Here is a 57,671-nt window from a genome sequence, read left to right on the forward strand (position 1 = left end):
CCCCACCGATAATTACCGCTCCAAAACTCCGTCTATGTCTTGCCATCTGATCCTCGCAATGTTGTCATCGCCGCCTCGTCACTCCAATCCTTGCACCTAACGTAGCAAATTATTGCTGCCCCTGCTGTTAAAATCTATGAGGCTGGATTTTGGGCGGGTTACTTATATGGGGCATCAGCGCGACCAAAGCTTTTAAGAAACCGATCAGCATCATGGCCAACTGCGGCCTGTTTTTCCGGCGCCATCTTATCCAAGGTACGGTAGATCATGCCAAGACGCGGATTACCGCCCAGCTTGGCGCGATTCCGCCCCAGAAAATCCCAGTATAAATAATTAAACGGACACGCATCCTCACCAGATTTTTCTACCACCTTATAACGGCAATTTTTACAGTAATCAGACATCCGGTTAATATAGGCACCCCCCGCCGCATAGGGTTTGCTGGCAAGATAGCCGCCATCAGCAAACAGCGCCATTCCCGACACATTAGGCAGCACCACCCACTCATACGCATCAGCATAGACAATTAGGAACCATTCATTGACCTCTTGCGGCGACAAACCAGCAATGAGCGCAAAATTGCCAAGCACCATAAGCCGCTGGATATGATGCGCATAAGCGAGGTCATCCGTTTGCTTGATTGACTGGCGAAGGCAGTTCATCGCCGTATCTCCGGTCCAGAAAAAATCTGGTAATGGGCGGTTTGCCTCAAGGAAATTAGCGGTCGCATAATCGGGCATTTTCAGCCAGTAAAGCCCGCGCACAAATTCACGCCAACCCAGAATTTGCCGGATAAACCCCTCAACTGCATTCAACGGCGCTGCACCTGCATGATAGGCCACCTCAGCCGCGCGAATAATCTCCATCGGGCCAAGCAAGCCGGCGTTAAGATAGGGGCTTATGTGGCTGTGATACATCCACGGCTCGCCCTCGATCATCGCATCCTGATAACTACCAAACTGGGGCAGCCTTTCGGCAATAAACCGATCAAGCACGGCCACGGCCTGATCACGCGTCACGGCAAAATCAAATCCGGCAAGCTGGCCGAAATGATCACTACAGCGCGCCTCGACCAGCAGCAGTACCTCAGCCGTAATCGCATCCGGCTCATAGCTACTTGGCGGCGGGATTGTTAATCCGGCCTTTGGCGGCTGGCGGTTATCGGCATCATAATTCCATTTGCCGCCAACCGGCTCGTCACCAGCCATCAGCACATTATAACGACGTCTTAAATCGCGATAGAAAAACTCCATGCGAAGCGATTTACGGCCATCAGCCCATTTGGCAAATTCGTCAAGCCCACACAGAAACCTAGTATCTGTGCGAATTTCTACCGGCAGACCAAACCGCGCCTGCCATCCGGCCATCTCGTCAGCCAGCCGGTATTCCCCAGCTGCGGTCACGACAATCCGGTCAGGGGCAAATTCGGCAATTGCAGCAGCAACCTCTTTTGCAAGGCTGCCCGCATTTTCAGGATCATCAAGCCGCCGATAGCGCACCCTTATCCCGTCATCTGCCAGCGCGTTGGCAAAATGCCGCATTGCCGAAAACAAAAACGCAATCTTGCGTTTATGATGTTTGACATAGGTGACTTCGGCCATCACTTCGGCCATAAGCACAATATCCTGATCCTTGTCTATATCTGTCAGGCTGGGCAGGTCGCGGCTTAATTGATCGCCAAGAACAAGGCGAAGCGTTTTCATGAGGCTGCACGCAATGCCGAAAAGGCGGCCAACGCGGCCTCACGTGATGCTTTTACATCGACAATCGGCTTTGGATAGGTCTCGCCTAGCCGCACTCCGGCCCCGTTCAGCACCGCCGTCGGTGCCTCCCACGGGTTGCAAAGATAGGCGTCAGGCATAGTGGCAAGCTCAGGCACATAACGCCGGATATAATGGCCATCCTGATCAAACTTCACCCCTTGAGTGATCGGGTTGAAAATGCGGAAATAAGGCGCCGCATCAGCACCGCAACCAGCGATCCATTGCCAGCCAGCACTATTATTGGCCAAGTCAGCATCGACCAGACAATCCCAGAACCATGCCTCGCCATGATGCCAGTGAAGCCTTAGATTCTTTACCAGAAACGAGCCCACAATCATCCGAACGCGGTTGTGCATATAGCCGGTCTGCCATAATTCACGCATACCCGCATCGACAATCGGATAGCCAGTAATGCCCTTTTGCCAGCATTGCAGAAATGCCGGATTATCTTGCCAGTCAAAATGATCAAATCGCGGTTGCAGGTTTTTATGCGGCAGGTCAGGAAAGTGATATAGCAGCGAATGCGAAAATTCACGCCAGCCAAGTTCAGACAGGAAATGATCGTAATCCTGATCCTGACCGATGCCAGCATCCATCCGGTCTTTGGCCGCATACCAAACTGCATTTGGCGAAATCTCGCCCCAATGCAAATAGGCCGAAAGCCGCGATACATTGCGCCGCGCAGGAAAATTGCGCCCGTCCTTGTAGCCATCAAACCCATCATCTAGAAATGCGCAAAGCCGGTCATACGCTGCCGCCTCGCCAATATCCCAAACCGCCGCCAACTGATCCTTCCACTTTTGTTTCGGCAAAAGCCCAAGCGCATTGATCGCATCTGCACCGGTGCCCCCCTCATCAAATCTGGCAATCTTCAAATCTGCTGGCACCGGTAACGGGTGGCGCGGCGGCGGTGCTGAAAGACAACCGCGCCGATAAAAAGGTGTAAAGACCTTATATGGCGTGCCATCGTTTTTCAGCACGTCCCAAGGCTCCCATAATAGCGATCCGTTATGGCTGTTCACAGCAATGCCGCGCGCGGCAAACTGCGTCTTGATCGCCGCATCGCGAGCTATCCGCCATGGCTCATAAGCGCGGTTCCAATGAATGCCTGCTGCGGCCATCGCTGTCGCCAGCCGGGGCAGAATTTCGGCGGGATCACCGGCCAGCACCACCAGCTTGCCATCAAGCGTTTGATTGAGCGCGTTTAATGAATGATGCAGCCACCAACGGCTAGCCGCGCCCATGGAATACGCGCCTGAATTAACATCATCCAGAATATAAACCGGCAGAACTGCGCCTTTGGCTGCCGCCGCCGACAAGGCCGGATTATCGGCAAGTCGCAGATCTTGACGAAACCAGTGAATTTGAATTGAACCTGACATCGCACCCTCGATCTTGCCACATAACACCCGCGCGCCGCGCGAAACACACACACGAATCGCTGTAGGCGATATAGGCGTTAGCAGTGGCAAAAACAAGGCGAGGCCCAAAGCCAGAACCCGCCTTTCGCCATAGATAGATTAGCTAGGATCAGCCAGAATGGTCTGCTGCTGCCGACCCAAACCGTCAATATCTAGCGTCATAACATCGCCATGCCGCAAATAGACCGGATCAGGCTTTTGCCCCATGCCAACACCAGCAGGCGTGCCAGTGGCGATAATATCGCCGGGATGCAATGTCATTAGCTCAGATAGATGCGCAATGATCTCGGCCACAGAAAAAATCATATCGGCCGTGCTGCCATCCTGCATCATCTTGCCATTGACCGCCAGCTGCATCGACAGTTTTTGCGGATCGGGTATCGCATCACGGGTAACCAGCCACGGCCCGACAGGGCCATAATGATCGCATGATTTTCCCTTTGTCCATTGACCGGTTAGGTTCATCTGCATATGGCGCTCGGACACATCATTGACGATACAATAGCCGGCCACATGATCCAGCGCGTTTTCTACAGTCACATATTTTGCGCGCGTCCCAATCACCACCGCCAGTTCGATTTCCCAGTCACTCTTGGTTGATCCACGTGGCATGATGATATCATCATCCGGCCCATTGATTGACGATGTTGCCTTCATAAACACAATTGGATGCGCTGGAATTGGCAATCCAGTTTCACGCGCATGATCATGGAAATTCAAACCAATACAGATGAATTTGCCAACGCCAGAGATACAGGGGCCAAGCCGTGATGAGCCATCAACCGCAGGCAGGCTGTCCGGATCCAGCCCCCGCAACCGGTCTAGGCCAGCATCGTCAATTGCGCTGGCATCAATATCAGCAATATGCCCCGATAAATCGCGGAGCACACCCGCCGCATCAATAAGGCCGGGTTTTTCCTGACCGATTTCACCGTAACGAACTAGGCGCATATTCAATTCCCCCTTTTGGACAAAATATTAAACTGGGCATCAGCCAGAGGTGACATCGCCGACAAGCCGTTGACGCAACGCATATTTCTGGATCTTTCCGGTTGATGTTTTAGGAATGGGCTCAAACCGGAATTCGCTTGGCACTTTATAGCCAGCAAGGTTTTGCCGGCACCACTCACGCAGCTCATCCGGCGTTGCAGTTTTCCCGTCAGCCATCTCGATGAAGGCGCAGGGCGTTTCGCCCCATTTTTCATGTGGCATTGCAACCACCGCAACGCTTGCTACCGCCGGATGCTTATAGAGCGCGTCTTCAACCTCGATTGACGAAATATTTTCGCCGCCCGAGATGATAATATCTTTTGATCTGTCTTTTAACTGGACATAGCCGTCCGGATGCACAACGCCTAGGTCACCCGAATGGAACCAGCCACCAGCAAAGGCACGATCGGTCGATGTCGGATTTTTGAAATACCCCTTCATCACCACATTGCCGCGCATGACAACCTCGCCAATCGTGGTGCCGTCCCGCGGTACTGGCGCCATCGTTTCCGCATCGACAACATCCAGCCCCTCAAGCGCCAGATAACGCACCCCCTGCCGCGCCTTTAGCGCCGCCTGCTTGGCGTTATCAAGCTGATCCCAGCTAGGATTCCAGTCATTGACCACCGACGGGCCGTAGGTTTCAGTCAGCCCGTAAAGATGCGTTACGTTAAAGCCTGCCTGTTTCATCGCAGCAAGCACCGCTTCGGGTGGCGGCGCGGCGGCGGTAAAGAATTCAACCTCATAATCCAGCTTGGCACTATCAGGCTTGCCCGCCACGACAAGCGACATCACGATCGGCGCACCACACATATGGCTGACGCGGTGATCTAGAATTGCCTTCCAGATATCCTCGGCACGCACATCACGAAGACAGACATGGGTTCCTGAAATCGCCGAAATTGTCCATGGAAAGCACCAGCCATTGCAATGGAACATCGGCAATGTCCATAAATAGACGGCGTGTTTTTTCATTGATGCGGTCAGGGCATTGCCCTGCGCCAACAAATAGGCACCACGATGATGATAGACAACGCCCTTTGGATCGCCGGTCGTGCCTGAGGTGTAATTGATCGAAATCGCATCCCATTCATCATCAGGCATCTTCCAGACAAAATCGGCGTCACCGGCAGCGATGAAATTTTCATACTCAATCTCATCATAGCTAGGCGCCTCACCGCTAAATTCGGGGTCGTCATAAACCACCAGACGCGGGCTGGTCTTGGCCCGTGCCAAAGCCTCACGAATACGCGGTAAAAGCGCAATATCGGTAATCAGAATTTTAGTTTCGGCATGGTCTAGCTGAAACGCAATTGTCGCCGCATCAAGCCGCGTATTTAGCGAATGCAGAACCGCCCCTGACATCGGCACACCGTAATGCGCCTCGATCATTGCCGGGGTGTTCAACAGCATAACCGAAACGGTATCGCCGCGGCCAAGACCGGCCGCTGCCAATACGCTTGCCAATTGCCGGCACCGCGCATAGAGCGACGCGTAATCACGGCGCAATTTGCCGTGGATGACCGCGGTTTGAGCGGGAAACACCATCGCTGCACGCTCAAGAAATGTTAGCGGCGTCAAAGGCTGGTAATTCGCTGGATTCTGGTCAAGCCCGATATCATATGGATTTGTCATTTATGTCGCCCCCTCATCACAAACCAGCGTTGCCTGTTACCATTTTGGATCACGCTTTTCAATAAAGGCGCTGATCCCCTCGGCCGCATCCCGGTGCAGCATATTTTCCACCATTACCCGTGATGCGTAATCATAGGCATCGGCAATGGATAATTCACGTTGTGCATAAAAGGCGCTTTTGCCAATCGCCAAAGTCACCGGCGATTTGCTGGCAATCTTTTGGGCAATAGCATTCACATGATCACCAAGTTCAGCATCATCAACAACAGCGTTAATAAGGCCAATTTCGGCGGCACGATCGGCGGCGACCATATCGCCGGTCAACAGCATTTCCATGGCGTGCTTTGCGCCGACATTGCGCGATAACGCCACCATTGGCGTTGAACAGAATAGGCCAATATGCACACCGGGCGTACTAAAGCGCGCCGATGCAGCCGCATAGGCCAGGTCACAGCTCGCCACCAATTGACACCCGGCGGCGGTCGCAGTTGCCGCCACTTCGGCAATCACCGGTTTCGGATTTTGCAGGATCGACATCATCACCGACGAACAGCGTTTCAGGACATCGGTAAAATAAGCCTCACCACTATCGGCATGGGCGCGGCCGGCGGTCATTTCCTTTAGATCATGGCCGGCACAAAAGGCAGGCCCGTTTGCCGCCAAAATGATAACCCGTACACGGGCATCAACCGCCGCGTCAGCCAATGCCGCGCCCAGCTGGTCTAGCATTGCCTCGGATAGAGCGTTCCGCCGACCCGGGTCATTCAAGGTCAAACGCAATATGCCATCTGCCTTATGCTCACTCTGCAATCGGTCGGATGCCTTGGGGTTTTTGGTTCCTGCCATGGTCGTGCCACCTCGCTCTTCCTCAGGGCTGAAATTTTGCGGCAAAAACGACCGCAAAGTAAAGTATGAACGAAAGTAACGCCTTAAATAGCCGCCCCTAATCAGCTTGTCTCTAGGCGGCGCTCCAGCCAGCGAACCCCTGCCGACACAATCAGTATCACCACCAGATACTCAAGCACCAAAACTGTATAGATTTCCAACGGCCGATATTCGGTCACGACCAATTCATTGGCACGGCGGGTGAGTTCCTGCATCCCAATGACCGACACCAGCGATGACATTTTGAGCATATAAACGAGCTGGTTCCCAAGCGCTGGCAGAATCCGTTTGATCGCTTGCGGCAAAATTACATATCGCATGGTGTCACGATAATTCAACGAAACCGAATGCGCCGCCTCATACTGGCCGCGGTCAATGGACTGGATGCCAGCGCGGAAAATTTCCGCCTGAAACGCACTATCTGAAATTGCCAAAGCCAGTACGCCCGCCCAGAACACCGAAATTGACAGGCTGGCGACTTGTGGCAGCCCATAATAAACCCATAAAATCAGCACTAGAATTGGGATGGCACGCACCAGCTCGACATAGACACGGTTAATCGCCTTAGGCGCACGGCGACGCGACAAACCGGGCAAGGCCACCATCAACCCAAGACAAATCGAGATTAATATTGCCGTCACCGACAGGCCAATGGTGAAATAAAGACCATCAATCAGAAATGACAAATTGCGGCGACCGGTTTCGGTGGCCGGATTGACAACATACCAGCCCCAATTGCCCGAACAGCCGCCAAGACCAAGCAACGCAGCAAGCCCAAGCAGGCGGAATAGCATCGGCGTCGCAGGCGCGCCAAATCCAATGATGTTTTTGACAGCATTTAGCAGCATGATCATCTCACCTCTAATGCCGTAAAATCTGGCTAAGGAACAATTTGCACCGGTCACTTTCAGGCGCGGTGAAAAATGTCTTTGGGGGGCCCATTTCAACAATTCTGCCATGATCCATAAATAGCATAATATCGGCAACCTGCCTTGCAAATCCCATTTCATGCGTAACACAAATCATTGTCATGCCGCTGTCAGCCAATTCTTCAATCACATCAAGCACCTCGGCAATCATTTCCGGATCAAGCGCCGATGTTGGCTCGTCAAACAGCATAATCTTGGGCGCCATGCACAGCGCCCGGGCAATCGCCACCCGCTGTTGCTGGCCGCCCGATAATTGGCCCGGATATTTGTCCAGCTGTTCGGGAATTTTGACCCGCTCAAGATAATTCATCGCCAGCTCGCGTGCCTCGGCCTCGGGCAATTTGCGGGCGCGCACCGGCCCCAGCATCAGGTTTTCCAAAATGGTCAGATGCGGAAACAGATTAAATTGCTGAAACACCATCCCGACATTATTGCGCAAGGCCTCACGCCCGGAAGGGCTGTCATCAACCAGCGTTCCATCAATCCTGATCTCGCCCGCTTCATGCTGTTCGAGCCGGTTGACACAGCGGATTAAGGTTGATTTTCCAGATCCTGAAGGCCCGCAAATTACCAGCTTTTGTCCAAGCGTTATATTCAGTGAAACATTATCTAGCGCCTGAAACGTACCAAAATATTTTGAAACATTGCTGATTTGGATAAAGGGCTTTTGGGTGGGCGCACTCACGATGATTGTAACCTATTCATGTCAATATGCCTCAAATTCATCAGGCATCAAGTTTATTCGCCATCAAGCAGTTCGCATACAGCCTCTCGCACCCGAACTGCACACCCAAAATGCGCACCCAAAATGCGCACCCAAACTGCAAGCTACCCGATTCCGTTCCAATCGGCCAGCCCGCAATCGGCCACGAACAATAAATCGTAGTCGAGACTTGCATTTGGCGGCCGGCAACCTATCTTTAACAATGTGTAAAGAGCAAAATGAATCCCCCGAAATACCAGTCCAAGGAGACTTTTTGATGCGCCTATTGAGAATAGTTACCACATTTTTTGCCGTTATTATGATGTCAGCATCAGCGCAGGCCGCAAGTGCACTAAATGAAATTCTGTCCGGCGGCGTGCTGAAGGTCGGCACCACTGGCGACTGGAATCCAATGACAATGAAGGACACCGCAACCAATAGCTATACTGGCTATGATATTGATGTGATGACCGAGCTTGCCAAGGATCTTGGGGTTAAGGTTGAATTCGTGCCAACTGATTGGAAAACGCTGGTCAGCGGCGTGACATCGGGCAAATACCATATGACCGGTTCTGCCTCTATCTCGCCAAGCCGCGCCAAAGCTGCGGGCTATTCAAACAGCTATTTCTCACTGGCGACCGTACCGCTTACGCTAAAGAAAAATGCAGATAAATTTACCGACTGGGCCGATCTTGATAAAGCAACGGTTACCGTTGCGGCAACTCTTGGAACGACACAGGAAAAGCAGGTCAAACAGTTTTTTCCAAATGCAAAATACAAAATTGTCGAAGCCCCAGCGCGTGATTTCCAAGAGGTTCTAGCTGGCCGTGCCGATGCGCATATCACGTCAAATGTCGAGGCTTATAAGCTGGTGGCGAAATATCCTGAAATGATGGTTGTGCCAGTTTCAGCACCAAAAGCCCCAACACCGATCGCGATGCTGTTGCCGCAGGCTGATCAGGTATGGATCAACTATGTGAACACATGGATTACGTTGAAAACCGAACGTGGCTTCTTTGCCGAGCTTGGCCGAAAATGGCAGCTTTCTAACTAACCTAGCGCCACATATAAATGTGAAAGGAGGGGCTTTTGCCTCTCTTTTTTTTGCGCAATCGTCGTTACGTTGTTATCACCATTGCCAGATGATCGCCGAACCAAACCCCAGCGGAGACCGACCCATGCTTGTGCTTTATGACCTTGCGATCAGCAGCTATGGCTGCAAAACCCGCATTCTGCTTCGTCATAAGGGGCTGGAATGGAAAAGCCTTGCCCCACCAGATGGCTATGGCAGCCCCGCCTATTGCAAGATTGTGCCGTCGGGAACCATTCCGGCATTGCTGCATGACGGGCTTACGCTTGCCGAGTCTGATGCGATTGCCGAATATCTGAATGAGCTGGCACCGCTGCCGGCGATGCTGCCTCTATCCATGCAGGACCGCGCCAGAATCCGCGCAATATCACGCTTTCATGACACGCGCATCGAACCCCTGTTGCGCGCTTATTTTGGGCAGGTAGCCCCGGCTAATCGCAATCCTGATTTCATTGCCGAAAATGCGGCATTGCTGCAACGCCGCTTTGACCAGCTTGCACAGATGGTAACGCCGTCACCGTTATTAGATGGCACCGATCTCAGCCTTGCCGATTGCGGCTTTGCGCCCAGCTTTGCGATTTTAAATTGCCTTCGGGGCGTGCTTGGATTTGAGCTTGATCTGCCATCATCAATCACCACCTATGCGGCTAATTTATGCGCGCATCCGTCGGTTCGGGACGAGTATAAAGCCTATGTGACGGCGCTTGATGACTGGGCAGCGGCCAAGCTAGCCAGCTAGATAACACCCATTGACGCTGAATTCATTTCGCGCCTAGGGTGAAGGCATCTAGGGGTCAAACGATCCTATTTCGATTGATTTGATTCCGCCTCAACGATGCCGGTAAACTATGCAATTGTCTCTGGCCTTTCAAAATTTGCCGCCGCAGATGCGCGCCACAATCTTGATGGTTGCGGCGCTTTTCATGTTTACCTCTATGGGCATCTTTATCCGCCTATCTGCCGCCGGTCTACCGGTAATCGAAGTCGTATTTTTCCGCAATGCGCTGGCGATGGTTTTGTTGCTGCCGCTCATTATGCGGATGGGCAGATCAAGCATCCGAATGCAGAAACCAAAATTATTTTTTCTGCGCGCCCTGATTAATTTTGGCGGTATGTTTTGTGGCTTTACAGCCTTGACGCTAATTCCGCTGGCACAGATGACGGCACTTGGCTTTACCGGCCCATTATTTGTTACCATTGGCGCGGTATTATTCCTTGGCGAAGTGATCCGGGCACGACGCATTGCGGCAATTGCGGTCGGGTTTCTTGGAACATTGATCATCCTACAGCCCGGCTTTGCCGAAATTTCGGTTGGCGCGATGATGGCACTTGCCAGCGCGCTATCAATTGCGATGGCATCATTGATCGTCAAGAAACTAACCGCAACTGAAACCCCCGAAGCGATCGTATTCTGGATGGTGGCAATGCAGGCCCCGCTGGCGCTAATACCGGCAATGGGCGTCTGGCAATGGCCCAGCCTTGAGAACTGGATCTATCTATGGGCGATGGCACTGTCCGGAACGATTGCGCATCTATGCTTTACCCGCGCCTATCGACTGGTCGATATTACCGCCTTACAGCCGCTGGAATTTATCAAGCTGCCATTTGCTGTGTGTCTTGCTTGGATTGTCTTTGGTGAATGGCCCGGCTTGTGGACATGGGTTGGCGGTGCAGTCATTTTTGCGTCAACCGTATATATCACCCAGCGCGAGGCACGCGCCAAAAAATCATTGCGGCCGAATGCTGGCATCAAGGAGTCAAAATTATAAACCCGAAAACTGCCCAAAAAGCTGCCCAGAAAAGCAGCTAGTTGAGTGGCTAAGTCGAGGAGTGGCAGCCAGCAGGTCTAGGCCGTCTCAACCGCCCAGTAAAGTGGCGTACCACAATCGAAAATCGTCAGGTTTCCGTCTGGCGTGGTGCGGCTTTGTGGATAGATCACCGGCGTATCCTGCTTTATCAGGGTCATCCGGCTTTCATTGACCGGCAGGCGGTAAAATGCTGGCCCATGTAGCGAGGTAAAGCCTTCCAAACGGTCAAGCGCATCTTCGGCCTCAAACACATGGGCAAGACATGACATGGTGTTTGGTGCCGTGTAAATACCGGCACAGCCACAGGCCATAAGTTTGGCCGCGTCAAGATGCGGTGCGCTGTCAGTACCAAGGAAGAAACTGCTATCGCCAGAAACTGCCGCCGCGACTAATGCACGGCGATGGCTTTCACGCTTTGCCACAGGCAGGCAATAATAATGCGGGCGAATTCCGCCTGCCAGAATGTGATTTCGATTAATAAATAAATGATGCGTTGTAATCGTGGCAGCGATATTAGCACCGGCAGATTTGACGTAATCGACACCGTCACTGGTCGTCACATGTTCCAGCACCACCCGCAAATCAGGGATGCGATTGCGTAACGGTTCCAGCACAGTTTCAATAAATACCGCCTCGCGATCAAAAATATCAACCTGCGGGTCGGTCACTTCACCATGCACACAAAGCGGCAAACCAATTTCGGCCATTACGTCTAGCACCGCGATTACCTTGTCCAGATCACGCACACCCGATGCCGAATTGGTGGTCGCTCCAGCCGGATACAGCTTGACCGCATGGATCAGTCCAGCCTTTGCCGCCGCCACAACATCGTCCGGCTGGGTTGTCTCTGTTAGATAAAGCGTCATCAACGGCGTGAAATCATGAGCGGGATTTACACATCCCATAATCCGTTCACGATAGGCCGCCGCATCGGCGCCTGTTACCACCGGCGGAACCAGATTCGGCATTATGATGGCGCGGCCGAAATGACGCGATGTATCATCAATAACCGCTGCAAGCATGGCCCCATCACGAAGGTGCAAATGCCAATCATCCGGGCGGCGAATGGTCAGGAAAGTCATGGTAACGAACCCCAGCAAAAACCCTGATATTTAATCAGGTGATGAAACAAAAACAGGCTGTCATTAACGCAACAAGCCCCAGAAATACCCGCATCACACATAACAGCATCACGTGGCAAAATCTACACTGGCTGATGCTGACAATTTATCAGTTCTGCCAGCGTTGCTGTTTATCGGTTATACTAACCACTAGGTTTTATGGCGCATATGTTATATTATAACATTATCTATTTTGATGATCAGGCCTAGGCTTTTTATGACGCGCGAACCCAATGATTTAATCACCCTCGAGAATGCCGGTGTCAGGCGTGATAATCGCTGGCTGGTGCGCGGCATTGATTTGCGCATGCGCGCTGGCGAGATCGTAACCATCATTGGCCCGAACGGCGCTGGCAAAAGCACCACCGCGCAGCTGGTTGTCGGTACATTGCGTGCCAGTGAAGGGCGCGTTCTGCGCCAAACTGGGTTGCGTGTTGGCTATGTGCCGCAAAAACTGCATATTGATCCAGCGTTGCCAATGCGGGTGAACCGGCTTTTGGACCTGACCGCCATGGTCTCCGTTGAAGCGAAACGGCGCGCCCTTGATGCGGTTGGCATTTTGCACCTTGGCGATGCATTTGTGCAGGATTTATCGGGCGGTGAATTTCAGCGCGCATTGCTGGCCCGTGCGATGGTGCGCCAGCCCAATCTTCTGGTGCTGGACGAGCCGGTTCAAGGTGTTGATTTCGCGAGTGAGGTCATGCTGTATAATCTTATCAAACAGATTCGCGATACCACAGGTTGCGGCGTTCTGATGATTTCGCATGATTTACATATTGTGATGGCTGACACTGATACTGTTCTCTGTTTGAACGGTCATATCTGTTGTAGCGGCAGCCCGGATTCGGTTGTCAGCAATCCAGAATATCTGCGGTTATTCGGCGCGCATGATACTGCAGCGCTGGCAGTTTATCAGCATGACCATGACCATATCCATCTTCCCGATGGTACGGTTCAGCATGCCGACGGGTCAATCAGCACGGGTTGCCAGCCTGAGCAAAGCGATGACTTGCGGCGCGGGCATGATCATGTTTGACGATTTTTTCATCCGCGCGCTGTTTGCGGGCATCGGTCTGGCGGTTATTGTTGGGCCGCTCGGCTGTTTGATTATCTGGCGCAAAATGGCCTTTTTCGGCGACACCTTAGCGCATGCGGCGCTGCTGGGAATTGCCTTGGCGATCCTTATTGATATTTCGCCCCTCGTTGGCGTTCCGCTCGTGACGCTGGCAAGCTGTATTGCGCTGATGATTGCCAAACGCACACCCAGCCTTTCATCCGATACGATCTTGGCAATATTGGCACATTCGACATTGGCGCTTGGGCTGGTGCTAATCTCACTTACAGGCGGTCGCAGCCTCGATGTGAACGGGCTTTTATTTGGTGATATTTTGGCAGTTGATACCACCGACCTTTTGGTGATTTACGCTGGCGGCGGCGCAATATTGGCAATTATTATCTGGCAATGGCGACGCCTGATTGCGGCGACGTTAAGTCCGGAAATCGCCGAGGCTGAAGGCCTGTCTCCACAGCGGGCTGAATGGCTGTTTATGATGCTGATTGCCCTGGTGGTCTCGATTGCGGTCAAGCTTGTTGGCGTGTTGCTGATCACCGCGCTGATGATCATTCCGGCGGCGGCGGCGCGGCGACTGGTCAGCAGCCCCGAAATGATGGCTGGATTGGCGTCATTGCTTGGCGTGATCGGGGTGATTGCCGGGCTTTATGGCTCGGCCGAATTTGACATACCATCGGGCCCTGCCATTATTCTGGCTGGTGGATTGTTATTGCTTGGCCTCAGCTTTGTGCCACGCCGACGGCCGGCCAATGCCAATATGCGCCCCCACACCCATCAAGACGAGGTAGGCCATGACGCAAAATGAGACCCTTGTTTATACCCTGCTATGTCAGGCTGACCGGCCGTTAAGCGCGTATAATATTCTTGACGCGCTTCGTGATAAGGGCATCCGCGCGCCGCTTCAGGTTTACCGCGCGCTAGGCAAGCTGGTGGAACGCGGCGCGGTTCACCGGATTGAAAGTGTAAACGGCTTTGTCGCATGCCAATTGCATGATTGCGGCGGCAGTGAGGTTAGCATTTTCATGCTTTGCACCCAATGCGAGCGTGCCAATGAATTCACCGATGCCAGTATTGATAAAACATTGCAGGCACTAGGCGATGATCGCAAATTTCAGGCCGCGCACAAGGTCATTGAAATCACCGGCCTATGCGCCGATTGCCGTTCGGTCTAGACTAACCCCCGCCACCCTAGACATTCAGCAACAGATATTCACGCTCCCACGGGCTGATCACTTCAAGAAACGCCTCGGCTTCAGCGCGTTTTACCTCAACAAACAACGCGACAAATTCCTTGCCAAGAACGCTGTGCAAGGGCTTTGCTCGTTCCAAGGCATCAAGCGCCACGTCAAGATTACGCGGCAAGGTTTCCAGATCTTCACCACTGATTTTGCGCGGGCGGGTTGGACGACGCTTTTCCTGCAGCCCCAGCCAGATCGCGGCCAAGGTTGCAGCAATCGCCAAATACGGATTGGCGTCAGCCCCCGGAATACGGTTTTCGATCCGCCGGTTCTTCGGATCACCAAGTGGCACCCGCAATCCAACTGTCCGGTTATCCATACCCCACGCAAGATTGGCAGGCGAATCCTCGGTACCCGTCCGCCGCCGATAAGAATTCACATAAGGCGCCATTAACGCCATCGCCCCACTCAGGTAACGCTGCATACCGGCAACCGCATGATAGAAATCATCGCTTTCGTCACCATCATCATTGGAAAAGATGTTTTTCCCCGTCACCTTTGATTTAACCGAGGCATGAACATGCATAGCGCTGCCCGGCTGTTCTTGCATTGGCTTTGCCATGAAGGTCGCATGCAGATTATGGTTGATCGCAGCCTGACGGACCGTCCGTTTGAACAAAAAAGCCTGATCGGCAAGATCAAGCGCCTTGCCATGATTGAAATTGATTTCCATCTGCGCCGCGCCAGCTTCATGGCTTAGCGTATCAATATCCAGCTTTTGCAGCTCGCAATGGTCGTAAATTTCTTCGAACAGCGGGTCAAATTCATTCACCGCATCAATGCCATAGGCCTGACGCGCCTTTTCAGCACGGCCCGACCTGCCGGTTGGCGTGACCAGCGGCGCATTGGCATCACTGCTTTGCTTGACCAGAAAAAACTCAAGCTCAGGGGCAATCACCGGCTCTAATCCCGCCTTATCAAACAGCGCCAAAACCGATTTCAGCACCGCCCGCGCCGAAAACGTTACATCTGTTCCATCCTGATGAACCGCATCATGGATAATCTGCGCCGTTGGCTCATCATACCATGGCACCAGCCGGCAGGTTGAAATGTCAGGCCGCAATATGACATCACGGCCAATTTCATCCAGCACTTCACTGTCATAATATTCACCAGTGACCGACTGACCAAAGACATATTCCGGCAAGCGTAATCCGCCGGTATTCTGTGCAGATATGAATTTATTTACCGGCAGAATTTTGCCGCGAGCAATACCCGAAATATCACTGACCAGACATTCCACTTCGGTAATGCCCTGATCTTTCAGCCATGCGTCCATATCGAATCCCATTTTCTTTCCTATCGCGCCTGTAAATCTTCAAAGGTCTGATCGAGTGCGGTTGATATTTTTGCGATCATCAGATCGATATCATCACGCTCAAAGGTCAATGGCGGTGACATAATCATCGCGTCACGAACCGCCCGCACCATCAACCCTCCTTTGATTGCGTGATCACGGCACATAACCCCGACCTCACCAACCGGATCAAACAGCACCGGGCCTGCCTTATCCTTGACCAGTTCAATCGCACCTAACAAGCCAAAGCTGCGCACCTCGCCAACCAGCGGATGCGCTGCAAGCGGGGCCAGTGCAGATGCCAGATAGGGGCCAGTATCATTAAGGATTTTTTCCACCAGACCATCGCGTTCAATCAAATCAAGGTTAGCCAGTGCCACCGCTGCTGCAACCGGATGACCCGAATAGGTAAACCCATGATAGAATTCCCCGCCATCGGCAATAAGCCGCTCAGCCACCCTGTCACCAACCATCACTGCAGACATCGGCACATAGCCCGACGTCAAACCCTTGGCAAGGGTCATCATATCAGGCGATAAATCCATACCGTGACTGGCAAACCAATGACCGGTTCGCCCAAATCCGGTAATCACCTCATCGACAATGAACAGAACATCATGCTTCCGGCAAATTGCCTCAACCTGCTTTAGGTAACCGGCAGGCGGGATAATCACACCACCAGCACCTTGGATCGGCTCGGCGATAAAGGCCGCAACATGATCGGCACCGATCTCGGCAATTTTATCCTCAAGCCAGCTAGCCGCCTGCGTGGCAAACGCCGCCTCATCAAGATTGCCCTGATATAAAAATCCGTAAGGCGGGTTGATATGGGTAAAGTCAGGTGCCTGTGCCGCCTGCTCATGCATTGCCGTCATACCGCCCATGCTGGCCGACATGATTGTGCTGCCGTGATAGCCGTAGGTGCGGGCGATAATGGTCTTTTTCTCGGGCTTGCCAGCAAGCGCCCAGAAATGCCGAACCATGCGGATAATCGTATCATTCGCCTCTGATCCGGAATTTGCATAAAATACATTGTTCAGACCATCCGGTGTCAGATCGACCAAACGCTTAGACAAGGCAATGATCGGCTGATTACTGGTTTTGAAAAAATTATTATAATAGGGCAGCTTGGTCATCTGCGATGTCGCGGCATCCACCAATTCACGCCGCCCATAGCCAACATTGACACACCACAAGCCAGCCATCGCATCCATAATTTTATTGCCGTCACTATCATAGATATAGTGACCCTGCGCATGGGTGATGACACGGGTTCCAGCCGCACGCAATTCCCGATAATCGGTAAACGGCGCTAAATGATGTGAGGCGTCAAGCTCGCGCCAATCTTGGGTCGTCATATCCTGCATGGTAAATCCATCCAAATCGAAATATTAAGCAGTTTCATATCTAAAACAAATAAACAGCAAATATGCGCATTTATCAGGGTAACCGGAAAAATACGCCCGACGGCAATCGCCTTATTCAGCTATATCAATCAACTCCGGCAATCAACTCCGGCAATCAGATACGGCAATCAGATATGGCAATCAGATATGGCGATCAGATATGGCGATCAGATATGGCGATCAGGCCTTATCTCTTTGTCCGGTTGTGCCTTAAATGGCATCCCAACTATACTTGCGCATATTTACCATCACAGACTACTATTGTTACAAGAGGATCGCAATCGGTCTGATTGGCAAAAACACCTAACCGGCGCGACCGGCAATCTGCAAGTAAAATCGGCACCATGACAGAGCTCAATTCCATCTATGCAACATCAATTCCGGCGCGGCCAGAATTTGCCACACCAAGCGGCAATCTTGATTGCGAAATTGCCATTATCGGTGGCGGCTTTACCGGCATGACAGCAGCATTGACGCTTGCCGAAAACGGGCATGATGTTGTGCTTCTCGAAGCCAGTGTTATCGGCAGCGGTGGATCGGGCCGTAATGGCGGTCATGTCTGTCAGGGCTGGTCCAATGATTTTCATCACATTAGCCGGCAATTACCAGCCGATGAGGCAAAGCTGGTTTGGGATGCGGGCATGAATGCGGTTGACCAGCTGCGCCACCGGGTTAAGGCCCATAATATTGATTGTGATTTGCGGTTTGGCTATCTCCATGCCGCCTTGCATAACCGCCAGATGCAGGATTTGCTGGCAACGCATAAGGAATGGCAGGCCGAGGGCTATGATGATTTTACCGTTCTGGACAGCCCGGATGCGCTTAGGGCGCATATTGGCACCAATGCCTATGTCGGCGCGTTGCATGATGCCGGCAGCGGACATATCCAGCCACTGAAATATCTTGATGGATTGGCACGCGCTGCCAGCAAAGCCGGCGTTCGCATTTTCGAACATGCGGTTGTCACGTCACTGGAGACCGTGAAAAAATCAAATCATAATGACGTAATGGGTGGGGGCACAAAGAACACGCCGCTCAAAAGGCTTGTCCTTGCCGATGGGCAAACGGTAAAGGCAAAATTTGTTCTGTTATGCGGTAATGCTTATTTGCAGAATGTTGGCACGGCCAAGATGACCCGCCGCCTTGCCCCGGTTACCTCGTCAGTGCTTGCTACCACACCGCTGTCAGACAATCTGATCGCGCATATTCTACCCCAACGCGCCGCTGTCGCTGATTGCAATACCGCGCTGAATTATTACCGGATTGACGCGGATGGGCGGATGATTTTTGGTGGGCGTGCCAGCTACACCAACGTCAATCTCGGCAATGTTGAAAGCGACCTGCGTCAGCGCATGATCCAAGTATTCCCCGAGCTTGCCGACTGTGAAACAGCCGCGGTATGGTCGGGCAAAATTGGCATTACGGTCAACCGGATACCGCATTTTGGTACTGCTGGCGACGGGGTTTATTTTGTGCAGGGATTTTCTGGTCACGGGGTTGCGTTAACCGGACTTGCCGGAACTCTTCTGGCGCAACATATCATGGGGCAATCGCGGCTCTTTAATATTTTGAGCAAGCTTCGTCACTTGCCATTTCCCGGTGGGCTTTTCCGCACACCGGCGCTCGCCATTGGCATGAGCTGGTACAAGATGCGCGATTATCTACGCCTCTAGATCACCGAAATTTTTGGACGAATTGGGTCTCAAACCGGCGCACCCATCGGCATGATCAGCGCATTAAAGCCGCCCAACCGGCTTTGCCGTCGCGCCCTTTTTCTTTGCCAGAACCGCCAGCCAGTCAAACGCCATATTTGCCGCAGCAATTGCGGTGATCTCAGCATGATCATAGGCTGGTGCCACCTCGACAACATCCATACCGATCAAATCAAGTGGCTCTAGCCCGCGCACAAACTCAAGCCCCTGCCAGCTGGCAAGGCCGCCTGCAACCGGTGTTCCCGTGCCCGGCGCAAAAGCCGGATCAAGACCATCAATATCAAACGATAGATAGACCGGCGCCCCGCCAGCGCGTTCACACACAATATCAATAGCAGCATCAATACCTTTGCGATGCACCCATGGGCTGGTCAGAATTTCAAAACCATGATCGCTGTCATTATAGGTGCGCAGGCCAACTTGCGTGGATTTATCGACATCAATGATGCCCTCGGCAACAGCTCTGGCAAACATTGTTCCGTGATCAAACGCCACCCCATCATCGGGCCATGTGTCACAATGCGCGTCAAACTGAACAAGCGCCACCGGCCCATAGGCCTTGGCATGCGCTTTCAACAACGGGTAGGCAATGGCATGATCACCGCCAAGGCTAAGCATCTTTGCCCCGGCCGCGATAATCCTATCAGCATGATCAGTGATGCTGTCAAACACCGTATGGGGGTGGTGCGGATCAAGAAAACAATCCCCAAAATCAATCACTGAAAGATGGTCAAACGGGTTAAATCCAAAGGGGAAATGCGCCAATTCAGCAAGCTGCACCGATCCGGCGCGAATAGCACGCGGGCCAAGCCGACAGCCCGAACGATAGGTCACCGCGCTATCATAGGGTATGCCGCTAACCACAACATCAACCCCGTCTAAATCCCGGCTGTAACGCCGCCGTGCAAAACTCAGCGCCCCCCCATAGGTCATCTCACGCAGGGTCTGGTCATTTTGTTTCATGCGGAATGCCGCATCACCATCGGTTTTACTCATTCTTGCCCCATCATTTTTGGCCCATCATTCTTGCCCCATCATTTTTGGCTCATCTTGGGCGTCTCAATCCAGACTGCGGGCAGCTAGCCGGCAGCGTAGCACCCAGCTTGCGCCAGTGACCGCAATCGCAACAACAAGTATCATCACAGTGGCAAGCGCGTTGATTTCCGGTGTAACGCCAAGTCGAACCTTGGAAAACACCAAAATCGGCAAGGTTGAACTGCCCGGGCCACTGACAAAGCTGGCGATCACCAGATCATCAAAACTAAGCGTGAAGGCCAGCAGCCACGCCGCCACAACCGCCGGGGCGATCACTGGCAAGGTGATCGATAAAAAGATAAACGGCTGGCGCGCACCAAGATCGGCGGCGGCCTCTTCGATCGCCATATCAAAATCGCGCAACCGCGCTTGAACCACCACCGCGGCAAAACACATCCCAAAGGTCGCATGGGCAATGATAATCGTGTCGACACCGCGTCCTGCCGGCCAGCCAAACAGGCTTTCCATTGAAATAAACAACAGCAGCATCGACAGGCCAGTTACAATTTCCGGCATTACCAGCGGGGCACTCGCAATCGCGCTTAGCGCCAGTCGTGACCGGAAATTGCCAAACCGCACAAAGGCAACAGCAATGCAAATCCCAAAAATTGTGGCAATGGTCGCAGCCCAGACCGCAATCAGCAACGACGTCCCAAACGCCGATAAAAGCTGATCATTCTCCAGCAAGCTAGCATACCATTTCAGCGACGCACCGGACCAGACTGAAACCAGTTTTCCGGCGTTAAAACTATAGATAATCATCACGATGATCGGCAGATATAAAATGCCAAATCCCAGGGCGCCAAGCGATAATACAAGACCGTTCATCCGTCCCATCACTTGGCCTCCGCTGGTTGCTCGGGCCCGTCGGCGGCTGTCTCGCGGCCATCTTGATAACGGGCATAGATGATCGGCACGGTCAGGATTGCCAGCAACAGCATCGCAATTGCCGACGCCACCGGCCAGTCACGATTACGGAAAAATTCAGTCCAGAGAACCTTGCCCATCATCAATTGGTCTGGCCCACCAAGCAGCGCCGGAATCACAAATTCGCCGACCGCCGGAATAAATACCAGCAGACTGCCAGCCACAATGCCCGGAACGGTAAGGGGCAGAATGATCGTGCGGAAAATTTCTGGACCCGAGGCACCAAGATCGGCCGCCGCCGCAAGCAAATCTGCATCAAGGCGCACCATCACTGCATAAAGTGGAAGGATCATCAATGGCAGATAGGTCAGCACCATCCCGATATAGATTGAAAAATCGGTCTGCATCATCTGGATTGGCGCGTCAATCAACCCCAGCCATAATCCGGCTGCATTGATAAATCCATTGGGGTTTAACAATCCGATCAACGCATAAAGCCGCAACAGGCTGGATGTCCAGAATGGCAGCATCACCATCACCAACAAAACCGTCCGCCATTTTTCTGTGCTGCGGGCGATCCACCACGCCATCGGATAGGCAAAGGCCAAACAGACCAGAGTCGAGAAGAATGCGAGCTTTATGCTGTTCAGCGCCGGACCGAAATAATCCGACCAATATTGCAATAAAAGCTCATAATTGCCGGTGGTGAAATTGGTGAAAAACCCGTCATCGCCAAATCCCCATAATGGGGCATAGGGCGGAATACCACGGCGCGGCGTGGTAAAGGAAACTTGCAGCGTTTCAACAAGCGGCAGGAAAAAGAATACAGCTAGCCAGATCAGCGGCAGCGCAATCACCAGACGGCGACCCGTCACCGCAGGAAGATGCGCAACATATCTGACCAGCCCCCGCACCATGATCAATCCTCAAGCACGATAACGTCTTGCGGGTCAAAATGCACATAGCCCGTCTCGCCCCAGCTAAGTGGCGCCTCGGTGCTGCGGCGCTGTTGCTGCTGTAATTTGAACATCTGACCTGACGGTGTCTTGACCCGGTAATTTGTCGCAAACCCCAAATAGGCAAGATCCTCAACCACCACTTCAATCTCATTGGACGCGCCGCTGGCGGTTCGGCTAAGATAGATTTTTTCCGGCCGAATTGCCAGTTTGACCGCCTTGCCAACCGCAAGGTCAAGATCGGTCAGCGCGCGAATTTTAAGATCGCCATCAAGCGTAATTCCGGTTTTATCCCGCTGCCCAACAACCCCGTCGACAAAGCTGATAGTGCCCAGAAAATCGGCAACAAAACTGTTTTTTGGGCGCTCGTAAAGCTTGCGCGGTTCATCAACTTGAACCAGCTGGCCTGCATCCATAATCCCGATACGACCAGCCAGCGTCATCGCCTCTTCTTGGTCATGCGTCACCACAATGAAAGTCGTGCCTAGTTTTTCTTGAATATCGACCAGCTCAAACTGGGTATCTTCACGCAGTTTCTTATCCAGCGCAGCAAGCGGTTCATCAAGCAATAACAGCTTTGGACGCCGGGCCAGAGCGCGTGCCAGTGCCACGCGCTGGCGCTGGCCGCCGGAAAGTTGATGCGGCTTGCGGCTGCCAAGATTTTGCAACCGCACCAGTTTAAGCAGCGCATCGACCCGTTCGCCAAGCGCATCACCGCGCAGTCCAGCGCGGCGCAAACCATAGCCAATATTGCCAGCCACACTCATATGCGGGAATAACGCATAATTCTGAAACATGAAATTTACCGGCCTGTCGGCAGGGGCAACCCCGGCCATATCATGCCCGTCAATTTCAATCGTTCCCGTCGTTGGCGACTCGAACCCGGCTAACAGCCGCAAGAGTGTGCTTTTACCACAGCCCGACGCGCCAAGCAGGCAAAACAACTCTCCCTTTTCGATATCCAGCGACAGATTATCCACCGCAACAACATCAGCAAAAGATTTGGAAATGGATTTCAACCTTATGAAGGGAGCCATTTGCATCCTATCCTGCAGGCTTGGCAGATATTCAGGCCCCGCCAAACCTCTTTCAAACAGCCCTGTGGCGCGCCCTTTAGCCGCCCCTCGCGAGGAACCGGCATAAAGGGCGGCCGAGGCTTTTGTTTTTATGCCCTAGCCACCGCTGGTAAAGCGTGACCATACCCGATTGACAATCCGGTCAAGCGCGGCGTCATAGACCGGCGTGACAAACAGATTTTTGCGTGTTTCCTTGCTTGGATAGATGCCCGGATGCGACAGAATCTCAGGGTCAATCTTTGCTTCAGCAGCTTCGTTACCACTAGCGTACCAGACATAATTGACGTTATTTGCCGCCACATCAGCCCGCATCATGTAATCAATAAACCGATATGCATTATCGACATTCTTTGCATCAGCCGGGATTGCCATCATGTCAAACCACATATTCGTGCCTTCGGATGGAATGTAATAATTGATCACATGACCATTATTGGCTTCCTCGGCGCGCGCTGCCGCCTGAAACGCATCACCTGACCACATGATCGCGGCACAGATATCACCATTCGCCATATCATTGATTGACTGGCTGGAATGGATATAGCGCAAATGCGGACGCACCTTGTTTAGCACCGCACCAGCATCTTCGAATAATTTGGCATCGGTTGTGTCGCCCGGCTGGCCCAAATAGGCAATGACGTTTGGCAGCACATCGGTTGGCGCATCCAAGATCGCCACACCGCAATCGGCCAGTTTGGCAGCGTTTGCCGGATCAAGGATCAGGCTCCAGCTATCAGTTGGCGCATTATCGCCAAGCCGTTCGGCAATTTTCTTTTCATTATAGGCAATGCCAGTTGTTCCCCACATATAAACCAGACCGGCCTTGTCGTCTTGCATCTGCTTGTTCGCCAATGACTGCACCTGCGGGTTTTGGTTTTTAGCATTGGCAATGCGGCTGTAATCCATGTCGGCATAAACACCTGACTGGCGGCCACGCGCCAGAAAATCGGCGGTTGGCACAACAAGATCATAACCTGATGATCCGGCTGACATTTTGGCTTCGAGCACTTCGTTGGAATCATAGACATCATAAGTCACGTCAATGCCGGTTTCAGCCTTGAAATTGGCGATTGTGTCCTCGGCGATATAATCCGACCAGTTATAGATATTTAACTTGCCGTCAGCATATGCTGCGCCACTTGCTAAAACGCTGATCATCGTCAGCAATAAAGTTTTCTTCATTGGTTCCTCCTTGTTTTGCGACCTATTATTCATCTGATCTGGTGCCGCAGATAAACATAAATCACTGGTTCATCGAATAAAAACGTCTCATATATTACTTTAAAATTAAAAAATCGCGGGTTTTTATTGTCCCGGGGCGATTATAGAGAAGCCCGTTAAACTTGATCAAGATAACTGTGATATTCGAACGGTGAAACATCGCCCGAAAATCGCAGTAATTCTTGGCGCTTACAATCGACAAACATATCACGCAACGTTACCGGCAACATCCGGGCGATTAACGGGCTTTCAGCGAAACGGTCAATCGCCGCTTCCCAACGCGTTGGGATTACAGGCAAATCAAGCGCATAAGCACTTGTTGACAATGGCTCTGGCGGTGATTTTAGATCTTCAATACCGGTTAACATTGCCGCCAAAATCGTTGCCAAGACCAGATATGGGTTCGTATCTGCACCCGATACACGATGTTCGATACGGCGCTGGCTTGGCGGGCCAAGCGGCACCCGAATTGCCGCCGTTCGATTTTCATACCCCCAGCAAACGCTCATTGGTGCGTGTGATTCGATCGCAAACCGGCGATACGAATTCTGGTGCGGCGCAAAAACCAGCATCGAATCGGCAAGACCAGACAAACCGCCGGCGATGGCATGGCGAAGTGTCTCACTTCCAGTCTCGCCGCCATCGTCAAAGACATTGCGTCCCGCGCCATCAAGCAGGCTGATATGCAAATGCATTCCATTGCCCGGCCTGTCGATGTAGGGTTTGGCCATAAAGCTGGCGGCAAGTCCGTATTTCCGCGCCACCCCCTTGGCAATCTGTTTGAAAAAGGCCGCATCATCAGCAGCTTTCATGGCATCGGTGGAATGCAGCAGGTTAATCTCAAACTGGCCAAGACCCGCCTCACTGATCGTTGTGTCAGCTTCAATCATCTGCAACTGGCAAGCTGCATAGATTTCATTGATCAACGCATCATGGTCATTCACCTCATCGATCGCCAAGGCGCCATCCCGGATGGGCTTTGCACCGGTTAGCGGCGAGACCGGCGTATCTGGTGCGCCATCAGACCCGCCTTGCGGATCGGCGAGATAAAATTCCAGTTCAATGCCAACGACCGGGTAAAGATCCCGTGCGGCGAACCTATCTAAAACCATACCAAGCGCGTTGCGGGCATCACCAGCAAATGGGGTGCCGTCATTTTCCATCAGGCAAAGCGGCACCAAAGCCGTGGGTTGATCAGTCCATGGCATTGGCAACGGGCCACGGCCTGTCCAAAAACAGCCGCCGTCAGAATCGCCAGTTTCAAAAACCCATTTGCTATTCGCAATATCACGGCCCCAAATATCCAGATTGGCGGTCGATAGAGGCATACGAACACCGCCCTTTGTAACCTTCTTTAACTGGTTGCGCGGGACACGCTTGCCGCGCAGCACCCCATTAAGGTCAAAAACAGCGGCGCGTAAATTGCCGATCTCAGGATTATGTGCAAGCCAGGCCGCAGTGTTAAACTCGCCCTCAAAATCACCCATGGTGTCTCTCTTCAATATTTTCGTCATTTGACGCCGCAATGCAGAGAAATTCAAGGCTAATCGCAGCCCAATCTAAAAGTATGGAGCCAATAAACCAGTATGGAGCCAATATACCAACCTAGAAAAGGCATAGCGGTCAGTTTTGCGACGCAATCTGCCTTACACCACAAGCACCCACCGAGACACCCACCACAGGCACCCACCGTTGAACCTGACAAACCGCCTGTATTCTATGGTTTACACTATGCGCCATTGCCGCTATAAACGCGGCGGTTTCGCGCCGCCCCAAAGCAGTCCGACGGCGCGCACATTTTTATCAAGCAAGAGGATCTTTTCATGCTTACAAATGCACTTCTGCCGATCGCCTTTGGCGCCGTCGGTATGATCGCTGCCTTTCTGATCTACGCCAACATCCTAAAAACACCGTCTGGCGAAGGCAGGGTAAAAGAAATTGCCGATGAAATTCATCTCGGCGCCATGGTGTTCATGGCCAGCGAATATAAGCGTCTGGCAATTTTCTGTTTAATTTGTATCGTAGCGCTTTACGCCAGCCTCGGCATCGACACGGCCATCGCCTTTACACTGGGCGCTGTCTGTTCTGGAACCGCTGGCTATATTGGTATGTACTCGGCCACTAAAGCAAACGTCAGAACGGCTGTAGCGGCGAACACCAGAGGTGCATCAGCTGCGCTCAACGTCGCCTTTTTTGGTGGCTCAATCATGGGCCTTACCGTGGCGTCAATGGGTTTGCTCGGCATCGGTGTTCTGTACCATTTTATGGGAGGTACAGCGCATGGCGTCGAATCAATCGAAGGCTTTGCGATGGGCGGCTCGTCAGTCGCGTTGTTCAGCCGCGTCGGTGGCGGTATCTTTACCAAAAGTGCCGATGTGGGTGCTGACCTTGTTGGTAAGGTTGAGGCAGGTATTCCTGAAGACGATCCTCGCAACCCGGCTGTTATCGCCGATAACGTTGGTGATAACGTTGGTGACGTTGCCGGTATGGGTTCGGACATTTTCGAATCATATTGCGGTGCGATGATTGCGTCGATTGCGCTTGCAGCGTCAATGTCGATGGAAAATATTGCCATGCTCGGTGGTGATCAGGCAGTGCTTCAGTTCATGCCATTGGCGCTGGCGTCACTCGGTTTGGTCTGCTCGCTCGTTGGTATCTTTGCGGTAAAAATGTTCTCACACAAAAGCGCCGATGTTGCATTGCGCTTTGGCACAATCGGATCAGCCGTTATCTTTATCGGCGCTGCCTACTTCCTGATTGCCGCGATGGGCGGTGCCAATGGTATTTGGGTTGCGGTTCTGGTTGGTGCGATTGGCGGCATTGTTGTCGGTCTTGTCACCGAATATTACACCGGCGGTGCCCCCGTTCGCAAAATCGCGAAGGATGGTGAGACTGGCCCAGCAACAGTTATGATTTCTGGTCTGGCCACCGGCATGCAGTCAGTTGCCATCCCGGTATTGACCATTGCAGCAATTATCTATTGTGCGAATGAAGCGGCCGGCCTTTACGGTGTTGGTCTTGCAGCTGTTGGTATGTTGTCGACGGTTGGCATCACCATGGCAATTGATGCCTATGGCCCCGTTGCTGATAATGCTGGCGGTATCGCGGAAATGGCGAATATGGGTAAAGAAACCCGGGAAATCACCGACTCGCTTGACGAGGTCGGTAACTCAACAGCAGCCATTGGTAAAGGCTTTGCCATCAGCGCCGCAGCCCTTGCGGCTCTGGCTCTGATCAGCGCCTATATCGCCAAGGTCAGCAATGGTAACCCGGACTTTGTCCTTGCCATTAACGATCCGATGGTTCTGTGCGGTATGTTCATTGGTGGTATCTTCCCGTTCCTTGTCAGTGCAATGACAATGACTGCGGTTGGTGATGCGGCGTTTGACATGATCGTTGAGGTTCGTCGTCAGTTCAAAGAAATCCCCGGCCTTCTTGAGGGTACCGCTAAGCCTGACACAGCCCGCTGTGTTGACATTGCGACCAGAGCGGCGCTTCGCAAGATGATCATGCCTGGTTCAATGGCTGTGCTTGCGCCTGTCGTCATCGGCTTCGGCCTTGGGCCAAAGGCGCTCGGCGGTATGCTTGCCGGTGCATTGGTCTGCTGTGTGATGATGGCACTGATGATGGCGAATGCCGGTGGTGCGTGGGATAACGCCAAGAAATATGTCGAAAAGGGCAACCTTGGCGGCAAAGGATCTGACGTCCATAAGGCAGCTGTTGTTGGCGATACCGTTGGCGACCCGCTGAAAGACACTTCAGGCCCAGCGATGAACATCCTGATCAACGTGATGGCTATTGTCAGCCTTGTGATCTCGCCGCTTTTGGTGTGATCGCATAGCGATAGAATATGAAACCGGCTCTGGCGACAGGGCCGGTTTTTTTATGCCTAAACTCCGGCCGTGGTAGCGCCCATGCCCAAGTCAGTAAACCCGCGCTACTATGCCCCGATAAACGGCCACCGGCCCACAAGCATTAGGCACGCATCAGGCACGCATTAGGCAAACAGGCATAAACGGCGATCCCTTTATTGGCGATCCCTTTATTGGTGAGCATATTATTGGTCTTTTTAGTAAGAGGTCTGTTGCGGCACATAATCGGCAACAATGATACGCGCGCATAAAAAAACCGGCACTAAAGCCGGTTTTTATCTGTTAGTCACAGCGGTTACAACAGCTAGCCAAAGCCTCTTAATCTACTGCTGCTGGATCTAATGCTGCTGAATCTAGTGCTGCTGGCCATAATAAAGGCTGACGGTATGTTTTGCTTCGGCAAAAAACAACCAGCGCTCGACAAACACACCGGCAATATGCGCGGCAAGAGCAATGCCAAGCCCGATAACCGATGCGGCATCAATAATGACCAATAAGCAGGGCACCCCGCCGCCAAGGCCAAGCGCAATCAGCCGCAATTGTGCCGCGTGCTTGCGCGCAACCACAAAGCCCATCTCATGCTGAAGATAGTTTTCCGAGGTATGCGGCGGCATGATGCTACGCACCGTGCCAAGACTGCCAAGGCCGGTTGCCGAGGCCAGAGTACTGCCCGACCCTTCGGCACCAGCAAGCTGCCACCAGACCAGCTTGACACCCCATGCAGATGCCATCGCCAGCAGAACCACCATTTCAAATGCGGCGCCATTCGCCTGACCCAGCACAGCAAGCAGAAATAATATTGCCAAGAGGCCGCCCGCAGCCGCGAACATCAAATAGCAGATCGGCGTCAACGGGTGATGCCAACGCGCCACCGTCTTCAGTGACGCATAGATCATCGAGGTCGCATAGACTGTTACCGCCATCAGGGCAGCCGCGGCAATATTCATCCAAAGCGGCGGCGTTCCAACCGCAAATAAATGCCAGCCCCATCCGACCAGTGTTAGCATCGCCAGAACCGCCAGAACACCCTCGCGTGACAGCCAGCTGCTGCGCCATTGGCTAAGCGCACGCCAGGCGCGTTCAGGGTGACCAAGATGCAATGTCGAGCTTAGCAGGCCAGCCCCGATCAACAGCAGAACAATGCCGCCAACACCAAAAATATGCTGCGGCTGAGCCAGATCGACAAACCCTAAAACCACCCAAGCGGCAAGGCCAAAGCCGAGACCAGAGATCGATGTAAAGAAAATAATTGACCATGCAGGACGCATCTAACTTACCCCAGCTTTTCCAAAGTTGAATCGACCCATTTCCAGAAACCTGACGGGGTTGCCTCATCAGCCATCGCCAAAAGTGACATCGGCGTGTCATTCGCGGCACGGCGCGGGCGCGGCGGCAGATATTTATTGACCGGTTTGGTATTCTGTTCGGGCATCAAATCGACCCCACCACGGGCAGCAACCAGCAAGCTAACCTCTGAATTCGGGTCGCCAAGATCACCAAAATGACGCGCATTGGTCGGACAGGTCCGCACACAAGCGGGCACTTGATCTTCAGCTGGCAGATTATCGTTATAAATACGGTCAACGCACAGCGTACATTTCTTCATCACGCCTTCAGCCGGATCCATTTCACGGGCACCATATGGGCATGACCATGCACACAGCCCGCACCCAATGCACCAATCCTCATTCACCAGCACAATGCCATCTTCCTTGCGTTTGAAGGATGCGCCGGTCGGGCAAACAGTCACGCATGGCGCATCTTCGCAATGCAGACATGATTTCGGAAAATGCACAACCTTGGCATCAGCACCAGTGCCCGCCTCAAACGCATGAACACGGTTTAGCCATGCGCCCGTCGGCTTGGCACCATATGCGTCAGCATCGGCCAATGGCGCCCCATATCCAGACGTGTTCCATTCCTTACAATTGACCACACAAGCCTGACAACCAACACAGATATCTAGGTCGATAACAAGGCCCAGCTTGATGGCCGATGGTTCCGGTAAACTTGTCATATCATTCGCCCTTATTTGATGATTTGGAGGCTGATTTTGTCCATTCAATGCCATAGCGGAGCATCGCATCCGGTTCGGTAAGGCCGGGCGGTGAGGCAATCTGATCAAATTGCGGAGACACTTCAGCCGCCTCGTCCGCCGACGCGGCCTCAACCTTGACCCGCAAATCAAACCATGCGGCCTGACCGGTAATCGGATCAGAATTAGACCAGCGCATACCATCACCCTTTGGCGGCAGTAATTCATGGATGAGATGATTCAGCAAAAAGCCCTTTTTAACCTCGGGGGCATCGGCATCTAGCTGCCATGCGCCTTTGCGTTTGCCGATTGCGTTCCACGTCCAGATCGTATGTTCGTTGACGCCTTCCATCACTGCCACCGGAACCCGGATTTTGCCATGATGCGAGGTCACCCAAATCCAGTCGCCCTCGACAACGCCAATTTTGGTGGCAAGTGTTTGCGAAATAAACATCGGGTTATAGCCATGAATTTGCCGTAACCACGGGTTTTGTGATCCCCATGAATGATACATTGCCATCGGCCGCTGGGTCAGCGCATGGATCGGAAATTCATCCTCGTCAATGGCGCTTCCTTCAAATGGTGGATACCAGCTTGGCAACGGGGTAAAACATTGTTTGACCCGTTCGCGCAAATGTTCTGGCGGCTGCACATCGCCATGCCCCTCGGCAGCTAGCCGGAATTTCTGTAAGACTTCGGAATAAATCTGAAAATCATAGGGCTGCGGGCTGTCAAAAAAGCCCATTTCAACGGCAAATTCCTGATAGGCCATATTCGCCATTTTATAATATTTTGCCGCATCGGGAATTTCGGTATGCCAAAAGCCGCCATTTTCGATATAGGCGTCAAGCTGTCCCGGATTTGGGGCGCCGCGCCCTTCAGCAGTGCCCGTCTCGCCGCGGAAACCGGCCAGCGGGCCGATGCCGGGCTTGCGCTCATGATTGACGATATAATCGCCGTAATCAGCATATTTTGCGCTGCCATCTTCATTGACCATGCCTGGAAGGCCAAGCCGTGCCCCCAGATCCAGCAATACCGACTGGAACCCGCGGACGTCACGATCCGGCTGCAATACCGGCCAGCGGATCGCGTCTGCAACACCATCAGCCTCGCAGATCGGCCGATCAAGAAGCGAGATTGCATCATGACGTTCAAGGTAGGTGGTGTCCGGAAGGATCAAATCGGCATAGGCAACCATTTCTGATTGATAGGCGTCAGAATAGATGATCTTGGGGATTTTATAATCACCGGTTTCAGCATCTTTCTCAGTCAGCATTTCCATGACACCGCGCGTATTCATTGATGAATTCCACGCCATGTTCGCCATATACATAAACAGAACATCAACCGGATATGGATCACCCGCAACAGCGTTTGAAATCACCATATGCATCAGGCCATGCGCCGACATTGGCGCATCCCAGCTATAGGCCTTGTCGATACGTTGCGGCGTGCCATCCTTGCCGATGATTAAATCTTCCGGCCCTAAAACATAGCCAAGCGGCGCACCGGCCATTGGCTTGCCCGGCGCAACTTGATCGGGGCGGCCTGCCGGTTTTGGATGAACCTCAGCCGGTTTTGGATAAGGCGGTTTAAAGCGGAACCCGCCCGGCACTTCAACCGACCCCAGAATAAGCTGCAAGACATGCAGCGCGCGGCAAGTCTGAAAGCCGTTTGAATGCGCCGAGATGCCCCGCATCGCATGCATTGAAACCGGGCGCCCGATCATCGTCTCATGACGCTCGCCCTTCCAGTCAGTCCAAGGCTGGTTAATCACAATTTCCTTGGCAAAAGCAGCCGCGGCCAGATCAGCCGCAAGCTGACGAATACGCGCAGCCGGAATACCAACCTTGGCCGCAATCACATCCGGATCATAGGCATCATCAAGATAGGCCTCGGCCATTAGCATAAATGACGGTACCGCAATCGCGCCATTATCCAGTGCCACCTCTCCCTTTAACTGCGCGCTGACACCCATGCTGTCGTGCGCCACCAATTTGCCGGTTTTCCGGTCAAGAACCTGCGGCTTGCCATCTTCACCGCGCAGGAACAACCCATCATTAGCCGCCCCCGGATTGCGAATTACCAGCCAGCTTGCATTGGTATAGCGCCGCAAATAATCAACATCGATATTACCCGATAGCATCAATTCGCGGATCAATGACAGGATCAACAATCCATCGGTACCCGGGGTCACGCCGTACCAATCATCAGAGATCGCTGCATAGCCGGTTTGCACCGGATTAACCGAAACCACCCGCTTGCCACGGTTCTTTAATTTTCCAAGGCCAATTTTAATCGGGTTTGAATCGTGATCCTCGGCGACGCCGAATAGCACAAACATTTCGGTCAGATCCCAGTCGGGTGAGCCAAATTCCCAGAATGCGCCGCCAATTGTGTAGATGCCGCCAGCCGCCATATTGACCGAACAAAAGCCACCATGCGCGGCAAAATTTGGCGTGCCGAACTGCTGTGCCCACCAGCCGGTAAGGGCTTGTGACTGGTCACGGCCGGTAAAAAACGCCAGCTTTTTCGGATTGGTTTCGCGGATTGGCGCCAGCCATTCAGTCGCCGTGCCAAGCGCCTCTTCCCAGCTAATCGCCTCAAATTGGCCACTACCACGCGGGCCAACACGCTTTAGCGGGCTGCGCAGGCGTGCCGGTGAATAATGCTGCATAATGCCCGCCGACCCCTTGGCGCACAGCACACCCTTATTTACCGGATGATTGCGGTTGCCCTCGATATAGCGTACCTTACCATCACGCAAATGCACATTGATCCCACAGCGGCAAGCACACATATAGCAGGTGGTTTTTTTGACCTCATCCGCAACTTTTGGCGAACGCTCGACAATTGGTTCAACACTCATATTTTTGCTCCAGAAACTTAGCCGTCGTCGCGGCCGACAATCGCCGCTAATGCCAAAGATGCCAATCGTGCGGCTGGTGGATCAGACCGGCTTGTCAGGATAATTGGGATTGCCCCGCCAAGAACCAGTCCGGCCGCTAGGCCGCCACTAAACCACACAAGAGATTTAAACAAAATATTGCCCGACACAATATCTGGCACAACAAGTCCATCCGCCATGCCGGCAACAGGCCCATGAACGCCCTTAATCGCAACCGCCTGCGGCGCAACCGCCAGATCAAACGATAGCGGGCCAGCAAAATCAGCCGCCGGATCAGCGGTGCTGGCACGCGATGCAATTTCGGCTGCCTCGCCGCTTGATGGCATTGCCGGCAAGACTGACTCGGTGGCAGACAAAATCGCAATCCGCGGGCGCGGCTGGCCAAGGCGGCGGCTTAAATCCGCCATATGCAATGCTGCCTCTACCCGCGTTTCGATGTCTGGTGCAACATTGACCGCCGCATCACTAATCAGCAACGGGCGCCCACCTGCGGGCGGCAACATGGCAAACAAATGCACCAACCGCTTGCCGATGCGAATACCCGCAGCGCGTTTGACAATCCCGCCCATGAAAATATCTGTATGAAGCTGACCCTTGGCAAGACCAGCAACCCGGCTTTGCCCAAACAGCTGGATTGCAGCATCAATTGCGCCTGCCTCGCCTACCGCCGGAACAATCTCAACACCCGCCAGATCCCAGCCAATCGCCGCAGCATCCCTCGCAATAATATCCGGCTCGCCAATCAGGATCGGCACTGCCAGCTTCGCCGCCGCCGCGGCGCGTGCGGTCTCCAAACTTGCCGCACCAATGGCCCGAACAAACCCAAACGGCTTGGGCGCAGACGAGGCCGCCAACGCCAGTAAATCTGGCGGGCACACCATATCACCACTGGCTAGAAAGCGGCTTGGCATCATGCTGGACGAATTGGCTTGGTTCGACATTCTATTCCTAATCAAGCTTGCTTGAGACACAGGCGGATGAATTGCATCAGGCGACATGGTCATCAAAAAGGGCCATAGCGCCACCGATCGGCATGCGTTGCTGCCCCGCGCCCAACAGGCATGAACAGCTTTTTCTATATGCCATATTTGCCACCGATCTTAAAGCGGCGATTGGAACCAGATCACGCTATTTCTGGTACCAGTTGCAGCAGTGGTCATGCGGGTGAACCTTGCAAAACAACGCCGTGAAAGACAACGCAGTGAAAAACAACGCGGTGAAAAAGCTGACGGATGATCATGGTTTTAATTTGCGCATACAGGCACCAAGCCGCGCGATGCCTTCGGGAATCCGCTCTGACGAGATTGCCGAATAGGACAGGCGAAAATAATTTAATGGCGAGGTGTCGCGGCCAAAAAACACATCACCCGCCTCAATTAGAACCCCGTCCTGCATGGCGCGTTCGGCCAAAATACGCGAATCAAGCCAGTCCGGCCCGCTGACCCAAAAGCTGGTGCCGCCAAAATGTGCCGCGCTGTGAGAAAACAGCCCTTCGGCATCAATGGCAGATTGCAGCACTCGTCGGCGTTCGGCCAGATGACGGCGCAGCCGCCGGATCTGTGCATCATAATGCCCCAGCGCCATAAAATAGGCCAAGGTTCGCTGGGCATGGCCCGGCGGATGCCGCAAAATCAAATGGCGAAGCGCGCGCGCTTGCTGGATCAGCCCCTCGGGTGCCACCATATAGCCAAGGCGCAGGCCGGGGAAAACTGATTTGGACAGACTGCCAACATAGATCACGCGGCCATCATTATCCTGCGCCTTTAATGCCGGCGTTGGTGATTCGAGAAAATTCATCTCAAATTCGTAATCATCTTCAATGACCAGCAAATCATGCCGCGCCGCCATATCTAGCAATTGCCGCCGACGGCTGGCCGACATCGTATGGGTTGTCGGGCATTGGTGCGATGGCGTAATGAACACCGAATCTGCCCGGCGCAAAACCTCCTCATCAAGTATCAGACCACCAGCATCAACCGGTAACGCAGTGATGGCCTTGGTACGTTGCAGCAGAATATCGCGTAAATCTGGATAGGACGGGCTTTCGATGACCACATGCTTGGACTGATCCACCAGCAATTGGGCGACAAGATATAGAGCGTTTTGCGCCCCCAAAGTCACCAGAATCTGTTCGGGACGGGCCTTGATCCCCCGCCTTGGCAGGCTTCGCGAGCAGATGTAATTGACCAGCATGGGGTCATCATGCTGGCCGAAATCACCGACCATCGTGCTGAAATTACGCATCCCCAGCGCCTGACGGGCACAGTCACGCCATTCAGAATGCGAGAATAATTCGTCATCCACCTGCCCATAGACAAAGGGATAGGCATATTCGCGCCAATTCACCGGCTTTTGCACCGGCCGGATATAGCTGCATGACTGCACCAGCTTTGCGTCCCAGTCAATTTTACCAGTACCCGCATTGGTGCCCAGATTGGTACTGGCATCAATATTTGCAAAAGGCTGATCAGCACCCGGCGTATCAACAAGCCGCGTCGTTGGCGCCTCGTCACTGACAACATAGCCCGAGCGTTCACGTGGCTGCAGATAGCCAGTATCCACAAGCGCCTGATAAGCGAGAATAACCGTGTTACGCGACACTTTTAGCTGGTGCGACAGCATACGGCTTGACGGCAATTTATCCCCGGGCAGAACCGAATGATTGAGAATCAGCTCGACAATCGACTGTCTGATCTGCGCCTGCAGGCTAATCCCCGATGACGGATCCAACATGATAATTAGATTTTCATTCATGCGCCCAAACCCTCAACACTTCAATAACGCGGCACCCGTATAAAAAAGCCTCTGATAAGCTGGCCCTTCACAAATTGGTCGGATATTTACCGCCCTATTATAACATAACTGGTACCAATCAATGCCGCAACTGGCTCCATAAACGGGACTTGCTGTTAATCAGGGCTTTTGTCACAGTAGGCTTGATTTATTCCGGCGATGAGTGGCCGCGATGCCAAACCATTGCCGGTTGATCAGCATTTTCAAATATCACCAGAAGTGATACACCGATTTATAGAGAATTTTTGGGTTGATCGCTGCGCCTGCGGCGATCACGTAAACAAGAGATCAGGGCACAAACGCCGCGTCGCATCCGATCGGCCGGTGTTCTTTAAAAGGAGCCGTACCATGTCTTATGACGTTAATTCACTCGAAGCACACTGGATGCCATTCTCGGGAAATCGCGACTTCAAGAAAGAGCCGCGCATCGTTGTTAAATCTGAAGGCATGTATATGTGGGATTACAAGGGCGGCGAGATCATCGACGGATCATCAGCGCTGTTCTGCACGCCGCTTGGCCATGGCCGCCGCGAGATCGCCGAAGCGGTTTACCAGCAAATGCTGGCAAATGATTACACGCCGCATTTCCAGCTTGGCCATCCGGGGTCCTTTGATCTTGCCGAGCGCGTTTGCCGCCTCTTGCCAGACCAGTTTAATCACGTGTTCTTCACCAATTCCGGATCAGAATCAATCGAGACCGCGATCAAGGTCGTGCTCGCCTATCAGCGCGCATCTGGTCAGGCGCAACGTAACCGGCTGATCAGTCGTGAACGCGCCTATCACGGGGTGAATATGGGCGGTGTATCGCTTGCCGGCATGGTCCGCAACCGCGAAACCTTTGGTTTGACCCTGCCGAACATCTCGTTGATCCGCCACACGTGGCAGGAGGATCAGCGCTTTTCAAAGGGACAGCCGAAAACCGGTGCCGAGCTGGCGATGGATCTCGAGCGGATCGCTGAAAATCTTGGTGGCTCAACCTTGGCTGCGGTCTTTATCGAGCCGGTTGCCGGATCAACCGGCACGCTGGTACCGCCGGTTGGCTATTTGGAAAAGATTCGCGAGATTTGTGACAAGCATGGCTTGTTGCTGATTTTTGATGAGGTGATTACCGGATTTGGCCGGATGGGCACCCCATTTGCCACGCAGAAATTTAATGTAAAGCCGGATATCATCACCATGGCAAAAGCGTTGACGAATGGCGCGATTCCAATGGGCGGCGTCGCCGTTACCGACGAGATTTACAACACCATCACCAACGCTGCGCCAGAGAATGCTATCGAATTCTTCCATGGCTATACCTATTCAGCGCATCCTGCAGCCTGTGCCGCCGGCATCGCAACGCAGAAAATCTATGAAAATGAGGGCATCTTTGAACGGGCTGCGGCGCTGGAGGATTACTTCCTTGATGCGATCTGGACTCTGGAAGATCATCCGCTGGTAGCCGATATCCGCGGCATTGGCATGATGGCTGGTGTCGAGGTGCATTCCGACGGCGTTCCCGGACGCCGTGGCGGCCAGTTGCAAAAAGATATGTTCTGGAACGGCCTCCATGTGAAATGGACAGGTGATAACGGGATTGTTGCGCCGGCCTTTATCGCCGAGCGTAAGCATGTTGACGAGATCGTTGATAAATTCCGCAAAACTTTGGACGAAACGCTCGAAGCCAGCGTTTAATGATTGCGGTCAGCGGCAGCGGCATTGCCGGACTGGCTGCCGCGCTCGCCGTCCTTCGCAATCAAAAACCGTTATTGTTTGTTGCTGGTGCAACGCCAGCAACAGACCTCCCCGGTGGGGTGCAGATTGCCCCAAACGGATGGGAGGCACTTGACCAGCTAGGAATTGGTGATGCGGCCCGCGCCCGCGCCACCGATTTGCAGGCTATCAATGTCCGCACTATGCGCTCGGCCGCAACTTTGGCCAGTCTTGATCTCGGCACTTCAGCCTATGCCAGCCTATCGCGTGCCGACCTTGCTAGCCTGTTGCAAGCAGAAATCAATGCGGCCGGCGGGGGACAACGCATCACCGCCAATATTACCCACGCAATTCAGCGCGGGCCCGATCAGGGCAAGCGGCTGCATATGATCACCGATGATGGCCGCACATATCTGGTCGATGCGCTGATTGCCGCTGACGGGATTCGCGGTTTTGGCCGCAATTATGTGCATGGCAATGATGATGATAAGCACGCGCCTGGCCCTAGCCGCGTCGCCATGCGCGCCGTCGCCAAGGCCGCTGGTCTGCCGCGTCTTTTCGCCCAGCCATTCTGCAATCTTTGGCTGGGAAATGGTGCCCATTTCGTGCATTACCCGCTGCATGGCGGCACTGATGTGAATATGGTGCTGACGCTGGATGCGGCCAAGGCCGGCGATGAATGGCAGGATCGCTATTTCGGGCAGAATGAAATTCTGTCACCGCTCTGCGGGAACACCGATATTAAATGGGCAAAAACGCCGCTACCGCTGCATCCTTATCAGGATTGCTGGCGGCGTGGACGCGTGATCCTTGCAGGTGATGCGGCGCATCCAATTCCCCCCAACCTTGCCCAAGGCGCCGGACAAAGCCTCGTTGATGCTGCTAGCCTTTTACAGTGGCTGGCCAATGATCATCTTGATCATGCGTTATCTGGCTATGCGCGTGAACGATCCGCGGCAGTTGGCGTGATTTTCAAGAAGGCGTCAGTCAGCAGTAAAATCATGGCGCTTGATGGTGGTGCGGCGGCAGCGCGCAGCACCGTCATTGGCCTTGGTGGGGCACCGATGCTAAACGCGTGGCTGGCAGAGGTATGGGCGGCTGCCTAAATAACACCGCCCGATTTCAAAATTCTACTAGGTCGCATAATATCGGCGCATAATACGGGGCATAATACTGGTCTCGCTGGCTTTCCTAGCCCTTACCACGCCATGGTATCAGCCGTGAAATCACCCAGCGCATCATCAGGTCAAAAGCCAAACCAAGGCTGCCCATGATCAAGATTGTCACCCAGATCAGCTCATAATCTGAAACGGTTCGCGCAACATTCTCGATAAAGCCAACGCCGGTTGTGCCAGCCAACATTTCCGCCGCCACAAGCGTCCCCCAGCACACACCAATTGAAATGCGGATACCGGTCATAATTTCGGGCAACGCGTTCGGCAAAATCACATAACGCAGGATCTGACGATCACTGGCACCAAGCGAATGTGACGCCCGGATTTTGGACAATTGCGCCCCCGATGCACCCGTTCGCGCCGAGATCACCATAATGGCGAAGGCCACCATAAATAACAGGAAGATTTTGCCATCATCCTGAATGCCGAAAATTGTCAGGATTAACGGCGCCCATGCCAGCGGTGGTACCGGTCGATAAAGCTCGATCATCGGGTCGAAGAAGGATTTGCAAAAACGCGATACGCCCATATAGATGCCAAGCGGCACGCCAAGCAAAATACCAAAGAACATTGCCACGAGGACGCGGAACAACGAGTCCCAGATATGACCATCTAGCATCGGTACCGCGCCAAGATAGACATCGCCCTGCGCCAGCCCAAGCATCCAATCTTTATAATTTGCCTCGAACTCGCCCTTATCATTCAGCTGGCCATAATCACCCGGCAGTAAATCAATCAGGCTATCGGGTATCAGGAATGACACAACATCGGAAACTGGCAGCCACTTCCACCATAGCAGCGTTGTGCCCTTATAGCCGCCGCCGTTTTCAACATCCGGATTGGCCAGCCCAAAGAACGTCGCCACAACATCGGTTGGCTTTGGCAGCCAGCGACCGGGGCCCTGCTCGGTACATTGCGTGCGGGATTTTACAATATCGCCGCCCGGAAAGAACAGTGCCTCGACATAACCAAGGCCGCCCTTGGCCTTTTCGGCCTGATCGAGCATTGCCTCGACGGCAATTTGCATATCAGCCATCACGGTGGCCGGGAAAATTGTACCATCGTCAATCCGCTTGAAAATACGGTCAACCGACTTCATGTAATCAGCGCGATCCTTGACAATCTGCGGATCAGACTCGTTCGGTGATGGCGATTTTTTCAGCGCCACAATCATCGCTTTGGTTTCGGCGATCAGATCTCTTGCCGTCGGCGATAGATTGCGGATTTTCAGGAAATCCTTTGATAAGGCAGCGGCTTCAAGCGCCAGCGCATCAAACATTGCGCCTCTGGCCGAAATTGGCAACATTGGAATTTCGGGTTCAGCAATGCCCCATGATGGCTGTGCAAGCGCGGCCGGATCAGGGCTCCAATTTTGCCGCGGATTGGCCAATTCAATGGTGATTGCCGCATAACCGGATTTGATCTTTTCAAGTTCTGCGATGGTTGCTGCATCAACAAAATCTGGCGTCGCCATGATGCTGATCAATTGCTGAGTGTTTTGCATAACACCTGTCACCAGCGCCGCATCGGCAGGTGAAAAAGCATCGACCGGCAATCGGTCTCGCAGGTCTTGCAGCTGTCGAGAATTTCGCACTAGCAAGGTTTTTGATTTGGAATAGCGGGACTCGATCGCCAGCGATGATGTTACCGGAGATACCGCCTCATGCAGCTTGGCGACCTGACATAATTCATTTGCTGCCTGTGGGAAAAAAGCGCGCGCCGATCCCCACGAAAAATAGAACCAGACAAGCAGTAAGGTCGACACACCGCACACGGCCCAGAACCAGCCACCAACGGTGCGTTCGGGATCACCAAAAACCTGATCCTTTTCGCGCAGGCGGGTTTGTTTAATCCCATAGAAGATTGAGGCAAAAAAACTGCCAACAAGAAGCAGGATAATGATCGCCGCCACAACAGCGCGATTATCTGAAAGCCACTCAAGCACCGCCCATAATCTCCTCTTCCATATTCCAGATCATGGTTAAGATTTCTTCGCGAACAGAAGAGAATTCTGGCTCTAGCTTGATGTCGCGCAATGATCGTTTCAGTCCCCATTCGGCAAATGGCAACTGATATTCCTTGTGAATTCGTCCCGGGCGCGGTGCCATGACAAACAGGCGCTCACCCAACAGCAACGCCTCTTCAACCGAATGCGTGATGATGATGATGGTCTTGCCCGTCTTTTTCCACAGCTCCAGAACCAGTGATTGCATCTTTTCCCGCGTCAACGCATCAAGGGCGCCCAGCGGTTCATCCATTAAAATCACATCCGGGTCGTTGATCAGGCAGCGCGCCAAGGCAACACGTTGCTGCATCCCGCCCGACAATTGATAAGTCGGGGTATCGGCAAAGCCCTGCAAGCCGACCGTTGCCAGCCATTTTTCCACTTGATCACGCGATTCTGTCGCGCTGACACCCTGCATACGCAGCCCGAAATCAACATTTTTAGCGACTGTCAGCCATTCGAACAGCGCGCCTTGTTGAAACACCATACCGCGGTCAGCACCGGGCCCTTCAATAAGGCGGTCACCAACATTAATCTGGCCACTTGTCGGGGTAATAAATCCTGCAATCATGTTCAGCAAGGTCGTCTTGCCACAGCCGGACGGGCCAAGAACACTCAGCAGCTCACCCTTTTTCAGGGTAAAATTGATATCTTTTAATGCCTCTACCTTGGCCCCTGTTTGCTGGTTGGCAAAGGTCATGCATAAATCTTTACAGGTGAGATCGGCCAATCGCGACGCCCCTCGTCAAATAAGAAAAACAAGGCTCAATTGAGCCTTGTTTTCCATGTTCATGTTAAACGCAATTAGTTAAGATATTCGCCAGTGATGACTTTGGCGATCTTTTGATCAACATTCCACGCACCAGGCTTTTTGAACACAAGGCCGAGTGATTCAGCTGCAGCAACAGCGACACCATTGGGGCCAAAGAACTGCTCTTTCTGCTCGGCTGCTGTTGGGAAGATAAAGCCTGCCATTTGGTTCTTGGTCGTCGAAACGGACATACCTGCGTCAGCTGCCACTTTACTCACCTGGGCATCGCTGGCTGTCCAATTTGCATTGGCTTCGTGTGTTACCTCTAGGAAAGTGCGCAGCAGGCCAGGGTTCTCAGTCGCAAATTTTTCAGTCACTGAAACGACGTCGAATGAGCCAATACCAGCATCGCGCTTTTGCTGTGATGACATGATCGGCGTACCAACCTCACCCGCTTTCTTCGCTGAGTCACCGCCAAAGATGCACGCCATGTCGACTGAGCCTTCGGCCAATGATACAGCACCATCGGCTGGCGCCTGATCAACAATCTTCATGGTTGATATATCAACATTGAGTGTCTGCATGTATTTGCGGAAAGCAAAATCAGCCATGGTGTTCAACGGCACCGCAACTGTCTTACCCTCAAGCTCAGATGCATTTGATGAATTGATGCCGAGGCCATTTTTCACAAAACAGTCATTAGCTTCATAAATGACCGCAATTGATACCATTTTGATCGGCGCGCCCTGCTGGATTGCTGTCACGAACGGCGCAAGGCCCTGTGAATAGGCAATATCAATATCGCCAGCCAGCATCGCTTCAGTCATTTGAACGCCAGTTGAAAAGTTAGTCCATTTAACGTCAACACCCATGGCATCGTCATAGGTTTTATCAACTTTTGCGATTTGATTAGGTGTGGCCCACTCAAGGAAAAACGCAACATTCACGCTATCCGCAGCCTGTGCAACTGTTGCACCACCCATCATTACTGCCGCAACACCAGCAGAAATAACATTTTTCTTCAGATTTCTCATTTTTATCTCCCTATTGATTGGCAGATGCTTAACCCAGTTGTTTTACAATTTACAATAGTAGTTCCACCAGACATCTTCCGAAAAACGCTAACACGATTGACAAATGCCTCAATAGAAAAAATTGCTAAATTGGAAAACATCGCCGAATATTCATATTGGTTTGTTGATAACGGGGTGGTAATTTGCGCCGTCAGCCTTGGCAATCCTTTAAAATCTTGGCAACGGTAAAACCTGGTAATCTGTGAAATTCAGCTATCGATAACGCAAAGACGAATTATGACCTCTTTTAGCACTGAAATGGACGCGATGCTCGACCGCCTTGGCGCTAATCAGGGAGGCTTCGTCATCGCCGCCATTTATAAATTCGTCACGCTTGATGATGTGGAGACGCTTCGCCAGAGCTTGCAAAAGCTTTGCAAGGATAATCAGGTTCTTGGCACAATTCTTCTGGCGGGCGAAGGTATTAATGGCACCATCGCAGCAACGCGTAACGGTATGGCTGAATGCCTGAACTGGCTTGAGGCCGATGGCCGGTTCGACAATCTTTCATTGAAATTCTCATTCAGCCCTGACCAGCCTTTTCTGCGGATGAAGGTGCGGCCAAAACGTGAAATCGTCACAATGGGCTGTCCAGAGATTAATCCGGCCAAACGCACCGGCACCTATGTTGAACCAAAAGATTGGAATGATTTGCTTGGCGATCCAGACGTGCTTGTTGTCGATACACGCAACCGTTATGAAACAGCGATCGGTATGTTTGATGGGGCGGTTGACCCGCTGACCACAAATTTTCGTGAATTTCCCGAGTGGGCGCAGGCGCTGGCAAATCAGCCAGCCGATCGCCGCCCGAAGAAAATTGCGATGTATTGCACTGGCGGTATCCGCTGCGAAAAAGCCAGTGCTTTGATGCAGGATGTAGGCTTTGACGAGGTCTATCACCTGAAAGGCGGCATCCTGAAATATCTTGAAGATGTGCCAGCAAGCGACAGCAAATGGCAGGGCGAATGTTTCGTCTTTGATGGCCGTGTCGCCGTTGACCATGATCTGCAACCGGGCAGCTATCATATGTGCCATGCCTGCCGTATGCCATTATCAGCTGATGATCTTCGGCATCCTGATTTCAAAGACGGTATCAGTTGCCCGCATTGCAAACCCAATCTTGATCCGGCGCGGGCGGCACGTTTTGCCGAGCGTCAAAAGCAGATGCGGCTTGCCGCTGAACGTGGTGAGACACATCTCGGCACCAATCCGCGACAAAAGAAAAACCCGCCGAAACCGCCCGAAACCCGCTAGCTGCCGCGACGGTGCGGTGCAAGATAATCAATTAGTGGCCCCTTTGGCACGATGCCTGACGGGTTCAAGTTGCGATGGCTTGCATAATAATGTGTCTTGATATGCGGCATCACCACGGTGCCGGCAATGCCGGGCATCTGGTAAAGTTCGCGCAAATACCCCGACAAGGCCGGATAATCGGCAATGCGGCGCAGATTGCATTTAAAATGTCCCACATAAACCGGATCAAAGCGCACCAGCGTCGTAAAAAGCCGCCAATCCGCCTCGCAAAGCGTATCGCCAAGCAGATAACGGTTAACCTGCAATCGTGCCTCAATACGGTCAAGCGCAGCAAAAAGATCAGTCACCGCCTCATCATAAGCCTCGTTGCGGCTGGCAAAACCAGCGCGGTAAACGCCGTTATTGATGTTGTGATAAACATCATCATTCACCGCCTCAATGGCCCCACGCATGGCAAGCGGCCAGAAATCCAGCCGGTTACCAGTTACCGCGTCAAAGGCGGAATTGAACATCCGGATAATTTCCGATGATTCGTTCGAGACGATCGCCTCAGTCTGTTTATCCCATAAAACCGGCACAGTGACACGTCCGGTCATATCCGGTTTCGATTTCTGGTAAATCTGGTAGAGGAAATCCTTGCCATAGAGCGCATCACCAGTGGCATATTCATCGCGCTCAAAGCTCCAGCCGTGATCCAGCATCAGCGGATGCACAACCGAGACTGAAATATGATCATCAAGCCCCTTTAAATAGCGGAAAATCATCACACGGTGCGCCCAAGGACAGGCGTGCGACACATATAGGTGATAGCGCCTAGACTCGGCTCTAAAACCGCCTATGCCACTAGGGCCAGCGGCGCCATTAACAGTGACCCAATTGCGAAAACCAGCGTCCTCGCGGACAAATTTCCCATCGGTTTTTTCGGTATCATACCATTTCGTCGACCAGCGTCCGTCGATCAGCAATCCCATATGGATTCTCCCTAGTCGAAACCAGTTTCAACGCCCTCTCCGGACGGCAATCATTGATCGTCAGATCCTAGCGTGCGGCAGCGCGGATCGCGGTAATGTTATCGGCATATGAATTGCCTTTGAACACGGCCGACCCTGCAACAAGCGCCCGCGCCCCAGCGGCAAAAACCTTGCCAGCGTTATCGGCCGTTATCCCGCCATCAACCTCGATGATAATAGGGCGATCACCGATCATCGCCTTAACCGCCGCGATCTTATCAAGCATCGCAGCAATAAAACTCTGCCCGCCAAACCCCGGATTGACTGTCATCACAAGGATCAGGTCAAGCCGGTCAAGAACGTGCTGTAACCCCTGAATTGGCGTATGCGGGTTTACCGCAACACCGGCTCTGCAGCCAAGCTCGCGGATCTGGCTTAGCGTCCGGTCAAGGTGCTGGCAGGCCTCGGCATGAACGGTAATAATATCAGACCCAGCCGCGGCATAGTCAGCCAGCAATGCATCGGGATTTGACACCATCAAATGTGTATCGAAAGTTTTTTGACTATGCGGGCGCAGCGCCTTAATCAAGGGCGGGCCAAAGGTCAGGTTTGGAACAAAATGTCCATCCATCACATCAAGGTGAATCCAATCAGCACCAGCTTTATCAACATCCTTGACCTCATCCCCGATACGGCTGAAATCAGCAGCCAAAATCGACGGAGCAATTATCAGGGTATCAGTCATTTTATTAAGTCCTAATTAAGCTGATCTGATTTTGGGATGCGTGGCGTCTCACCATTGCGTTTGGCTTTTCTAATGATAATAAGACCAAATTACAAGCGATTCACCACTGCCGGCGTGTGCAGCCGAAATGCCGTAACGCATCTGCCCGCACCCGTACCGACAATAGAGGCGGCAAATTGAGCTGCAAGATAGACCGCACAACGGGCACGACAGCACGCATCACAGCACGCATCAAGGACTGCGTAAAAATGTAGCTGATAAACCGATGACAAACCGATTCAAAATAGAGTAACTTGTCTCGCTGTTTCAAATTATTGCCGTAAAAATTGAGGACAACCAACATGAGTTCATCAAAGCCACAATTTCAGTGGGACGATCCTTTTTTCCTAGATGCTCAGCTCAATGACGAAGAACGCATGGTGCGTGATGCCGCCAAGGCCTTTGCCGATGACATTCTGATGCCGCGGGTCATTGGTGATTTCCGTGACGAGGCGTTTGATCCGGCTTTGTTGAAAGAGATGGGTGCGCTTGGCCTGCTTGGCCCAACAATCCCAGAAGAATTTGGCGGTGCTGGCGTCAATCATGTGGCCTATGGGCTTGCTGCCCGTGAAATCGAACGGGTGGATTCGGGCTATCGTTCGGCCATGTCGGTGCAGTCATCTTTGGTCATGCATCCGATCTATAGCTTTGGCAGTGATGAGCAAAAGCACAAATTCCTGCCCCAGCTGGCAACGGGCGAGCTGGTTGGCTGTTTTGGCCTGACCGAGCCTGATTTCGGGTCTGATCCGGGCGGCATGGCAACCAAGGCTGTCAAGACTGATGGCGGCTATCATTTATCCGGGTCAAAGACTTGGATTTCAAATGCGCCCTATGCCGATATTGCCATTATCTGGGCAAAGCTGGACGGTGTGATTCGCGGCTTTATCGTCGAGCGTAAGACTGCCGGCAGTGGCTTTAGCACACCCAAGATCGAGGGCAAACTGTCACTTCGTGCGTCGGTTACTGGCTCGATCCAGATGGATAATGCTTTTGTTTCGGAAGATAATATTTTGCCGAATGTCAGCGGCTTGAAAGGCCCGTTTTCGTGCCTTAATAAAGCACGCTATGGCATTGCATGGGGTGTGATGGGTGCGTCTGAGTTTTGCTGGCACGCTGCCCGTCAATATACGCTTGATCGCAAGCAGTTTAACCGCCCGCTTGCCGCAAACCAGCTGATCCAGTTAAAGCTTGCTGATATGCAGACCGAGATTACCCTTGGTTTGCAGGCTGCTTTTCGGGTTGGCCGCTTGCTTGACGAGCATAACTGCGCACCGGAAAATATTTCGCTTATCAAACGCAATAACTGCGGCAAGGCGCTTACCATCGCCCGCACTTCGCGTGATATGCATGGCGGCAACGGCATCGCCGAGGAATATCACATCATGCGGCATATGATTAATCTGGAAACGGTCAACACCTATGAAGGCACGCATGATGTTCATGCGCTGATTCTAGGGCGGGCGCAAACCGGACTTCAGGCCTTCACCGGCGCCTAGGCCGCATGGCCCGTCGCGGGGGCGCGGTCAAACCGCACGTGATGGGGCACTATTAATATTAAGAACCGGCAAGACCATTTACCGCGTCTAGCCGGTTTTTTTGCGCCACCACGCCAACAGATAGGCCGGCTCAATAATCACCGCACCAACCCCAAAAATCACCACCAAGCCGCCAGCCAGAACGGTTGGGTCGGGCGCCTCGCCAAGCATTGTTACCGCCCCGAAAATCGCCGCAACCGGCAGCAGCAGCAAAACCGGCATAACCATGGGCACCGGATAACGCCCCAGCACATAATACCATGCCGAATAGCCAATCGCCGTCATCACCACACCCAGATAAATCAACGTCATCCATGCCTCTGTTGGCGCGGCGCTTAGGGCTGGCAATGGGTCACCATCAATCAGCAATGAGGCCAGCAACATTTGCGGCCCCGCCATGACACCAATCCATGCGGTTAGCTGGACCCCGCTTAATGCCCCGTCAATCCGGCGGATCAAGACCTGACCAAACGCCCAGACAAGCGCCCCTGACAGTACCAGCATGATGCCAATCCATTGCCCTTCCAGTGCCGGTGCGCCAAGGATTACAACAACACCGCCCAAACCGGCAACAATACCCAAGATCTGACGCAGGCTTGGCCGCTCGCCAAGCAGAATTGCGGCGATAATGACGCCAAAAATTACCTCGCTTTGAACCAGCAGCACTGCCGGCGTCGCCGCCATCCGCGCCAATCCGGAAAATGTCAGCCCGTATTGCAAGGTCGCCGCAATGAACGAAATCCAGCATAGCGTCCATAAATGGCCGCGCGGAATCGGCACAAACCAGACCAGCAACAACGCCGCCAAAACAAAGCGCATCCCCATCAAAAGCAATGGCGGAAAATGCCCAAGTCCAGCCTTGGCGAACGCAAAGCCGAACCCCCATGTCAGCGGCACAATTAATGCGATCAGGATATGGCGGAATTGCATGATTTTATCCAGCGACGAGGTTTGCGGTTTTCATATGCGTCAAAAGCCGATCAAGAAACCCCAGCCCTTCAGCCAATGCGGCAATTTCGATATATTCATCGGGCTGATGCATCTGTGCCATACCGCCCGGGCCAAACACGATCGTCTCGATGCCTGCCGCCTGAAAATGCCCGCCATCGGTGCCAAACGACACAACATCCGGGCGCTCGTTTGTCCACAGGCGCGACACCAGATTGGCAGCTGGTGACTGCGGCCGCGCCTGCAATCCCGGACACCATGACTCGACAATCAAATCAATTCCGGCACCGGCGTGGATGGCTTGCATCTCCGGAACGAGTTCGTGATCGATATAGCGCTGGATCTCGGCCAAAATTTCATAAGGATCATCTTCGGGCAAGGGCCGTATTTCCCACAAGAAACGGCAATGATCGGCGATAATATTGCGCGCTTCACCGCCGTCAATCCGGCCAACCGAAATGGTGGTATAGGGCGGTGAGAACGGCGTGTCATGGCGCGGATGCGCCGCCAAATATCGCGCCTTTTCCTCGAGATGGCTGATCAGGCGCGCCGCATAATAAAGCGTATTCACCTTGCCGCGTGGATCGGACGCATGACCGGCGGTTCCGCGCAATTCGGCAATCATTTCCAGCCCGCCCTTATGGCCAACAAAAGGCTTCATTCCCGTTGGCTCGCCGATGACCGCAATCGCTGGTCGCACCCCAAGCCAGCTCAGCAATGCCGGCATTTGGGCAGCACCGAAACTGCCCACCTCCTCATCAAAGGTGAAGGCGAAATGCACCGGTATGGCAAGATCACTGGCAGCGGCCTGAAAATCGGGCACCATCGCCAGCGCGAGCGCCAAAAACCCTTTCATATCGACCGCACCGCGCCCGTAAAGCCGCCCGTCTTGTTTGTGCAAAACAAACGGATCACGCGACCAGCCGGCCGGATTTGCGGGCACGACATCCAGATGCCCCGATAGCAGAATACCGCCCTCAATTTCTGGGCCAATGCTGGCAAAAAGGTTGAACCTCTTGCCATCCTCATGCGGATCAAGGTGAACGCTGACACCATGCCCCTCAAGATAGGTTTTTATATAGCCAACGATATCATCATTTGGCTGGCCGCTGATCGACGCAAAGCCAACCAGATCAGCCAATAGCGCCTCAACAGCGCCAAGCCGGTCGATCACGATTGCACCAGATGGACGTGCTGCGGAAAATTAGCCAGCCGGTCACAATTACTGCGTGTCACGTGCAGGGTCTCGCTAAGCTCCATGCCCCAGCCATCCATCCACATCCCAAGGATGATATGCACAACCGCATTTTCCGGCACCGGCACCGCCTCGCCCGGACGAAAACTAAGCGTATGCTCGCCCCAATCTGGTGCATAGGCGGCACCGATGGAATAGCCAATGCGGCTTTTCTTTTCGAGCCCATAACGATCCAGTACCTTTTGCCATGCAGCGTGAACGTCACCAGCAAGCACATCCGCCCGTAACGCATCCATCACCGCGTTCATTCCTTCTTCAACCGCCTTGGCGGTATCGATAAGCAGTTGTGACGGCTTGCCAAGATGCACCGTTCGCGCCAGCCCGACATTATAGCGTTTGCGGCAACCACCCAGCTCAAATGCAACTGTTTGACCAGCCTCAAGCGGCGTATCATTCCACATGGGATGCGCGGTCGACGCGGCCTCACCCGCCAAAATCAATGGATGGATCGCGGTCTGGTCACCGCCAAATTCGGGTGTACCGCGAATTTGTGCCGCAACCACATCAGCCATCAAATCGCATTGCCGCACACCGGGTCTGGCCCCGTCCCATGCCGTCTGCATGGCAATCTCGGCGATCCTTGCAGCCTCACGCATTGTCGCTATTTCGGCTTCGCTTTTGACCAGCCGCACCCAGTTGACCAGCAGGTCAGCATCAACCCAGTCCACCTTTGGCAGACCATCGCGCAAATATTCCAGCGCTCGCGGTGACAAATAATAAACGTCACTCTCATAGCCAATCTTTGCCGCATCGAAACCGGCATCTGCCAGCCACCCAGCCAGAAATGCCGCCGGATGCGTATCGGCACGCTGGACCAGCGTTTCGGGGTAGGGAATGATTTGTTCAGGCGTCAGATAGGTGGTAAAGCGCGCCGCTCCTGCATCCATATCCCGGCCAAGCCAGAACGGGCCTCGATCAAGATCGACAAGCATCATTTGCGGTGTATAGAACGACCACGCATCATAGCCACATAGCCAATTGATATTCGATGGATCGCCAAGGATCAGCGCATCAAGGCCGCGCGCGCGCATCACCTCACGCACCCGCCGCAAACGCTGATCATATTCCGCTTTTAAAAACGCCGGTGCCATACTGTCTCCTGTGCTCATGTGCCCCTTCATGCGCTCATGTGGCTAGCTTCGATATACCACTCCCGGGCATATACATAACATTTCGTAAAGCAGGTTCGCCGCCAAAAGCGCGGTGTTACCATCCTTGTCATAGGGCGGCGACACCTCAACAAGATCACCACCAACCAGATTAAGCCCCCGACAGCCACGAATAATTTCCAGCGCCTGCACCGTTGTCAGCCCACCAAATTCAGGCGTTCCAGTTCCGGGTGCATAGGCTGGATCGAGGGCATCAATATCAAAGCTAAGATAGGTTGGCTGCGCCCCAAGCCGGTCTTTGACATCCTGCATCAACGGGCTTGCCGATTTATGCCACAGCTCTTCGGCTTGAATAACGGTAAAGCCCTGATCGCGCGACCAGTCAAAATCCTCAGCCGCATAGCCGGTACCGCGAAGCCCAATCTGAAAACTGCGTGCAGTATCAATCAAATTTTCCTCGACCGCACGGCGAAACGGTGTGCCGTGGGCAATCGCCTCGCCAAACATATGCTCATTGACATCGGCATGGGCGTCGATATGCAGCAGGGCAACCGGCCCGTGCTTTTTTGCCATTGCCCGCAAAATCGGCAATGTCAGCGTATGATCGCCGCCCATTGTCAGCGGAATAACATCATGCAGCAGCATCGCATCGAAATAGGCTTCAATGCGGCGAACCGAGTCTTTTAGATCAAAAATATTAATGGGCACATCACCAAGATCAGCAACCATTAAACTGTCGAACGGCGCGGCACGGCTAGCCATATTATAGGGACGAAGCAAAACCGATTCGGCCCGTATCTGTTTTGGCCCAAAGCGTGTTCCCGACCGGTTTGACGTGCCAATATCTATCGGTATGCCAACAAAACAAACATCCAGACCGGCCGCATTTTCAGCAGCAGGCAATCGCATCATCGTGCCAGGGCCGGCAAAGCGCGGCATTTCATTGCCGCCAAGGGGCTGGTTTTTTGCCATCAATAAATCACCACCGAACGGATAGACTCGCCCGCATGCATCAGATCAAAGCCCTTGTTAATTTCATCAAGCGACAATTTATGGGTGATCATCATATCAATATCAATTTTGCCATCCATGTACCAATCGACAATTTTTGGAACATCCGTGCGGCCACGTGCCCCGCCAAAAGCCGTCCCCCGCCAACTGCGCCCAGTCACCAGCTGGAACGGACGCGTGCTAATTTCCTGACCTGCGCCAGCAACGCCAATGATAATCGACTCGCCCCAACCCTTATGCGCACATTCCAGCGCCTGACGCATTACCTCGACATTGCCGATACATTCAAACGAATAATCAGCCCCGCCACCGGTCAATTCGACAAGATGGCCGACAAGGTCGCCTTTGATCTGGCCGGGATTTACAAAATGCGTCATACCAAATTTTTCGCCCCACGCCTTTTTGCCGTCATTCATATCAACGCCAACGATCATCCGCGCGCCAATCATGCGCAGACCCTGAATCACATTCAGCCCGATACCGCCAAGCCCGAACACAACGGCAACACAGCCCGGCTCGGCCTTGGCGGTGTTGATCACCGCGCCAATGCCGGTTGTGACACCGCAGCCGATATAGCAAATCTTGTCAAACGGCGCCGCCGGATTTACTTTGGCCAGCGCAATTTCCGGCAGAACGGTAAAATTGGAAAAGGTTGATGTGCCCATATAATGCAGGATCGGCTTGCCCTTGATGGAAAACCGGCTCGTGCCATCGGGCATCAGGCCCTGACCTTGGGTGGTGCGGATCGCCTGACAAAGGTTTGTTTTCGGATGCAGACAATACTCACATTCACGGCATTCCGGCGTATATAGCGGGATCACATGATCGCCCACCGAAACGCTGGTAACGCCCGCCCCGATCTCGCGGACGATACCGGCACCTTCATGGCCCAGAATTGCCGGAAACAGGCCTTCTGGATCAGCCCCGGATCGGGTGAATTCATCCGTATGACAAATGCCGGTTGCCATGATCTCGACAAGCACTTCGCCAGCGCGCGGCCCGTCAAGATCGACCTCCATAATTTCCAACGGCTTGCCCGCGGCAAGCGCAACTGCTGCACGTGTCTTCATAATAGCCCCCTCGCCAGTTCACCCTGACCGGTCTGATTTCATCTCTTGCTTGCCAAAACGATGGCATAATAAACTTGCCAAGTTCAAGTCTGATTAACACCAGCCCAACATTGGAAAAAACCGCGTGATTTTTCACCGCAACAAAGACATAATTTGCCATGACCTATTTATTAAAAGACCTAGCCGCCCAGCTTGCAACCGGATCAATTCGCGCCCGTGCGCTGGTCGAAGACTGCCTTGCCGCCATCGACCAGCCTGATGGCGAGGGTGCCAGCAGCTTTATCGAAACCTACCATGACCGCGCCCGTAATGAGGCCGATGCGGTCGACCATGCGCGAAAACAAGGCTGGAGCCTGCCTGTATTTGCCGGCATTCCGCTATCGGTCAAGGATCTGTTTGATGAAGCTGGCATGGTCACCAGATCAGGCTCAAAGGTGCTAAAAGACGCCGCACCTGCTAGCAGTGATGCAACGGTTCTGGCGCGTTTAAAGGCGGCCGGCTTTATTGTCATTGGCCGCACCAATATGACCGAGTTTGCCTTTTCCGGCCTTGGCACAAATGCGCATTATGGTGACCCACGTTGCCCGTTTGAACGCGACACTAAAAACCGATCAAATGGGCGGGTTGCCGGCGGATCATCGTCGGGCAGCGCGGTCTCGATTAGTGATGGCATGGCACCAGCAACGATCGGATCGGACACTGGCGGATCGACCCGAGCGCCCGCCGCCTTTTGCGGCATTGTTGGCCTAAAGCCCACCACAACCCGTATGCCGTCACACGGTGTTTTTCCGCTATCACGCTTATTTGATGCCGCTGGGCCGATGGCAAATAGCGTATCTTGTTGCGCCATTCTTGACAGTTTGATGGCAGGTGGCACTGGCGAGGAAGATGCCCCTTTTGCCGTAAAGGGTTTGCGACTTGCCTTGCCAAAAGGCTATCTGTTTGAAGACCTCGATCCCCATGTTGCCAAGAGCTTTGCTGCCGCCATTGACCGGCTGTCTGCGGCGGGGGCAAATATTGTCGATATATCGCTTGCCGAGATCGAGGCCATGCGGCCAAGCAATAATACCAAAAGCATTGTTGCCGCCGAGGCATATCAGATACATAAAGCCCGCCTTGAGGCAGGAATGGGTAAAGATTACGATCCGTTTATCGCCTTTCGCCTAGACGGCGGCAAAAACATCCTAGCAAGCGAATATATCGACATGATCGAAACGCGCAAAGCTGTTTGGCAGTCAGTTCAGACAGCCGTTCGTGGCTATGATGCGTTGGTGCTACCAACCTCACCAATCCTGCCACCGGCTTTATCCAGCCTTCCCGATATCGAGTCGAAAATTACCCAAAGCGCCCGATGCCTTCGCAATACGGCAATATCCAACTATCTTGACCGTCCAACGATCACCATCCCCTGTCATGCGGCGGGTAGTGGACCTGTCGGGCTGTCACTGATCGGATCACGCCACCATGACCGCAGATTACTCGCGATAGCCGCCGCAGTTGAGGCAATCATCCGCGGATAGATTTCCCGGTGCATCCTATCTGGGCATCCTATCTGGGCATCCTATCTGGGCATCCTATCTGGGCATCCTATCTGGGCGTCCTATCTGGGCGCATTATTTGGGCGGGGTCAGGCCAATCGGGGGCGGCGCAGAATAAAGCGCACCCCATTGCCGATCTGGCGCGGGACAGTTTCGCCAAGAACCAGCATTGACGGCGTCGCCACCAACGTCAGGACAGTGGCAAAGGTCAGACCACCTGCAATGGTACTAGACAGCTGTGTCCACCATTGTGACGACGGCGCGCCAACCAGAATTTCACGATCAACCAGAATAATCGTCATCTCAAACACCATCGGGATCAGCCCAAGAATGGTCGTTACCGCGGTCAGGATTACCGGCCGAAAGCGAACCAGTCCAGACCGGAACGCCGCTTCGGTCGCGCTATAGCCGCGGCTTCGATATTCGTTAAACGTGTCGATCAGCACGATATTATTATTCACCACAATACCGGCAAGCGCGATCACGCCTAGCCCCGACATAACAATGCCAAACGGACGGCTGGTGACCCACAGTCCCAAAAACACACCACCAGTCGACAGGATAATGGCCGACATCGTTACAATCGCCTGCCAGCCAGAATTGAACTGGACCATTAACACGATCACCATCAGCAGCATCGAAATGCCAAATGCCGTACCAAGAAAGCTCTGGGTTTCGGCAATATCCTCGTCCTCACCGCCAAATTGCACATCAACCGCACCCTTTACCGGGGTTTCGGCCAGTGACTGGCGCAGCTTATTGATCAGATCAACCGGCAGCAATCCGCTTTCGACACTGGCATTAATATACATATAGCGCTGGCCGTCCTTGCGCTCGATATCACCGCCTTTAACCCGTGGCTCAAGACTGGCGAAAACTGACAAGGGCACATATGAGCCGTCAACCGTTGGAACGCGTAATTCCTTTAGCCGGTCAAGATTGCGCTGATCACCCATAAAGCGCATCACCACATCCAGTTCATCTTCGGAATCATCTGGCCGGTAATCAGAAATGCGCATACCGCGGGTCAGCATCTTGATCATCATGCCAAGACCCGAGATCGACACACCATGACGGCTGGCCGCATCGCGGTCGGTTACAAGCGACCATTCGGTACCCGGCAAGGGGCGGCTGTCAGTCACATCAACAAAACCGCCAATTTTATTCATCCGGTCAATGATATCATTCGTTGCCGCGCCGATCTCGGCAAGCGAGTTTCCGACAATATCAATGCGGATGGGCTGCGCTGATCCCGGGCCTTGCTGCTGTTTCTGGATGCTGAATTCAGCCCCGGCAAGCGGCGCAACACGGGCCCGCATTCCGTCAATCAAGACTGACGCCTTATCGCGTTCCTGCCAATCGGCAAAGACAGTGCGGATGGTACCAACAGAATCGCGCGGGGCCTGATTTCCCGCCCCACCTGAACGAAAAGATTTGCCGTAGAAATCGCGAATCCCCGGCTGGGTTAAAATGCTGTCTTCGGTAGCTTTGACCAGAAGATCACGTTCCTTGGCCGACAGATCGCCGCGCGCCAGCACCTGAACCTGCGCCTGATCTGGTTCGATATCGGGGAAAAAGGAAACACCAAGACCGGCGGAAACATATCCGGTAAATGACACCACCATAAAGGTGATAACACTGGTCATCACAATGAATGGTCGGCGCACCGCAAATTTCAGAATCGAGCGATAAAAACGCGGCGCCGTTGCCGAAATTGTTGCGGTATCAACCCGCCTTTTGCCAATGAACCCGCCAAGCACCGGAATGAAAATCAATGCCATCATCAGTGACGCGGTCAAAACAGCAATCACCGTCATCGGCAGATATTGCATAAATTGCCCAACGATGCCCGGCCAGAATAACAGCGGCATAAACACCATCAACGTGGTGATAGTTGACGAAATAATCGGCCATGCCATGCGCTGGGCACCAATCTTATAGGCCTCGCGCCGATCCTTGCCCATGGCGATTTGGCGGTCGGCATATTCGGTCGTGACGATCACCCCGTCAACCAGCATCCCCGCCACCAATATCAGCGAAAACAGCACAACGATATTCATCGTAATGCCAAGCGCGTTCAGCGCGGTAATGCCAACAAAGAACGACCCCGGGATCGCCAGTCCCACAAGCGTCGCATTGCGCAGCCCAAGCATCGCCAGAACAACGACCATAACAATGATCACCGCCGCACCGACATTATTGCCAAGATCGCGTAACATATTGCGTACCTGCTTTGAGTCATCAAACAGATAGCTGACCTTTACCTCGGCACCGATTTGCGGGGCAGCTGCATCAATAATTGCGCGCGCTGCCTCAACCACTTCGATCACGTTCGAGCCGACCCGTTTGCGAACATCAAGAACGATCGCCTTTTCGCCATTCACCCGTGACCAGCCTTGGGCCTGCTGAAAGGTACGGCGCACCACAGCCACATCGCCAAACCGGATGCTGTTTCCATCCTTTGCCTTGATCGGCATATTGATCAAATCATCAACCGATTCCAAAACGCCGGGAACCTTCACAACAAGCCGCCCGCCACCATCGTCAATCGCACCGGCCGTCACCAGTTGATTATTGTTGCGCACAAGCTGGGTTACCGCTGCCGGATCTAGGCCATAGGCCTCTATCGCTGCCGCATCGACCAGAATTTCCAGAATTTCTTTGCGGTCACCGCCAATATCAACCTTTAGAATACTGGGCAAAGCCTCCAACCGGTCTTTAATACGGCGCGCCGCCTGCACCATTTCACGTTCAGGCACAGGCCCATACAGCGCCGCCGTCAAAACCGGAAATAGCGAAAGGCTAACCTCGACAATTTTTGGTTCATCGGCATCTGGTGGCAAATCAGGCTTGGCGTCATCAACCGCCTTGCGCACATCGGCAATGGCTTGATCAATATCTTCGCCAGCGGCAAATTCCAGTGACACCGAACCGTAACCCTCGGCCGAGATTGAGGTCATCTTGTCCAGACCCTCAACCGACCGAAGCTGTTTTTCCAGTGGCTTGACCAACAGCCGTTCGGCGTCTTCAGGCGAAATGCCGTCATACGACACCGATACATAAGCAACCGGAATATCAATATCGGGTTTGGCTTCTTTGGGAATCTTGAAATAGGATGAAACGCCAACCGCAAACAGCATCACCATGGCAACTAGAACAGCGCCAGCGCGCGAAAATGCTGCCTCGATGATTTGATTCATGATGCGCTCGTAAGCTTATAAGTGACGACAGCGCCATCCTCGACAAAGCCTTGGCCGACGGTCAGCAAAATAGCCCCATCCGGCAATCCGGAAACAAACACCATTTCCGCGCCCGAACGTACAACCTCAACCGGCATGGTAACAGCTTTGCCATCAACCACGATTTTTGCCGCCAATGCGCCGTTTTCGGCGACCGACAGATGCGCTGGCGACATTGCAAATGCCTCAAGCGTGCCAGCGTTAATGGTGGCTTCAACGCTCATCCCGACGCGTAATTTCCGATCATGATTAGGCAAATCAATCGTTACGTCAAATGTGCGGGTTGCAGCATTTGATTTTGACGCAATCTTTGACACGGTTCCATGACGCGACCCATTGCCGGCAATTTCAACCTTAACCTTGGTTCCAAGCTCAATCCGTGAGACCTCGTTTTGCGGCACTGCCACAACAACTGACAGCGTATCAAGCCCCAACAGAGTTGCCGTTGC

The 57,671-nt window shown here is 53.2% G+C and carries 47 protein-coding genes (2 of these 47 cut by a window edge); 13 read left to right on the forward strand and 34 right to left on the reverse strand.

Annotation, left to right across the window (positions count from 1 at the left end; translation table 11 throughout):
- The 8 genes from AB8881_04860 to AB8881_04895 form a co-directional block, all read right to left on the reverse strand.
- Window positions 1-46, reverse strand: the 5' portion of a protein-coding gene (locus AB8881_04860) for a DUF3833 domain-containing protein (GenBank protein XDZ64217.1). 602 nt of this gene lie to the left of the window's left edge; 46 of the gene's 648 nt are visible here — the first part of the coding sequence; its start codon is at window positions 44-46; the stop codon falls past the left edge of the window.
- A 112-nt stretch (window positions 47-158) separates the two neighbouring features.
- Window positions 159-1,703, reverse strand: a complete 1,545-nt coding sequence (locus AB8881_04865) for a cryptochrome/photolyase family protein (protein XDZ64218.1) — start codon at window positions 1,701-1,703, stop codon at window positions 159-161.
- On the reverse strand, window positions 1,700-3,145 hold the full coding sequence (locus AB8881_04870) for a deoxyribodipyrimidine photo-lyase (GenBank protein XDZ64219.1): 1,446 nt from the start codon (window positions 3,143-3,145) through the stop codon (window positions 1,700-1,702). The genes AB8881_04865 and AB8881_04870 overlap by 4 nt, the downstream gene beginning before the upstream one ends.
- A 138-nt stretch (window positions 3,146-3,283) precedes the next feature.
- Complete coding sequence (locus AB8881_04875; protein XDZ64220.1) at window positions 3,284-4,135, reverse strand: fumarylacetoacetate hydrolase family protein; 852 nt, start codon at window positions 4,133-4,135, stop codon at window positions 3,284-3,286.
- A 39-nt stretch (window positions 4,136-4,174) separates the two neighbouring features.
- Window positions 4,175-5,809 carry an acyl-CoA synthetase gene (locus AB8881_04880; GenBank protein ID XDZ64221.1) on the reverse strand — a complete coding sequence of 545 codons (1,635 nt, stop codon included), beginning with the start codon at window positions 5,807-5,809 and terminating at the stop codon, window positions 4,175-4,177.
- 36 nt (window positions 5,810-5,845) lie between these two features.
- Window positions 5,846-6,655 carry an enoyl-CoA hydratase gene (locus AB8881_04885; protein XDZ64222.1) on the reverse strand — a complete coding sequence of 270 codons (810 nt, stop codon included), beginning with the start codon at window positions 6,653-6,655 and terminating at the stop codon, window positions 5,846-5,848.
- A gap of 101 nt (window positions 6,656-6,756) precedes the next feature.
- Window positions 6,757-7,488, reverse strand: a complete 732-nt coding sequence (locus tag AB8881_04890; protein ID XDZ64512.1) for an amino acid ABC transporter permease — start codon at window positions 7,486-7,488, stop codon at window positions 6,757-6,759.
- Between the two features lie 67 nt (window positions 7,489-7,555).
- On the reverse strand, window positions 7,556-8,308 hold the full coding sequence (locus AB8881_04895) for an amino acid ABC transporter ATP-binding protein (GenBank protein ID XDZ64223.1): 753 nt from the start codon (window positions 8,306-8,308) through the stop codon (window positions 7,556-7,558).
- Between the two features lie 295 nt (window positions 8,309-8,603).
- Here AB8881_04895 and AB8881_04900 point away from each other — a divergent pair, with 295 nt between their 5' ends.
- The 3 genes from AB8881_04900 (at window position 8,604) to AB8881_04910 (ending at window position 11,185) form a co-directional block, all read left to right on the forward strand.
- The gene (locus AB8881_04900) at window positions 8,604-9,380 is read left to right on the forward strand and encodes a transporter substrate-binding domain-containing protein (GenBank protein ID XDZ64224.1); all 777 of its coding nucleotides are present in this window, start codon (window positions 8,604-8,606) and stop codon (window positions 9,378-9,380) included.
- 124 nt (window positions 9,381-9,504) lie between these two features.
- On the forward strand, window positions 9,505-10,155 hold the full coding sequence (locus tag AB8881_04905) for a glutathione S-transferase family protein (GenBank protein ID XDZ64225.1): 651 nt from the start codon (window positions 9,505-9,507) through the stop codon (window positions 10,153-10,155).
- Window positions 10,156-10,264: 109 nt separating this feature from the next.
- Window positions 10,265-11,185: a DMT family transporter gene (locus tag AB8881_04910; GenBank protein ID XDZ64226.1), complete on the forward strand. Its 921-nt coding sequence runs from the start codon at window positions 10,265-10,267 to the stop codon at window positions 11,183-11,185.
- Between the two features lie 77 nt (window positions 11,186-11,262).
- Here AB8881_04910 and pyrC read toward each other — a convergent pair whose 3' ends face one another.
- On the reverse strand, window positions 11,263-12,306 hold the full coding sequence (gene pyrC / locus AB8881_04915; protein XDZ64227.1) for a dihydroorotase: 1,044 nt from the start codon (window positions 12,304-12,306) through the stop codon (window positions 11,263-11,265).
- 256 nt (window positions 12,307-12,562) lie between these two features.
- Between pyrC and AB8881_04920 the strand changes: the two genes are divergently transcribed.
- From AB8881_04920 to AB8881_04930, 3 genes are read left to right on the forward strand one after another with little or no spacing between them, the layout of a single operon-like run.
- A complete protein-coding gene (locus tag AB8881_04920) occupies window positions 12,563-13,381 on the forward strand; it encodes an ATP-binding cassette domain-containing protein (GenBank protein XDZ64228.1) in 819 nt (272 codons plus the stop codon).
- Window positions 13,374-14,222, forward strand: a complete 849-nt coding sequence (locus AB8881_04925) for a metal ABC transporter permease (protein ID XDZ64229.1) — start codon at window positions 13,374-13,376, stop codon at window positions 14,220-14,222. Before AB8881_04920 ends, AB8881_04925 begins: the two co-directional genes overlap by 8 nt.
- Window positions 14,209-14,589, forward strand: coding sequence for a Fur family transcriptional regulator (locus AB8881_04930; GenBank protein XDZ64230.1), 381 nt, complete (start codon window positions 14,209-14,211; stop codon window positions 14,587-14,589). The genes AB8881_04925 and AB8881_04930 overlap by 14 nt, the downstream gene beginning before the upstream one ends.
- A 16-nt stretch (window positions 14,590-14,605) precedes the next feature.
- On the opposite strand, the gene AB8881_04935 is transcribed toward AB8881_04930, so the two are convergent.
- A complete protein-coding gene (locus tag AB8881_04935; protein XDZ64231.1) occupies window positions 14,606-15,946 on the reverse strand; it encodes a glutamine synthetase family protein in 1,341 nt (446 codons plus the stop codon).
- 8 nt (window positions 15,947-15,954) lie between these two features.
- Window positions 15,955-17,310: an aminotransferase gene (locus AB8881_04940; protein ID XDZ64513.1), complete on the reverse strand. Its 1,356-nt coding sequence runs from the start codon at window positions 17,308-17,310 to the stop codon at window positions 15,955-15,957.
- A gap of 338 nt (window positions 17,311-17,648) precedes the next feature.
- Between AB8881_04940 and AB8881_04945 the strand changes: the two genes are divergently transcribed.
- A complete protein-coding gene (locus tag AB8881_04945) occupies window positions 17,649-19,031 on the forward strand; it encodes an NAD(P)/FAD-dependent oxidoreductase (protein XDZ64232.1) in 1,383 nt (460 codons plus the stop codon).
- 63 nt (window positions 19,032-19,094) lie between these two features.
- On the opposite strand, the gene speB (AB8881_04950) is transcribed toward AB8881_04945, so the two are convergent.
- The 6 genes from speB (AB8881_04950) to AB8881_04975 all read right to left on the reverse strand — a co-directional run bounded on the left by speB (AB8881_04950) (window position 19,095) and on the right by AB8881_04975 (window position 25,712).
- Entirely contained in the window at window positions 19,095-20,066 is a 972-nt protein-coding gene (speB, locus tag AB8881_04950; GenBank protein XDZ64233.1) for an agmatinase, read from the reverse strand.
- A gap of 63 nt (window positions 20,067-20,129) precedes the next feature.
- The gene (locus AB8881_04955; protein ID XDZ64234.1) at window positions 20,130-20,942 is read right to left on the reverse strand and encodes an ABC transporter permease subunit; all 813 of its coding nucleotides are present in this window, start codon (window positions 20,940-20,942) and stop codon (window positions 20,130-20,132) included.
- Window positions 20,942-21,889, reverse strand: a complete 948-nt coding sequence (locus AB8881_04960) for an ABC transporter permease subunit (GenBank protein XDZ64235.1) — start codon at window positions 21,887-21,889, stop codon at window positions 20,942-20,944. The genes AB8881_04955 and AB8881_04960 overlap by 1 nt, the downstream gene beginning before the upstream one ends.
- Before the next feature lie 2 nt (window positions 21,890-21,891).
- Complete coding sequence (locus tag AB8881_04965; protein XDZ64236.1) at window positions 21,892-22,965, reverse strand: ABC transporter ATP-binding protein; 1,074 nt, start codon at window positions 22,963-22,965, stop codon at window positions 21,892-21,894.
- Between the two features lie 135 nt (window positions 22,966-23,100).
- Complete coding sequence (locus AB8881_04970; protein XDZ64237.1) at window positions 23,101-24,186, reverse strand: extracellular solute-binding protein; 1,086 nt, start codon at window positions 24,184-24,186, stop codon at window positions 23,101-23,103.
- Window positions 24,187-24,341: 155 nt separating this feature from the next.
- Complete coding sequence (locus AB8881_04975) at window positions 24,342-25,712, reverse strand: glutamine synthetase family protein (protein ID XDZ64238.1); 1,371 nt, start codon at window positions 25,710-25,712, stop codon at window positions 24,342-24,344.
- Between the two features lie 336 nt (window positions 25,713-26,048).
- Here AB8881_04975 and AB8881_04980 point away from each other — a divergent pair, with 336 nt between their 5' ends.
- Window positions 26,049-28,058, forward strand: coding sequence for a sodium-translocating pyrophosphatase (locus tag AB8881_04980; protein ID XDZ64239.1), 2,010 nt, complete (start codon window positions 26,049-26,051; stop codon window positions 28,056-28,058).
- 392 nt (window positions 28,059-28,450) lie between these two features.
- Here the strand turns inward: AB8881_04980 and AB8881_04985 are convergent, their stop codons facing one another.
- From AB8881_04985 to AB8881_05005, 5 genes are all read right to left on the reverse strand, one after another.
- Window positions 28,451-29,365, reverse strand: a complete 915-nt coding sequence (locus AB8881_04985; GenBank protein ID XDZ64240.1) for a dimethyl sulfoxide reductase anchor subunit family protein — start codon at window positions 29,363-29,365, stop codon at window positions 28,451-28,453.
- A 5-nt stretch (window positions 29,366-29,370) separates the two neighbouring features.
- A complete protein-coding gene (locus AB8881_04990) occupies window positions 29,371-30,114 on the reverse strand; it encodes a 4Fe-4S dicluster domain-containing protein (GenBank protein ID XDZ64241.1) in 744 nt (247 codons plus the stop codon).
- A gap of 1 nt (window position 30,115) precedes the next feature.
- Window positions 30,116-33,001, reverse strand: coding sequence for a molybdopterin oxidoreductase family protein (locus AB8881_04995; protein ID XDZ64242.1), 2,886 nt, complete (start codon window positions 32,999-33,001; stop codon window positions 30,116-30,118).
- 17 nt (window positions 33,002-33,018) lie between these two features.
- Window positions 33,019-33,981, reverse strand: coding sequence for a phosphate acyltransferase (locus tag AB8881_05000; GenBank protein XDZ64243.1), 963 nt, complete (start codon window positions 33,979-33,981; stop codon window positions 33,019-33,021).
- A 295-nt stretch (window positions 33,982-34,276) separates the two neighbouring features.
- The gene (locus AB8881_05005) at window positions 34,277-35,794 is read right to left on the reverse strand and encodes a PLP-dependent aminotransferase family protein (GenBank protein ID XDZ64244.1); all 1,518 of its coding nucleotides are present in this window, start codon (window positions 35,792-35,794) and stop codon (window positions 34,277-34,279) included.
- Window positions 35,795-36,181: 387 nt separating this feature from the next.
- Here AB8881_05005 and AB8881_05010 point away from each other — a divergent pair, with 387 nt between their 5' ends.
- Window positions 36,182-37,507 (forward strand): aspartate aminotransferase family protein, encoded by a 1,326-nt coding sequence (locus AB8881_05010; GenBank protein XDZ64245.1) that lies wholly within the window; start codon window positions 36,182-36,184, stop codon window positions 37,505-37,507.
- A complete protein-coding gene (locus AB8881_05015; protein XDZ64246.1) occupies window positions 37,507-38,631 on the forward strand; it encodes an FAD-dependent monooxygenase in 1,125 nt (374 codons plus the stop codon). The genes AB8881_05010 and AB8881_05015 overlap by 1 nt, the downstream gene beginning before the upstream one ends.
- Before the next feature lie 85 nt (window positions 38,632-38,716).
- Here the strand turns inward: AB8881_05015 and AB8881_05020 are convergent, their stop codons facing one another.
- The 3 genes from AB8881_05020 to AB8881_05030 form a co-directional block, all read right to left on the reverse strand.
- On the reverse strand, window positions 38,717-40,645 hold the full coding sequence (locus AB8881_05020; GenBank protein ID XDZ64247.1) for an ABC transporter permease: 1,929 nt from the start codon (window positions 40,643-40,645) through the stop codon (window positions 38,717-38,719).
- Window positions 40,638-41,435, reverse strand: coding sequence for an ABC transporter ATP-binding protein (locus AB8881_05025; GenBank protein ID XDZ64248.1), 798 nt, complete (start codon window positions 41,433-41,435; stop codon window positions 40,638-40,640). Before AB8881_05025 ends, AB8881_05020 begins: the two co-directional genes overlap by 8 nt.
- 74 nt (window positions 41,436-41,509) lie before the next feature.
- Window positions 41,510-42,490 (reverse strand): ABC transporter substrate-binding protein, encoded by a 981-nt coding sequence (locus AB8881_05030; protein XDZ64249.1) that lies wholly within the window; start codon window positions 42,488-42,490, stop codon window positions 41,510-41,512.
- Between the two features lie 276 nt (window positions 42,491-42,766).
- Here AB8881_05030 and AB8881_05035 point away from each other — a divergent pair, with 276 nt between their 5' ends.
- Entirely contained in the window at window positions 42,767-43,783 is a 1,017-nt protein-coding gene (locus tag AB8881_05035) for a rhodanese-related sulfurtransferase (protein XDZ64250.1), read from the forward strand.
- Here the strand turns inward: AB8881_05035 and AB8881_05040 are convergent.
- Both AB8881_05040 and rpe read right to left on the reverse strand, forming a co-directional pair.
- A complete protein-coding gene (locus tag AB8881_05040) occupies window positions 43,780-44,754 on the reverse strand; it encodes a glutathione S-transferase family protein (GenBank protein ID XDZ64251.1) in 975 nt (324 codons plus the stop codon). The genes AB8881_05035 and AB8881_05040 overlap by 4 nt on opposite strands.
- Window positions 44,755-44,821: 67 nt before the next feature.
- Window positions 44,822-45,478 carry a ribulose-phosphate 3-epimerase gene (rpe, locus tag AB8881_05045; GenBank protein XDZ64252.1) on the reverse strand — a complete coding sequence of 219 codons (657 nt, stop codon included), beginning with the start codon at window positions 45,476-45,478 and terminating at the stop codon, window positions 44,822-44,824.
- Between the two features lie 341 nt (window positions 45,479-45,819).
- Between rpe and AB8881_05050 the strand changes: the two genes are divergently transcribed.
- Complete coding sequence (locus AB8881_05050; GenBank protein XDZ64253.1) at window positions 45,820-47,013, forward strand: acyl-CoA dehydrogenase; 1,194 nt, start codon at window positions 45,820-45,822, stop codon at window positions 47,011-47,013.
- A gap of 87 nt (window positions 47,014-47,100) precedes the next feature.
- Here AB8881_05050 and AB8881_05055 read toward each other — a convergent pair whose 3' ends face one another.
- Genes AB8881_05055 through AB8881_05075 form a run of 5 tightly spaced genes read right to left on the reverse strand, consistent with a single transcriptional unit; the run spans window position 47,101 to window position 52,445 of the window.
- Entirely contained in the window at window positions 47,101-47,982 is an 882-nt protein-coding gene (locus AB8881_05055; GenBank protein XDZ64254.1) for a DMT family transporter, read from the reverse strand.
- A 4-nt stretch (window positions 47,983-47,986) separates the two neighbouring features.
- The gene (gene argE, locus AB8881_05060; protein ID XDZ64255.1) at window positions 47,987-49,174 is read right to left on the reverse strand and encodes an acetylornithine deacetylase; all 1,188 of its coding nucleotides are present in this window, start codon (window positions 49,172-49,174) and stop codon (window positions 47,987-47,989) included.
- The gene (locus AB8881_05065; GenBank protein XDZ64256.1) at window positions 49,171-50,364 is read right to left on the reverse strand and encodes a M24 family metallopeptidase; all 1,194 of its coding nucleotides are present in this window, start codon (window positions 50,362-50,364) and stop codon (window positions 49,171-49,173) included. The genes argE and AB8881_05065 overlap by 4 nt, the downstream gene beginning before the upstream one ends.
- A gap of 24 nt (window positions 50,365-50,388) precedes the next feature.
- Window positions 50,389-51,336, reverse strand: a complete 948-nt coding sequence (gene speB, locus AB8881_05070; GenBank protein XDZ64257.1) for an agmatinase — start codon at window positions 51,334-51,336, stop codon at window positions 50,389-50,391.
- Complete coding sequence (locus AB8881_05075; GenBank protein XDZ64258.1) at window positions 51,336-52,445, reverse strand: S-(hydroxymethyl)glutathione dehydrogenase/class III alcohol dehydrogenase; 1,110 nt, start codon at window positions 52,443-52,445, stop codon at window positions 51,336-51,338. The genes speB (AB8881_05070) and AB8881_05075 overlap by 1 nt, the downstream gene beginning before the upstream one ends.
- A gap of 158 nt (window positions 52,446-52,603) precedes the next feature.
- Here AB8881_05075 and AB8881_05080 point away from each other — a divergent pair, with 158 nt between their 5' ends.
- Window positions 52,604-53,965, forward strand: coding sequence for an amidase (locus AB8881_05080; GenBank protein ID XDZ64259.1), 1,362 nt, complete (start codon window positions 52,604-52,606; stop codon window positions 53,963-53,965).
- A 107-nt stretch (window positions 53,966-54,072) separates the two neighbouring features.
- On the opposite strand, the gene AB8881_05085 is transcribed toward AB8881_05080, so the two are convergent.
- Together AB8881_05085 and AB8881_05090 are read right to left on the reverse strand one after the other, a co-directional pair.
- Window positions 54,073-57,183, reverse strand: coding sequence for an efflux RND transporter permease subunit (locus tag AB8881_05085; GenBank protein XDZ64260.1), 3,111 nt, complete (start codon window positions 57,181-57,183; stop codon window positions 54,073-54,075).
- On the reverse strand, window positions 57,180-57,671 hold the 3' end of the coding sequence (locus AB8881_05090; protein XDZ64261.1) for an efflux RND transporter periplasmic adaptor subunit. Its footprint extends 624 nt past the window's final position; 492 of the gene's 1,116 nt are visible here — the last part of the coding sequence; its start codon lies beyond the right edge, outside the window — the gene reads right to left on this strand; the stop codon is at window positions 57,180-57,182. The genes AB8881_05085 and AB8881_05090 overlap by 4 nt, the downstream gene beginning before the upstream one ends.

This window comes from Alphaproteobacteria bacterium LSUCC0396 (assembly GCA_041228345.1).
Classification (GTDB): domain Bacteria; phylum Pseudomonadota; class Alphaproteobacteria; order Puniceispirillales; family Puniceispirillaceae; genus UBA3439.

What these genes read in the sequence shown, in the direction of transcription:
- speB (XDZ64233.1), bottom strand. Translation starts at nt 20,066, where the DNA reads ATGAGTAAAACCGATGGTGATGCGGCATTCCGCATGAAACAAAATGAC.
- AB8881_04975 (XDZ64238.1), bottom strand. Translation starts at nt 25,712, where the DNA reads ATGGGTGATTTTGAGGGCGAGTTTAACACTGCGGCCTGGCTTGCACAT.
- AB8881_04905 (XDZ64225.1), top strand. Translation starts at nt 9,505, where the DNA reads ATGCTTGTGCTTTATGACCTTGCGATCAGCAGCTATGGCTGCAAAACC.
- AB8881_05005 (XDZ64244.1), bottom strand. Translation starts at nt 35,794, where the DNA reads ATGAATGAAAATCTAATTATCATGTTGGATCCGTCATCGGGGATTAGC.
- AB8881_05040 (XDZ64251.1), bottom strand. Translation starts at nt 44,754, where the DNA reads ATGGGATTGCTGATCGACGGACGCTGGTCGACGAAATGGTATGATACC.
- AB8881_05050 (XDZ64253.1), top strand. Translation starts at nt 45,820, where the DNA reads ATGAGTTCATCAAAGCCACAATTTCAGTGGGACGATCCTTTTTTCCTA.
- AB8881_04890 (XDZ64512.1), bottom strand. Translation starts at nt 7,488, where the DNA reads ATGCTATTCCGCCTGCTTGGGCTTGCTGCGTTGCTTGGTCTTGGCGGC.
- AB8881_05065 (XDZ64256.1), bottom strand. Translation starts at nt 50,364, where the DNA reads ATGAGCACAGGAGACAGTATGGCACCGGCGTTTTTAAAAGCGGAATAT.
- AB8881_04920 (XDZ64228.1), top strand. Translation starts at nt 12,563, where the DNA reads ATGACGCGCGAACCCAATGATTTAATCACCCTCGAGAATGCCGGTGTC.
- AB8881_05015 (XDZ64246.1), top strand. Translation starts at nt 37,507, where the DNA reads ATGATTGCGGTCAGCGGCAGCGGCATTGCCGGACTGGCTGCCGCGCTC.
- AB8881_04870 (XDZ64219.1), bottom strand. Translation starts at nt 3,145, where the DNA reads ATGTCAGGTTCAATTCAAATTCACTGGTTTCGTCAAGATCTGCGACTT.
- AB8881_04910 (XDZ64226.1), top strand. Translation starts at nt 10,265, where the DNA reads ATGCAATTGTCTCTGGCCTTTCAAAATTTGCCGCCGCAGATGCGCGCC.
- AB8881_04980 (XDZ64239.1), top strand. Translation starts at nt 26,049, where the DNA reads ATGCTTACAAATGCACTTCTGCCGATCGCCTTTGGCGCCGTCGGTATG.
- speB (XDZ64257.1), bottom strand. Translation starts at nt 51,336, where the DNA reads ATGGCAAAAAACCAGCCCCTTGGCGGCAATGAAATGCCGCGCTTTGCC.
- AB8881_04955 (XDZ64234.1), bottom strand. Translation starts at nt 20,942, where the DNA reads ATGGGACGGATGAACGGTCTTGTATTATCGCTTGGCGCCCTGGGATTT.
- AB8881_04970 (XDZ64237.1), bottom strand. Translation starts at nt 24,186, where the DNA reads ATGAAGAAAACTTTATTGCTGACGATGATCAGCGTTTTAGCAAGTGGC.
- AB8881_04935 (XDZ64231.1), bottom strand. Translation starts at nt 15,946, where the DNA reads ATGGGATTCGATATGGACGCATGGCTGAAAGATCAGGGCATTACCGAA.
- AB8881_04865 (XDZ64218.1), bottom strand. Translation starts at nt 1,703, where the DNA reads ATGAAAACGCTTCGCCTTGTTCTTGGCGATCAATTAAGCCGCGACCTG.
- AB8881_04990 (XDZ64241.1), bottom strand. Translation starts at nt 30,114, where the DNA reads ATGACAAGTTTACCGGAACCATCGGCCATCAAGCTGGGCCTTGTTATC.
- AB8881_04875 (XDZ64220.1), bottom strand. Translation starts at nt 4,135, where the DNA reads ATGCGCCTAGTTCGTTACGGTGAAATCGGTCAGGAAAAACCCGGCCTT.
- AB8881_04900 (XDZ64224.1), top strand. Translation starts at nt 8,604, where the DNA reads ATGCGCCTATTGAGAATAGTTACCACATTTTTTGCCGTTATTATGATG.
- AB8881_05075 (XDZ64258.1), bottom strand. Translation starts at nt 52,445, where the DNA reads ATGAAGACACGTGCAGCAGTTGCGCTTGCCGCGGGCAAGCCGTTGGAA.
- AB8881_04940 (XDZ64513.1), bottom strand. Translation starts at nt 17,310, where the DNA reads ATGACGACCCAAGATTGGCGCGAGCTTGACGCCTCACATCATTTAGCG.
- AB8881_05055 (XDZ64254.1), bottom strand. Translation starts at nt 47,982, where the DNA reads ATGCAATTCCGCCATATCCTGATCGCATTAATTGTGCCGCTGACATGG.
- AB8881_05000 (XDZ64243.1), bottom strand. Translation starts at nt 33,981, where the DNA reads ATGTCGAACCAAGCCAATTCGTCCAGCATGATGCCAAGCCGCTTTCTA.
- AB8881_04965 (XDZ64236.1), bottom strand. Translation starts at nt 22,965, where the DNA reads ATGGCTCCCTTCATAAGGTTGAAATCCATTTCCAAATCTTTTGCTGAT.
- AB8881_05085 (XDZ64260.1), bottom strand. Translation starts at nt 57,183, where the DNA reads ATGAATCAAATCATCGAGGCAGCATTTTCGCGCGCTGGCGCTGTTCTA.
- AB8881_05010 (XDZ64245.1), top strand. Translation starts at nt 36,182, where the DNA reads ATGTCTTATGACGTTAATTCACTCGAAGCACACTGGATGCCATTCTCG.
- AB8881_04960 (XDZ64235.1), bottom strand. Translation starts at nt 21,889, where the DNA reads ATGGTGCGGGGGCTGGTCAGATATGTTGCGCATCTTCCTGCGGTGACG.
- AB8881_05080 (XDZ64259.1), top strand. Translation starts at nt 52,604, where the DNA reads ATGACCTATTTATTAAAAGACCTAGCCGCCCAGCTTGCAACCGGATCA.
- pyrC (XDZ64227.1), bottom strand. Translation starts at nt 12,306, where the DNA reads ATGACTTTCCTGACCATTCGCCGCCCGGATGATTGGCATTTGCACCTT.
- AB8881_04995 (XDZ64242.1), bottom strand. Translation starts at nt 33,001, where the DNA reads ATGAGTGTTGAACCAATTGTCGAGCGTTCGCCAAAAGTTGCGGATGAG.
- AB8881_04985 (XDZ64240.1), bottom strand. Translation starts at nt 29,365, where the DNA reads ATGCGTCCTGCATGGTCAATTATTTTCTTTACATCGATCTCTGGTCTC.
- AB8881_04930 (XDZ64230.1), top strand. Translation starts at nt 14,209, where the DNA reads ATGACGCAAAATGAGACCCTTGTTTATACCCTGCTATGTCAGGCTGAC.
- AB8881_05035 (XDZ64250.1), top strand. Translation starts at nt 42,767, where the DNA reads ATGACCTCTTTTAGCACTGAAATGGACGCGATGCTCGACCGCCTTGGC.
- AB8881_04885 (XDZ64222.1), bottom strand. Translation starts at nt 6,655, where the DNA reads ATGGCAGGAACCAAAAACCCCAAGGCATCCGACCGATTGCAGAGTGAG.
- rpe (XDZ64252.1), bottom strand. Translation starts at nt 45,478, where the DNA reads ATGACTGATACCCTGATAATTGCTCCGTCGATTTTGGCTGCTGATTTC.
- AB8881_04925 (XDZ64229.1), top strand. Translation starts at nt 13,374, where the DNA reads ATGTTTGACGATTTTTTCATCCGCGCGCTGTTTGCGGGCATCGGTCTG.
- AB8881_04880 (XDZ64221.1), bottom strand. Translation starts at nt 5,809, where the DNA reads ATGACAAATCCATATGATATCGGGCTTGACCAGAATCCAGCGAATTAC.
- AB8881_05030 (XDZ64249.1), bottom strand. Translation starts at nt 42,490, where the DNA reads ATGAGAAATCTGAAGAAAAATGTTATTTCTGCTGGTGTTGCGGCAGTA.